At 45.9% G+C, this 56,949-nt stretch carries 58 protein-coding genes (2 of these 58 cut by a window edge); 32 read left to right on the top strand and 26 right to left on the bottom strand.

Features of this window, described 5'->3' with window-relative positions; translation table 11 throughout:
* The 6 genes from DES40_RS07380 to DES40_RS07355 all read left to right on the top strand — a co-directional run.
* Positions 1-103, top strand: partial view of a rod-binding protein gene (locus DES40_RS07380; RefSeq protein WP_121100106.1) — the final stretch only. 260 nt of this gene lie to the left of the window's left edge; the window shows 103 of its 363 coding nt (coding positions 261-363); its start codon lies off the left edge, out of view; its stop codon occupies positions 101-103.
* Positions 90-467: a hypothetical protein gene (locus tag DES40_RS07375; RefSeq protein ID WP_121100104.1), complete on the top strand. Its 378-nt coding sequence runs from the start codon at positions 90-92 to the stop codon at positions 465-467. Before DES40_RS07380 ends, DES40_RS07375 begins: the two co-directional genes overlap by 14 nt.
* A 217-nt stretch (positions 468-684) precedes the next feature.
* Complete coding sequence (locus DES40_RS07370) at positions 685-1,959, top strand: flagellin N-terminal helical domain-containing protein (RefSeq protein ID WP_121100102.1); 1,275 nt, start codon at positions 685-687, stop codon at positions 1,957-1,959.
* 84 nt (positions 1,960-2,043) lie between these two features.
* The gene (gene flaF / locus DES40_RS07365; RefSeq protein ID WP_121100100.1) at positions 2,044-2,457 is read left to right on the top strand and encodes a flagellar biosynthesis regulator FlaF; all 414 of its coding nucleotides are present in this window, start codon (positions 2,044-2,046) and stop codon (positions 2,455-2,457) included.
* Complete coding sequence (locus DES40_RS07360) at positions 2,457-2,960, top strand: flagellar biosynthesis repressor FlbT (protein WP_121100098.1); 504 nt, start codon at positions 2,457-2,459, stop codon at positions 2,958-2,960. The genes flaF and DES40_RS07360 overlap by 1 nt, the downstream gene beginning before the upstream one ends.
* A 3-nt stretch (positions 2,961-2,963) precedes the next feature.
* On the top strand, positions 2,964-3,803 hold the full coding sequence (locus DES40_RS07355) for a DUF1217 domain-containing protein (RefSeq protein WP_121100097.1): 840 nt from the start codon (positions 2,964-2,966) through the stop codon (positions 3,801-3,803).
* 14 nt (positions 3,804-3,817) lie between these two features.
* Here the strand turns inward: DES40_RS07355 and DES40_RS07350 are convergent, their stop codons facing one another.
* Complete coding sequence (locus tag DES40_RS07350) at positions 3,818-5,146, bottom strand: FliI/YscN family ATPase (RefSeq protein WP_121100095.1); 1,329 nt, start codon at positions 5,144-5,146, stop codon at positions 3,818-3,820.
* 114 nt (positions 5,147-5,260) lie between these two features.
* Between DES40_RS07350 and DES40_RS07345 the strand changes: the two genes are divergently transcribed.
* From DES40_RS07345 to DES40_RS07300, 10 genes are all read left to right on the top strand, one after another.
* Positions 5,261-5,623 carry a flagellar basal body protein gene (locus DES40_RS07345; protein ID WP_121100093.1) on the top strand — a complete coding sequence of 121 codons (363 nt, stop codon included), beginning with the start codon at positions 5,261-5,263 and terminating at the stop codon, positions 5,621-5,623.
* 26 nt (positions 5,624-5,649) lie between these two features.
* Entirely contained in the window at positions 5,650-6,045 is a 396-nt protein-coding gene (locus DES40_RS07340) for a flagellar basal body rod C-terminal domain-containing protein (RefSeq protein WP_121100091.1), read from the top strand.
* A 26-nt stretch (positions 6,046-6,071) separates the two neighbouring features.
* Complete coding sequence (locus DES40_RS07335; RefSeq protein WP_233345491.1) at positions 6,072-6,386, top strand: flagellar hook-basal body complex protein FliE; 315 nt, start codon at positions 6,072-6,074, stop codon at positions 6,384-6,386.
* Complete coding sequence (locus DES40_RS07330; RefSeq protein WP_121100089.1) at positions 6,386-6,649, top strand: flagellar biosynthetic protein FliQ; 264 nt, start codon at positions 6,386-6,388, stop codon at positions 6,647-6,649. The genes DES40_RS07335 and DES40_RS07330 overlap by 1 nt, the downstream gene beginning before the upstream one ends.
* Positions 6,650-6,676: 27 nt before the next feature.
* Positions 6,677-8,761, top strand: a complete 2,085-nt coding sequence (locus DES40_RS07325) for a flagellar biosynthesis protein FlhA (RefSeq protein ID WP_121100087.1) — start codon at positions 6,677-6,679, stop codon at positions 8,759-8,761.
* The gene (locus tag DES40_RS07320; RefSeq protein WP_121100085.1) at positions 8,761-9,543 is read left to right on the top strand and encodes a flagellar biosynthetic protein FliR; all 783 of its coding nucleotides are present in this window, start codon (positions 8,761-8,763) and stop codon (positions 9,541-9,543) included. Before DES40_RS07325 ends, DES40_RS07320 begins: the two co-directional genes overlap by 1 nt.
* Before the next feature lie 12 nt (positions 9,544-9,555).
* The gene (flhB, locus tag DES40_RS07315; protein ID WP_121100083.1) at positions 9,556-10,650 is read left to right on the top strand and encodes a flagellar type III secretion system protein FlhB; all 1,095 of its coding nucleotides are present in this window, start codon (positions 9,556-9,558) and stop codon (positions 10,648-10,650) included.
* Between the two features lie 12 nt (positions 10,651-10,662).
* Entirely contained in the window at positions 10,663-11,100 is a 438-nt protein-coding gene (locus DES40_RS07310; RefSeq protein ID WP_121100081.1) for a hypothetical protein, read from the top strand.
* 116 nt (positions 11,101-11,216) lie between these two features.
* A complete protein-coding gene (locus DES40_RS07305; RefSeq protein ID WP_121100079.1) occupies positions 11,217-11,591 on the top strand; it encodes a hypothetical protein in 375 nt (124 codons plus the stop codon).
* 3 nt (positions 11,592-11,594) lie between these two features.
* Positions 11,595-11,900: a helix-turn-helix domain-containing protein gene (locus tag DES40_RS07300; RefSeq protein ID WP_121100077.1), complete on the top strand. Its 306-nt coding sequence runs from the start codon at positions 11,595-11,597 to the stop codon at positions 11,898-11,900.
* A gap of 6 nt (positions 11,901-11,906) precedes the next feature.
* Here DES40_RS07300 and DES40_RS07295 read toward each other — a convergent pair whose 3' ends face one another.
* The gene (locus DES40_RS07295; RefSeq protein WP_121100075.1) at positions 11,907-13,106 is read right to left on the bottom strand and encodes a VOC family protein; all 1,200 of its coding nucleotides are present in this window, start codon (positions 13,104-13,106) and stop codon (positions 11,907-11,909) included.
* 83 nt (positions 13,107-13,189) lie between these two features.
* Positions 13,190-14,095 carry a bifunctional methylenetetrahydrofolate dehydrogenase/methenyltetrahydrofolate cyclohydrolase FolD gene (gene folD / locus DES40_RS07290; RefSeq protein ID WP_121100073.1) on the bottom strand — a complete coding sequence of 302 codons (906 nt, stop codon included), beginning with the start codon at positions 14,093-14,095 and terminating at the stop codon, positions 13,190-13,192.
* Positions 14,096-14,467: 372 nt separating this feature from the next.
* On the opposite strand from folD, the gene DES40_RS07285 reads away from it, so the two are divergent.
* The 4 genes from DES40_RS07285 (at position 14,468) to DES40_RS07270 (ending at position 18,523) form a co-directional block, all read left to right on the top strand.
* A complete protein-coding gene (locus DES40_RS07285; protein WP_121100071.1) occupies positions 14,468-15,370 on the top strand; it encodes a type II secretion system protein N in 903 nt (300 codons plus the stop codon).
* A 3-nt stretch (positions 15,371-15,373) separates the two neighbouring features.
* On the top strand, positions 15,374-17,299 hold the full coding sequence (locus DES40_RS07280; RefSeq protein ID WP_121100069.1) for a secretin N-terminal domain-containing protein: 1,926 nt from the start codon (positions 15,374-15,376) through the stop codon (positions 17,297-17,299).
* Positions 17,300-17,363: 64 nt separating this feature from the next.
* Entirely contained in the window at positions 17,364-18,044 is a 681-nt protein-coding gene (gene gspN / locus DES40_RS07275; protein ID WP_233345489.1) for a type II secretion system protein N, read from the top strand.
* A complete protein-coding gene (locus tag DES40_RS07270) occupies positions 18,041-18,523 on the top strand; it encodes a hypothetical protein (protein WP_121100065.1) in 483 nt (160 codons plus the stop codon). Before gspN ends, DES40_RS07270 begins: the two co-directional genes overlap by 4 nt.
* A 6-nt stretch (positions 18,524-18,529) precedes the next feature.
* Here DES40_RS07270 and DES40_RS07265 read toward each other — a convergent pair whose 3' ends face one another.
* Positions 18,530-19,009: a prepilin peptidase gene (locus tag DES40_RS07265; protein ID WP_121100063.1), complete on the bottom strand. Its 480-nt coding sequence runs from the start codon at positions 19,007-19,009 to the stop codon at positions 18,530-18,532.
* Between the two features lie 154 nt (positions 19,010-19,163).
* On the opposite strand from DES40_RS07265, the gene mgtE reads away from it, so the two are divergent.
* The 4 genes from mgtE to DES40_RS07245 all read left to right on the top strand — a co-directional run bounded on the left by mgtE (position 19,164) and on the right by DES40_RS07245 (position 23,864).
* Positions 19,164-20,570 carry a magnesium transporter gene (mgtE, locus tag DES40_RS07260; protein ID WP_121100061.1) on the top strand — a complete coding sequence of 469 codons (1,407 nt, stop codon included), beginning with the start codon at positions 19,164-19,166 and terminating at the stop codon, positions 20,568-20,570.
* A gap of 83 nt (positions 20,571-20,653) precedes the next feature.
* Positions 20,654-22,282, top strand: coding sequence for a lysozyme (locus tag DES40_RS07255; protein WP_121100059.1), 1,629 nt, complete (start codon positions 20,654-20,656; stop codon positions 22,280-22,282).
* A gap of 130 nt (positions 22,283-22,412) precedes the next feature.
* Positions 22,413-23,351, top strand: a complete 939-nt coding sequence (locus DES40_RS07250; protein ID WP_121100057.1) for a hypothetical protein — start codon at positions 22,413-22,415, stop codon at positions 23,349-23,351.
* A 51-nt stretch (positions 23,352-23,402) separates the two neighbouring features.
* Entirely contained in the window at positions 23,403-23,864 is a 462-nt protein-coding gene (locus tag DES40_RS07245) for a DUF1489 family protein (protein ID WP_233345487.1), read from the top strand.
* Positions 23,865-23,918: 54 nt separating this feature from the next.
* On the opposite strand, the gene DES40_RS07240 is transcribed toward DES40_RS07245, so the two are convergent.
* Positions 23,919-26,048 (bottom strand): TonB-dependent receptor, encoded by a 2,130-nt coding sequence (locus tag DES40_RS07240; protein WP_121100055.1) that lies wholly within the window; start codon positions 26,046-26,048, stop codon positions 23,919-23,921.
* Positions 26,049-26,200: 152 nt separating this feature from the next.
* Complete coding sequence (locus tag DES40_RS07235) at positions 26,201-26,998, bottom strand: M48 family metallopeptidase (protein WP_121100053.1); 798 nt, start codon at positions 26,996-26,998, stop codon at positions 26,201-26,203.
* On the opposite strand from DES40_RS07235, the gene DES40_RS07230 reads away from it, so the two are divergent.
* The 3 genes from DES40_RS07230 (at position 26,997) to DES40_RS07220 (ending at position 30,767) form a co-directional block, all read left to right on the top strand.
* The gene (locus DES40_RS07230) at positions 26,997-28,643 is read left to right on the top strand and encodes a hypothetical protein (protein WP_121100050.1); all 1,647 of its coding nucleotides are present in this window, start codon (positions 26,997-26,999) and stop codon (positions 28,641-28,643) included. The two genes, DES40_RS07235 and DES40_RS07230, sit on opposite strands and share 2 nt — an antisense overlap.
* A 433-nt stretch (positions 28,644-29,076) precedes the next feature.
* A complete protein-coding gene (locus tag DES40_RS07225) occupies positions 29,077-29,826 on the top strand; it encodes an electron transfer flavoprotein subunit beta/FixA family protein (RefSeq protein ID WP_121100048.1) in 750 nt (249 codons plus the stop codon).
* Entirely contained in the window at positions 29,826-30,767 is a 942-nt protein-coding gene (locus DES40_RS07220) for an electron transfer flavoprotein subunit alpha/FixB family protein (protein WP_121100046.1), read from the top strand. The genes DES40_RS07225 and DES40_RS07220 overlap by 1 nt, the downstream gene beginning before the upstream one ends.
* Before the next feature lie 93 nt (positions 30,768-30,860).
* Here the strand turns inward: DES40_RS07220 and DES40_RS07215 are convergent, their stop codons facing one another.
* Entirely contained in the window at positions 30,861-31,196 is a 336-nt protein-coding gene (locus DES40_RS07215; RefSeq protein ID WP_121100044.1) for a metalloregulator ArsR/SmtB family transcription factor, read from the bottom strand.
* A gap of 112 nt (positions 31,197-31,308) precedes the next feature.
* On the opposite strand from DES40_RS07215, the gene DES40_RS07210 reads away from it, so the two are divergent.
* Positions 31,309-31,668 carry a hypothetical protein gene (locus DES40_RS07210; protein WP_121100042.1) on the top strand — a complete coding sequence of 120 codons (360 nt, stop codon included), beginning with the start codon at positions 31,309-31,311 and terminating at the stop codon, positions 31,666-31,668.
* Between the two features lie 20 nt (positions 31,669-31,688).
* Here the strand turns inward: DES40_RS07210 and DES40_RS07205 are convergent, their stop codons facing one another.
* Genes DES40_RS07205 through DES40_RS07190 form a run of 4 tightly spaced genes read right to left on the bottom strand, consistent with a single transcriptional unit; the run spans position 31,689 to position 34,928 of the window.
* A complete protein-coding gene (locus DES40_RS07205; protein WP_170144916.1) occupies positions 31,689-32,513 on the bottom strand; it encodes an enoyl-CoA hydratase-related protein in 825 nt (274 codons plus the stop codon).
* 22 nt (positions 32,514-32,535) lie between these two features.
* Positions 32,536-33,621, bottom strand: coding sequence for a DUF2855 family protein (locus DES40_RS07200; RefSeq protein WP_121100041.1), 1,086 nt, complete (start codon positions 33,619-33,621; stop codon positions 32,536-32,538).
* A complete protein-coding gene (locus DES40_RS07195; protein WP_121100039.1) occupies positions 33,622-34,044 on the bottom strand; it encodes a DUF1330 domain-containing protein in 423 nt (140 codons plus the stop codon).
* A gap of 5 nt (positions 34,045-34,049) precedes the next feature.
* Complete coding sequence (locus DES40_RS07190) at positions 34,050-34,928, bottom strand: SDR family oxidoreductase (protein ID WP_121100037.1); 879 nt, start codon at positions 34,926-34,928, stop codon at positions 34,050-34,052.
* A 266-nt stretch (positions 34,929-35,194) separates the two neighbouring features.
* Between DES40_RS07190 and DES40_RS07185 the strand changes: the two genes are divergently transcribed.
* Entirely contained in the window at positions 35,195-36,001 is an 807-nt protein-coding gene (locus tag DES40_RS07185; protein WP_121100035.1) for an outer membrane protein, read from the top strand.
* An 18-nt stretch (positions 36,002-36,019) separates the two neighbouring features.
* On the opposite strand, the gene DES40_RS07180 is transcribed toward DES40_RS07185, so the two are convergent.
* On the bottom strand, positions 36,020-37,888 hold the full coding sequence (locus tag DES40_RS07180; RefSeq protein WP_121100033.1) for an ABCB family ABC transporter ATP-binding protein/permease: 1,869 nt from the start codon (positions 37,886-37,888) through the stop codon (positions 36,020-36,022).
* A 112-nt stretch (positions 37,889-38,000) separates the two neighbouring features.
* Here DES40_RS07180 and DES40_RS07175 point away from each other — a divergent pair, with 112 nt between their 5' ends.
* Complete coding sequence (locus DES40_RS07175) at positions 38,001-38,846, top strand: WecB/TagA/CpsF family glycosyltransferase (RefSeq protein WP_121100031.1); 846 nt, start codon at positions 38,001-38,003, stop codon at positions 38,844-38,846.
* On the opposite strand, the gene DES40_RS07170 is transcribed toward DES40_RS07175, so the two are convergent.
* The 11 genes from DES40_RS07170 to DES40_RS07120 form a co-directional block, all read right to left on the bottom strand.
* Entirely contained in the window at positions 38,843-39,724 is an 882-nt protein-coding gene (locus DES40_RS07170; protein ID WP_121100029.1) for an RDD family protein, read from the bottom strand. The genes DES40_RS07175 and DES40_RS07170 overlap by 4 nt on opposite strands.
* Positions 39,724-40,800: a stage II sporulation protein M gene (locus DES40_RS07165; RefSeq protein ID WP_121100027.1), complete on the bottom strand. Its 1,077-nt coding sequence runs from the start codon at positions 40,798-40,800 to the stop codon at positions 39,724-39,726. The genes DES40_RS07170 and DES40_RS07165 overlap by 1 nt, the downstream gene beginning before the upstream one ends.
* Positions 40,800-42,164 (bottom strand): DUF58 domain-containing protein, encoded by a 1,365-nt coding sequence (locus DES40_RS07160; RefSeq protein ID WP_121100025.1) that lies wholly within the window; start codon positions 42,162-42,164, stop codon positions 40,800-40,802. The genes DES40_RS07165 and DES40_RS07160 overlap by 1 nt, the downstream gene beginning before the upstream one ends.
* 44 nt (positions 42,165-42,208) lie before the next feature.
* Positions 42,209-43,174, bottom strand: a complete 966-nt coding sequence (locus DES40_RS07155; protein ID WP_121100023.1) for an AAA family ATPase — start codon at positions 43,172-43,174, stop codon at positions 42,209-42,211.
* Complete coding sequence (locus DES40_RS07150; protein ID WP_121100021.1) at positions 43,171-44,454, bottom strand: hypothetical protein; 1,284 nt, start codon at positions 44,452-44,454, stop codon at positions 43,171-43,173. Before DES40_RS07150 ends, DES40_RS07155 begins: the two co-directional genes overlap by 4 nt.
* Positions 44,451-45,095 (bottom strand): hypothetical protein, encoded by a 645-nt coding sequence (locus DES40_RS07145; RefSeq protein WP_121100019.1) that lies wholly within the window; start codon positions 45,093-45,095, stop codon positions 44,451-44,453. Before DES40_RS07145 ends, DES40_RS07150 begins: the two co-directional genes overlap by 4 nt.
* A gap of 136 nt (positions 45,096-45,231) precedes the next feature.
* Positions 45,232-46,200: a zinc transporter ZntB gene (locus DES40_RS07140; protein WP_121100017.1), complete on the bottom strand. Its 969-nt coding sequence runs from the start codon at positions 46,198-46,200 to the stop codon at positions 45,232-45,234.
* Positions 46,201-46,252: 52 nt separating this feature from the next.
* Entirely contained in the window at positions 46,253-47,998 is a 1,746-nt protein-coding gene (locus DES40_RS07135; protein ID WP_121100015.1) for an aminodeoxychorismate synthase component I, read from the bottom strand.
* Between the two features lie 14 nt (positions 47,999-48,012).
* Entirely contained in the window at positions 48,013-48,960 is a 948-nt protein-coding gene (locus DES40_RS07130) for a 5-oxoprolinase subunit C family protein (protein ID WP_121100013.1), read from the bottom strand.
* Positions 48,960-49,643 carry a 5-oxoprolinase subunit PxpB gene (gene pxpB / locus DES40_RS07125; protein ID WP_121100011.1) on the bottom strand — a complete coding sequence of 228 codons (684 nt, stop codon included), beginning with the start codon at positions 49,641-49,643 and terminating at the stop codon, positions 48,960-48,962. Before pxpB ends, DES40_RS07130 begins: the two co-directional genes overlap by 1 nt.
* Before the next feature lies 1 nt (position 49,644).
* Positions 49,645-50,454 (bottom strand): 5-oxoprolinase subunit PxpA, encoded by an 810-nt coding sequence (locus tag DES40_RS07120; RefSeq protein ID WP_121100514.1) that lies wholly within the window; start codon positions 50,452-50,454, stop codon positions 49,645-49,647.
* 106 nt (positions 50,455-50,560) lie between these two features.
* Here DES40_RS07120 and DES40_RS07115 point away from each other — a divergent pair, with 106 nt between their 5' ends.
* Positions 50,561-51,334 carry a sulfite exporter TauE/SafE family protein gene (locus tag DES40_RS07115; protein WP_121100009.1) on the top strand — a complete coding sequence of 258 codons (774 nt, stop codon included), beginning with the start codon at positions 50,561-50,563 and terminating at the stop codon, positions 51,332-51,334.
* On the opposite strand, the gene DES40_RS07110 is transcribed toward DES40_RS07115, so the two are convergent.
* On the bottom strand, positions 51,331-52,509 hold the full coding sequence (locus DES40_RS07110) for a BaiN/RdsA family NAD(P)/FAD-dependent oxidoreductase (protein ID WP_121100007.1): 1,179 nt from the start codon (positions 52,507-52,509) through the stop codon (positions 51,331-51,333). The two genes, DES40_RS07115 and DES40_RS07110, sit on opposite strands and share 4 nt — an antisense overlap.
* Before the next feature lie 417 nt (positions 52,510-52,926).
* A complete protein-coding gene (locus DES40_RS07105; RefSeq protein WP_121100005.1) occupies positions 52,927-53,412 on the bottom strand; it encodes a hypothetical protein in 486 nt (161 codons plus the stop codon).
* 792 nt (positions 53,413-54,204) lie between these two features.
* Between DES40_RS07105 and DES40_RS07100 the strand changes: the two genes are divergently transcribed.
* Positions 54,205-54,915: a GIY-YIG nuclease family protein gene (locus DES40_RS07100; RefSeq protein ID WP_121100003.1), complete on the top strand. Its 711-nt coding sequence runs from the start codon at positions 54,205-54,207 to the stop codon at positions 54,913-54,915.
* A gap of 313 nt (positions 54,916-55,228) precedes the next feature.
* On the opposite strand, the gene DES40_RS07095 is transcribed toward DES40_RS07100, so the two are convergent.
* A protein-coding gene (locus DES40_RS07095) for a beta strand repeat-containing protein (RefSeq protein ID WP_121100001.1) crosses the window boundary here: on the bottom strand, positions 55,229-56,949 show its 3' end. It continues 1,837 nt past the right edge of the window; 1,721 of the gene's 3,558 nt are visible here — the last part of the coding sequence; its start codon lies off the right edge, out of view; the stop codon is at positions 55,229-55,231.

Raw genomic sequence — 56,949 nt, 5'->3', positions numbered from 1 at the left:
TGATAAGGGCGGTTTTGGTCTCGCTGATAAGTTTTACGATAAATTATTGGCCAAAGAAACAGCCCATGCAGAATTAGAAAGTGTATTAAATGTCAAATCTTAAAGCGACGCTTTCGGCGCTCATGAAAGTGGTAAAAGCAGAGAACACAGAGCTGCGATCCGGTGTTTATACGACGATGAAGGACACTTTGTCGGCTAAGTCTAATTTAATGAAACAATTAGAGGCTGGTTTACAGTCAGAGGTAGGGGCCCAAGATAAACCAGCCCTTGCTGAAGACCTTAAACGGCTAGAAAGTATTCTCAAAGAGAATGACTATTTAATGAAGTCGGCCATTAATAGTGTCCGACTTGCCTATAAACAGCTGTCAGTTATTCGAAATACAGAAAAAAAAGTAGGGGCCTATAACCGGTTCGGGAAGACACTCTATATGGAAGACCAGCATGGCCTCCGTAATAAGCTTGTTTAACGACCTGTATGGAACCTGAACAGAAACTGCCAAAAATATTTATATCGGTTTACTATTAATTATTATTTCCAGCTTAGTAGAGAATACAACTCAGGAGAGTTTGTGGTTTTGGGCTTCATGTCCGGCAATCACGTCAAGGATGACTTAGGGGTTCCGCAAGGGACAATTCGGGAAATATCTCAATAAAAACGCCTATCGGTGAAAAAAGGAAAAACCTATGTCTAGTATTCTTACTAACAACAGCGCAATGGTCGCTCTCGGTACACTACGTGGTATCAATAATAATCTTGCCTCTGTTCAGAGCGAAATCTCAACAGGTAAAAAAATCTCATCTTCATCTGACAATGCGGCTATCTGGTCAATCGCGACAGTTATGCAAGCCGACGTTGACAGCTTCTCACAAGTTTCTGACAGCTTGAACCTTGGTTCTGCTACAATTGGCGTCGCTCAGGCTGGTGCTGAACAAGTTACAGAGCTTCTACAAGATGCCAAAGCTGCTATCGTTGCTGCAAATGATGCATCAGTTACAGATAGTGACCGTGCAAAATATCAAACAGATCTTGCTGAAATCACATCAACAATTAGCTCAATTGTTGAAGCGGCTTCATTTAACGGTCAAAACCTTCTTAAAGATGGCGACGCTGTTTCAGTCTTGTCTTCATTGAACCGCGGCACAGACGGTACAGTAACGACAGGTAACGTTGCTGTAGCGCGTCAAGATTTGACTACAACGACTGCTGTGACAGCAGTTGCGGGCGGCGCAGCTTCTAGTGGCGAAGCAGGCTTTATTACTTTCGGTTCAGGTTCAGCAGCTGATGATGGTGGTACTGACACAATTACTATCCAAGGTGGTGCGGGTGCCGTTACTGCAGGTTCAACTTATAGCTTTGATGCAACGCCAAATGGTGGTGCTGCCGTAACTTTCACTTACACGGCCCAAGAAGGTGACGATATCAATGATGTCGCTGCTGGCTTGGTTGAGGAGCTAACAAACGGCCCTAATGCAATTGCTAACACGACGGCCTCAATTACAACGCCAGCGGCAGACCCCGCATCAGATAACGTTGTAATCACCTTTACAAACAATGTACCAAATGGCGGCGGAACTGAAGATATCGCTTTGGATGGTGCGGCGACAATCATTGAAGCTGTTGAAGAAAGAGCTGCAGGTGGTCTAGCCGCTCTTTCTGACCTTGATATTTCAACATCTGAGGGTGCAACGTCTGCATTGGGCGAAATTGATGCGCTTCTTCAAACTGCTATCGACGCAACAGCGTTCTTTGGTTCAAAGCAAAGCCGTATTGATAACCAAAATGAATTCATCACGACTTTGGCTGACAGCTTGAAAACAGGTATTGGCGCATTGACTGATGCAAACCTTGAAGAAGCGTCTGCGCGTCTTCAGTCTCTACAGGTTCAACAGCAGCTAGGTGTCCAGGCCCTTACAATTGCTAACCAAAACCCACAAACACTATTGGCTCTATTCAGATAGAAACAATAATGACCTAAAAATAGCCAAAGCGGATGCTCCGCTTTGGCCTTCTAAAATTCCCAAAGTATTTGAGAAGATAAGAGTATGGATCAGAAACAAAATGCGCTCCGCGGCTATGGTCAATCACAAAGACAAACCGCGTCTGACAAACATATAGAGCTGCAATTGTTCTCTTCGATCACAGCGCGACTTCGCGCTCAAGTTTCCAAAGAATCAACCAAATTAAACCCTGTCATGGCGCAGGCCTTGATTGACAATGCTAAGCTTTGGAACATTCTATTTTGTGATCTCGTAAGCGAAGAGAATTCTCTTCCGCTGCCTATCAAGCAAAACTTGATTTCATTGGCCGAATTTACCCAAAATCACACAAAACGTGTATTTAGAGGCGAAGCCGGTATGTCGATATTGGTCGAAATTAATGACTCTGTTATTATCGGGTTAAAAGCCTCTTTAATGGCGAATAAGAACGCACCACAGACAATGCAAGAGGTCGCCTAATGTCTGGTCTTGTCATTAGTCTTAAACCAAACGAAAAGTTTTTGGTAAATGGTGCGCTTCTGGTGAACGGTGATAAGCGCTCACAAATTTGTATTCCAAATGATGATACTCATGTCCTTCGAATGAGTGATGCCTTGCATCCAAATGACGTGAATACGCCTGTGAAGCGTGTGTATTATGCCGTACAAATGATCCTCTCAAGCGATTGCAAAGCCGAGGAAATGGATAAAGATGTTAAAGCGGGTTTAGACGCATTGAAAGCTGTGTTCGAAGGAACGCCAATGCAAATACCGTTAGAAAAAGCAATGCTGGCTTTCCTTAAAGGCCGTTATTACTCGGTCCTTTATACATTGAAATCTCTACTAACAATCGAGGAAGAGTTGCTCAATCGTCACCGGAAAAATGACCCTGTAACATTAACGCCAAAGGCCAACTCGCCTCAAACCAACTCGCCTCAAACCAACTCTATGACACGAGAGTTGGAAACCGCGCGCTCTGCATAATTTATGGCTTTCACGCCCGTCATACCGACGACCGGACTCGCAGGGTGGAATTTTCTTCAACAAACCCTCCCGCGCCAAGAAGAGATTTTTTCTCAATCTCCTGAAGTTTCAAGAGAACTTGAATATTTCAATGAAAATATCGGCAATGTTAAAACCCTTGATGATTTCATGGGAGACAGACGTCTGTTAAGCGTGGCCTTAGGCGCTTTTGGCCTCGGTGATGAAATTGATAAAGGGGCCTTCGTTCGTAAAGTATTAGAAGAAGGCGTCACGGAAAGTACCGCTTTTGCCCGCCGCTTGGGTAATGCGGATTATCTAGCCTTCGCTGAACGATTTGATTTCACCAATGGTGACTTAAAACTTTTCCAGACAAATATAGATGACATAATGGCAGACTATGAACGCCAGAGTTTCGAGGTGGAAGTCGGGAATGTCGATGAAACGATGCGGCTAGCACTGAATTTTGAGCGTAAAATTGCGGATTATGTAGGGCAAGGCTCGACGGAGAGTGGGGGATGGTTCCAACTCATGGCATCTGTACCCATGCGAACAGTGTTGGAATCCGCCTTTAACCTGCCTAGTTCGTTTGCAAATCTAGACATTGATAAACAACGGGAAATTTTTTCTGACAAGATGAACGCCAAATATGGTGACAAATCCATTGAGTCTTTCAGTGATCCAGAGGTCGTAGCAGATCTCATTCAAAATTACCTATTGAGAGAAGAAATTGACGCAGGCCCCACAGCTTTGACAACAGGGGCGACAGCTCTGTCCTTGCTGAGCAGTGCCAGTTCAGGTTTTGGCTCATCAAGCCTGCTAAATATCATCCTCTCGAATGGCTAAGGCATAAGCGGCGTTTAAGTCGAGGCCTCTTCTTCTTTTACAAGGACAGCGTGAAGCGCTTTAAAACTATCCTCAATGGACTGTGCCTCTGTATTGCCGATAAAACTTTCTAAGGCTGGGTAAACCTCGATAGCTCTATCCAGTTTTGGGTCGCTACCTTGCACATAAAGACCCGCCTGAATAATGGCTTCGGCTTCTTCGTAACGCATGATGTGTTCACGGCCCATTTGTAGAGCTGAATTTTCCTCTGCTGTTGCCGCGCTCGGTAATGAGCGTGAAACGCTTCGTCGAATGTCAATGGCAGGGAAACGGCCCCGTTCTGCAATTTCGCGCGCTAAAATTATATGCCCGTCCAAAATGCCTCTCACAATATCAGCAACGGGTTCTTCCATGTCAGACCCTGCCACAAGAACGCTGAATACGGCCGTAATGTCACCACTGCCATCCACGCCAGGGCCAGAGCGCTCACACAGCGCCGCCAAAGAGCGAAAGGTAGAAGGCGGAAAGGCTTTGAGGGCAGGGACTTCACCGGCGCTTAGGGCGACGTCTCTATGCGATTCAGCATAGCGCGTCAGAGAATCAAACAAACAAAGAACTTGCTTGCCTTCGTCTCGGAAATATTCGGCCGTGGCCATGGCGAGTTGTGCAGTGCGAAGTTTAATTGCAGAGGGCATATCCGATGTGGCTGCGAAAACTATGGATTTCTTCATACCTTGTGGGCCCAAGATTTTATCTACGAAATGGCGGACTTCTCTGCCCCTTTCGCCAATTAAAGCGATGATAGTAATGTCCGCATTCGACGATCGCGCGATGGTGCCCAATAGGGTGGATTTACCCACACCAGAACCTGCAAATAAGCCAACTCTTTGACCTTGGCATAAAGGTAAAAATGTATCGATGGCCGCCACGCCAGTGTTCAATCTTACCCCAAGCGCCTTTCTACGAATAGCGGGGGGCGGCAATGCCTCGAGCGCTACAGAGCGCTGCCCGCGCCTTGGTTCTATCCCATCAATATCCAATCCTTCATGGTTGAGGATGCGGCCAATCCAGTCGATTGAAGGGTAAATTTTGGGCTCGGTGATATGCTCGACGCGCTGTCCTATCTTTAAATCAGAGGCCGTTCCATGGAGGGTGGCTAAAGCGGTTTTAGGTTCTAATCCGATAACCTCGCCCTTAACCTTTCGGCCGTCATCTTGTTGGACTTCAATCAGAGCTCCTTGTCCCAAGCGATGATTGAGCCCTGCAATATGCAAGGTTTGGCCCGAAATACGCACAATTTCCCCGAAATAACGGATAACGGGCGTAAAATCGACTTGTCCTAAGTCTGATTCAAGGTCTGTCATAAGAGCGCTGTGACGTAAGAATGTTAATATTTTGTTCTTATCTGTTAACTTATCGTTCAACTATTTAGTGTACGAAACCTTAACGTGGTTAACTTAGACTAGGATTGTCTCGCCATGCTGAAGAGCACAAATATAGTGAATCTGACGTCTTCTATGGCGTCACACGCGGCCCAAAGGCACGCGGTTATTGCGGAAAATATAGCCAATTCCGACACCCCAAATTACAAAGCTAAAGACCTTCAACCTTTTGCAGACGTTTATAAAGCAGCGCTTCAAAAAGGCGATGACGTAACGGGAGTCGAGTTTCGAACAATCGAGTCCAATATGGGAGATACAACCTCTCCAAATGGCAATTCTGTTTCTCTGGAAGACCAAATGATGCGCTCGGCGCAAACACAAAATGATCATGCAATGGCGCTGATGGTTTATAAAAAATCATTGTCACTTATGAAAATGGCTATCGGTAAAAACTTATAACAACAAGACGTGAAGGGTAGTCTAGGATGGACAACTCAATCTCAAAATCAATTACCGCCGCCGCTGCAGGCATGAATGTGCAATCATTTCGCCTTCGTGTAGCCAGTGAAAACTTATCGAATGTCGACACACATGGTTATCAGCGAAAAATGATGACCTTTGCTCAAGAAATGGATCAGATAAACAATGTAAACCGTGTCGCGGTTGACCAAGTGATGCTAGATCAATCTGCTGGCGAGCAAATTTATGATCCGTCTCACCCACTGGCAGATGCAAGCGGCTTTGTTGTGTCGTCTAATGTCGATATGATGATTGAACTTGCTGATGCGCGTGAAGCCGGCCGTTCTTACGAAGCTAATTTATCGACATTCCGCCAAGCCACCCAAATGTATCGCAGCCTTATTGATCTTCTTAGAGATTAATAAGCAAAGAATAGCAGGAGCTTTCTATGCAACCCTCATCCATTGGTGCGATGCGCCACTATCAAATGGCCAAACAAGCTTTGTCAAACGAAACAGGTGGCGCTAGCCCAGATGTTTCTAAGGTTGGCGGCGGCGAAAACGCCCTTGTTGAAGGCGTAAAAGATTTTGCTCAAGTCTTTGAGAATGTGGAAACACAAACACAAATGATGGCAAGCGGTCAAGCGGATGCACATTCCGTCGTCGAGGCGATGGCGAATGCCGAAGTCGCGTTAGAAACAGCTGTGACTATCCGAAACCGCGTCGTGGAAGCTTATCAAGAGTTATTGAGGATGCCTATCTGATGACAGACGCAGAAATTCTGTCGATTTTGCGCCAGTTTTTCTGGAGTGCTGCTCTGATTGCAACGCCGCTACTCTTAGCGGCGCTACTCGTTGGTATGTTAGTCGGTTTGCTCCAAGCCTTAACCTCAATCCAAGAAATGACTCTGACCTTTGTGCCAAAGCTAGGGGTGATGCTCCTCGTATTTATTGCAACAGCTGGGTTTATGGCGCGAGTCTGTGTGAATTTATTTGATACGATTGTTATTCCAATCATCAGCAGCTGATGGTTTTTAGGATTGAATTAAAACGATATGCCGAAAGCTCTAAGCTCCATATTTAAAAACCCCACCGTTTTTCTGGCTGTTGGTTTAATGTTTGTCATTGTCATGATGGTTTTACCAATGCCGTCATGGGTATTAGATGTTGGCCTTTCCGCATCTTTCGCTTTTGCTATTCTGATTTTTACGATTACGCTCTTTATTGAACGCCCCCTAGATTTCAGCTCGTTCCCCTCAGTCCTATTGGCGGCTTTGCTATTGCGGTTGTCACTTAATATTTCATCGACAAAATTAATCATCGGGGAAGGGCATACAGGGCCCAGTGCAGCCGGCGGTGTTATTGAAGGTTTCGCCATGTTCGTCATGGGCGGCAATATCTTCATTGGACTTATCGTTTTCTCTGTTCTTGTCATCGTGAATTTCATGGTGATCGCAAAAGGCGCAGGGCGCATGGCAGAGGTCGGCGCTCGCTTTGCTCTTGATGCTATGCCCGGGAAACAAATGGCGATTGATGCAGATCTGTCGGCAGGGGCGATATCACATGCAGAAGCCAGTGCACGCCGTATTACAGAGCAAGAAGAAACAGCCTTTTTAGGCTCACTTGATGGCGTGTCGAAATTTATGAAAGGCGATGCCGTTGCAGGCATACTGATTACACTGCTGAATTTAATAGCTGGTATTGGTATTGGTGTGGGTGTTCATGGAATTTCTCTGGGTGAAGCCGTCAAAAATTATTCAGTTCTTACCGTCGGGGATGGATTGGTTTCACAAATCCCTGCCGTAATTATTTCAATTGCTGCGGGTCTTTTACTCTCTAAAGGCCGAGGTGAGGGCACAGTAGATTTTGCGCTCTTTAAACAGTTTAGTCAGTACCCAGCAGCCATTGGCGCAGTTTCTGGGATTATGTTAATATTCGCTTTTTTCCCGGGATTGCCATTTTTACCATTTATGGCAGGGGCTATGATTTTGGCAGGGCTAGCCTACCGCGCTTATCTGAACAAAGAAGCTGAAGAGAAAAAGGCGCAAACCCCAGAGCCCGTTGTTGAAGAAACACCCGAAGCACAAAAGCTCGGAGACGCTTTAGATATTGATGAGATCAGTGTGGAGTTAGCGCCAAACCTTGTCCCACAAGTTATGGGAGAAGATTTCGGATTTGATCAGCGAGTTCAAAAAATTCGTAAATTTATCACAAAAGAATTTGGCTTTATTCTTCCGGCAATACGTTTGACGGATAACGCTTTGCTGGATGAAGATACCTATAAAATTAAAATTCAAGGTACAGAGATAGCGAGCCAAGTACTGAAATCAAACAAATTATTGGTCCTAATTGATCCTGAGGAACATCCGCAAATCCCCGGCATCAACACGAGAGAACCGGTATTTCAGGCTCCAGCCCGCTGGGTTGATAAATCCTACGAAGATGAGTTAATGATGTTTGGATTGACGGTTATCGCCCCAATTGAAGTCTTAGCAACACATTTGCTTGAAACGATACAAGATAATTTTACCAAGATCTTGTCGCGCCGCACGCTTCGCCACACCCTTGATACGTTTAAAAATGTAAGTGACCCTGAGCGCGCGGAATCTAACGAGAAAATTATCAAAGAATTTATCCCGGACAAAGTGCCTCTAGAATTGCTCCAAGGCGTATGTAGGCTTCTTTTGGAAGAACGTATTTCAATCCGTAATATTCCATTGATCTTAGAACTGGTTGCCGAAGGACGGAGCGCCCTAAATACGACTGAACAGCTTGCCGATTTTGTACGTCACCGTATCAGCTATCAATTTGTTTCTAAATTACGGGACAATCAAGGCCGATTACCGCTCGTCCAAATTGGCCCAACATGGGAAACGCATTTCCAACAAAATGAACAAATTGATGAAAGCGGGCGGCGCGATATCGCTCTGCCCCCTGATGATTTTAATCGCTTGGCAAAAAGTGTGCGGGAGCAACTTGATAATTCAGCGAGGCAAGGGGTTTATGCGGCGATTGCGACGACCTCTAAACGCCGCCGCTTTATCCGTTCTGTCCTAAATGCCAAGGGCGTAAAAAATCCTGTCGTGTCATATGAAGAGATTGGCGCGAGCGAAAGACCTGCTGTGATGGGCGTGGCTTAATGGATTTTTTAAACAGCTTAACGGCTGTTATTGGCCCCTATACAGGATCAATTTTTGCAATTCTGGCTATCTTTACTCGGATGTCGACTTTTATATTTATTGTTCCGACATTAGGCGAAAGAACTCTCTCTACACGGTCACGATTAGTGGCCGCCTTGATGCTAACATGGTTGATGTTACCGGGCGTATTAGCTGGGCCGCTTCCTCAAATGACGACTTTGGGGGCGGCTATGGCCGTCTTTGGTAAAGAAGCTATATTTGGGGCGTTCTTAGGCCTCTCTCTCAGGCTGGCTATTTTTATCCTCCAAATCGTCGGAAACATTGTGTCTCAATCCATGTCTATTTCGCAGCCCTTGGGTGAGGGCATAGCCACAGAACCGAACACAACATTGAGCACGGCTTTTATGCTTGCGGGTGTTACGCTATTGGTCACATTAGATTTTCATATAGAGGCCTTTGGGATTCTTCAGCAAAGTTACAATGTTTTTCCGCTGGGCACGTCCCCAAACTTTGACCAATTTGCTTATGATCTGACGCAGAAAGTCGTCGGCGTCTTTAGAATTAGCTTGTCTCTTGCTTTCCCATTTGTGTTATTGAACTTTATCTATAATTTGCTTTTAGGTTTTGTGAATCGGGCTATGCCGCAATTGCTTGTGTCTTTTGTGGGGATGCCAGCGATGATTGGGATTGGTTTGATACTTTTATCTCTCTCTATCGGGGCAATTTTGACTCTATGGCTCGGTCACATGCGTGATTATTCAAACGCTATATTTGGTTTTTAGCAGGAGGGTCATTTGAGCGATAATGAACAATCCGGCGCCGAAGAAAAGTCCTTTGATGCTTCCGAAACCAAAATCAGAAAATCCAGAGAGCAAGGGGATACGCCCCAATCTATGGAAGCCAATACATTATTTCTTTATGCTGGATTGCTGATTGCGATTTTAATTTTCGGTAAAGCCGTCGCTTTTGATACGCTATTGTCACTATCAGGGATGCTAGAGCATCCAGAAGCGATTGGGGCGAACCTATTATTAGGCGAAAAATCGCGTGCGGGCGGGAATGATGCGTCAGATCTTTTATGGTCGCCAATCCTAGCCTTTGCGCCACTCTTTCTTTTGCTCATCATGGCGGTTTTATCTTCGCTGGTCCTTCAAAGAGCCATTGTTTTTGCGCCCTCAAAATTGAAACCCAAGCTTTCCAAATTGTCCCCCATTTCAAATGCTAAGCAAAAATACGGGCCGAATGGCATGTTTGAGTTTGGAAAACGATTTTTCAAACTTTGCTTTATTGCAGTTATAGGCGGGATATTTTTCTATAATCTTATTGTTACCCTGCCGGGAGAAAGTGCCATACCGACAAATTTAATTGTCCCTGAAATGTATAGAGTGGCCTTGCAATTGATATTCTATATGGTTTTGGCGGTTGCACTGATTACGATAATTGATTTGCCCTATATGCAATTCTCGCATTTGAAAAAACTACGGATGACATTGAAAGAAGTCCGTGATGAGAGCAAAGATAGCGAGGGGGACCCACACATGAAAGCAGCGCGGCGTTCTCGTGCGATTGCCTTGTCGCAGAACAGTATGTTGAATGATGTCCTTGCGGCTGATGTTATCATCGTAAACCCTACGCATTATGCCGTGGCCATCAAATGGGATAGAGAATCACAATCAGTGCCTATTCTATTGGCCAAAGGGGTCGATGAATTGGCCTTTCGTATCCGACAACGGGCTAAACAGAATGATATTCCGATTCATTCTGATCCCCCTTGTGCGCGTTCGATTTATGCCGGTGTTGAGATTGGTGAGCCAATCAAGCCCGAGCATTACGCCGCTGTTGCTGCCTCTATCCATTTTGCGGATAGTTTGAAACCGGCAGAATACTAAGCGTGACGTCGGATGGCTGATCGTTCTCAGACACTTTTAAAAATTGTGCAATTGCATAAACGCTCGGCCGAGCAGCGTTTTGCCAAACTGGCGCGCTCGCGGGCAGAAATACTAAAGAGAATTAATGCCATAAAGTCTGCGATTGCTGAAAAAGAAGCTGCTCTCTCCAGCGGACATGTCAGCCAAGTGACGCCTCAAGATTTCAATAGTTTCGAGAATTGGCGCGTTTTTCAACTTGAGAAAATAAATAAGGAGATCAACCAAGATGAAGTGTTAAGACAAGAGCAAGAGGCGATAGGTCAAGAGCTAACGGCCTTTATTGTCAAAGAAGATTTTTTCCAAAACCGACTGGCCGATTTGCACAAAGAAGAGATAAGAGAACGAGCCAAATCAGAAGCGGAAACAGCCCAAACCATATGGCAACAAAGCCAGTCCTTGTCCCCTAAATGAGGTACCTTGAATACGGTAATACAATAAGTTTCCTCAATATGAGGGGGGACAGATGGGGGATTTTCAAGGTGTTCAACCTGTCATAGTAATTTCACTATCAGAGGAGAACACTATCAATGGATGATATTGTAAAAGATAAAGTTGACGATATCACAAGGCCAAAATATGTGCCTTATATGGTTTATTCACGTACATTAACGCAAGTGATTGCAGAGTATCAAAATGTTTGTTTACAATTAAATGAAATTGCAGATGAAACACCTGAATCTGCTGAATGCGTCAATAGCTTAATTGCACGTGAACGTGACCTATTCGATCAACATTCCGCGCTTCTGAATGAAGCAATGAAAATGAAAGTGAAATCCTTTGCTGATGCCAAAGCCATCTTAGCGCTTTGGAAGAACGAAGTTGTGGGTGATCAGGAAATTAAGAGCCTGAGCGCTGGTGACAAAATCGTTCTGTCTGTTTCTAAATTCTTGGAAGGATACTAACCTATGTTGACGACCTCTACTCCCCGCTCCCCCAACCATGTTGACATTTTTGTCGGTGAAAAACTTACAAAGCTTCGACGGAAACACGACTATAGCCAAAAAGATGTTGCCGACCTTTTGGGCGTAAGTTTTCAACAAGTGCAAAAATATGAACGCGGCAAAAACCGAATTAGTGTTGGCCGCTTATGGGAGCTCTCTGTTTTATTTTCAGTCACTCCAAATTATTTCTATAAAGAGCTGATTAATGATATTGCCGCGACGGGTTCTGACAGTCGCAGCAATCCCACTTTTTTACGCTCAGTTATTTAGGCTTTGCTAAAACAAATTAACTTCGGTTTGCGCTTGGTAAAGCGCAAACATATCGAGCACGGACCGCCCCAGAGCTTGTTCAAATGCAGACTGATTAGACTTAGCTTTCAGGCCAATAGCATCGCCATCTTCGCCAAGATTTGACCGAAAAATACCTGCCGCGCTGACGGGCAAAAAATCTTCATAAGTTAAAGGCACATAGCCTGACGTAGTTTTTTGAAAAAAGGCGAGCCCTTGTTCTCTTAAAACTGTCCAATCATCAGGAAATTCTGAGAAATCTTTGTTAGCGAGGCACTGGTCATAGAGTGCACGGCCTTTTTGCGTTAGCGCCGCGCCGCGCTGCTCAATCTCTCCAAAACGAGCTGTATGATGCCCACTTTGCCAAACCCCGTCATTTTCAAAAAGAATATCTTCATTGAGAGCTTTAAAGGCCGTTTGGCGTAATAATATTGGGCACTTACGTTTTGGTGGCCCCTCAATTACGGACTTTGCTTCTAACCCTTGTTGTTTCATCGCAATTTGGGCTTTGTCGATGTCAAGCGTGCGCGGCGTTAAATGATTGATGTGTGGTCCTTTAAACCCAACAATATCAGCGATAAGCGGGTGATAAGCTTTTAATTTTTCATAGGTTCGCAAAGAGACTTCTGCTTTATCATGCCATTTAAAGGTTTCTAAAAAAGCGCTAATGAAGGCTTCACCCTCTTCATTGCTGAGTCCGCCTTGGGCTTCTGCTTTGTCCAATAATGGGATTAAATTTGGAGAGAAAATATCTCGTTGAGATAAAATCTTTTCAACTTCTGAACGTAGAGTTTTGTCGTCAATCAATTCAGGGCGCAAGAGGGACGTAAACATCCGGAACGGGTTCGCTGTTAAAGCTTGCGTCGTGACAGGCCGGAAAGCCGTTGAATGAATGGGCAGGCCAGCAACGCTGAGATCGTAATATCCAACAGGTTCCATTCCAAGAATGGCAAAAGCGCGAGAGAGGGTATTTAAATCATGGGGCGTGCCGACCCGAATGGCTCCATGTCGTTCTTGTCCGAGCCGAGATGCATCAACAGCCAATTCTGGATTTATGCCTGCATTAACGTCTGCGACAATATCCAATAAGGTTCCATAGGCAGGAACCTCTTTTCGGTACATTGTCGAGAGTGCATCAGAGAAAGTCTGACGAAGCGATGAAGGCGCAATAAAAGAGGTCTTTGTCATGCGAGTCTTTTGACCTATTTCAACTGAGTTGAGAACCCCCGAAAAGTTTCTGAGCCCAGTTGATAGAATTTGAGCTCATATCGTTAGAGAGAGGCGATAATGTCTGGAGTTTCCCAGCCACGTCGGTGACAAGCGGCCAGGACTGTATTTCTCAGAAGGCAAGCAATCGTCATCGGCCCCACGCCGCCAGGGACGGGCGTGATGGCGCCAGCGACTTTCTCTGCCGATGGGAAGTCAACATCTCCAACCAATTTAGTTTTTCCGGGTTTCGCAGGGTTTGGAACACGATTGATACCGACATCAATAACGCAGGCCCCTTCTTTAATCCAATCGGATTGCACCATTTCGGCGCGCCCTACAGCAGGGACAAGAATATCGGCTTCGCGGCATATCGCGGCTAAATCTTTTGTCCGCGAATGCGCAATGGTTACTGTGCAATTTTGCTCTAAAAAGAGAAGAGCTGCAGGTTTCCCAACAAGAATAGAGCGACCTAGAACCACACAGTTTTTACCGGTTAGATCACCAAGCGCTGCCTTTGCCAAAATCACGCACCCTGTGGGCGTACAAGGCCGAAGCCCCGTTTTTCCAAGCAGCAATCGACCCGCAGAGGTTTCCGTAAGGCCGTCTACATCCTTGCTTGGGTCAATTTCTTCGATAACGGCATCGCTATCCAGACCTTTAGGGAGGGGGAGTTGCACCAAAATTCCGTCTATTTCCGTATCTTCATTAAGAGCTCTAACCGTAGCAACAACTTCATCCTGAGAAGCATTTTCTGGCAATCGGCGTTCAACAGAACGCATACCGCATTCTTGGGTGAATTTTATTTTAGAGCGTACATAAACTTGGCTTGCTGGATCGTCGCCGACCAAGACAACCGCCAGAGTGGGGTGTTGGGGTAGAGATTTGACGGCGCTACCGACGCGGGCCCGTAATTCTTCGGCGATTTTTTTGCCATCGATTTGATTGGAGGAGGGAGTTTGGACAGCCATTATGTAATCTCTTATATAGAAGACAGGTAATAGAAGACGAGCTAAATTTCACACTGGAATAGTGTTTTAGTGGTGAAAAGGCGACTCTTGGTTTCACTTCGTCCACATAAAAAACAAACACAGCCCGAATGGCAGGGTTGAGGCAGCAGAAGGCTTGGCGTTTGGATTGCCTCGTTCTATCAATAAAGTGAAACGCATAGGAAAGCGGTTTATCATAATTATTATCTATGCTTTTGCGTAAGCTGGAGAAACGTATACAAACGAGTACAATTGAATCTGTAGAGAGACTGTCAAATCTTGGCGTTTTGTCACGGAACTGACATTAAACAAAGCTAACTGGACGGTTTAAAAGAAGACTGCGAAAGAAATTTAATGAACATTTTAGCAGAAAGATTAGGCAATATAGGGCAAAAAATTCCTATGACGCCCGTACTGCGCGTTTTGCAAATTTTAGGTCTCGTTGGATTAGGTTGGATTCTGGTGCGCGGGCTTGTTTTAATGGTTAGCCCGGAAAGCGCTTGGACAGCTTTGCCTGTTATACCCGCTGTTTCTAGCTCACAGTCTGGCGCCGATTCACAGAGTTTTTCGTTTTCGAGTGACCCTTTCTCTTTGGGCACCTCAGGTGTTGAAGCAGCCGATATATCTCCTGAAATCGACCTTGGCTTAGATGTGCCTGAAACCAAGCTAAATCTTGTTCTGACGGGGCGTACAGTGGGCGGTGTCGGCTCGGCTGTGTTAAAGACGCCAGATAATATGGAAAAGTCCTACCGTGTCGGTGAAGATGTTATGAACGGCGTTACTCTGCAACGCGTGGCTTCTGGCTTCGTTGTCTTGGACGTTCGCGGGGAATTACAGCGACTGACCTTTGCCCGCGAAAACAGTACGGGACTCGTCGCGGACCGATCTGAGCAAATAGCCGATACAATTTCTGTGACGCCTTTAACCTCGAGTGCAGAGCAAAATGCCACGCCTGGGGGCGGCCTTATCTCTGCTGAGACGATGTCTGCATCAGAGCTTATGAAAAGCGTTAAATTTAATCCGCATTTCAATGGGGGACAATTAGCAGGCTATAGCGTCTCGGGGACTAATGGAGATGGAAGTCTGAAAAGATTTGGTCTGAAGTCAGGCGATGTCATTACAAAAGTGAACAATACATCTCTTTTGAATGACAAATTAAACCTATTAGAATTGGCGTCGTCTTTAAAAACTGCCCGCCAAGTTAAAATGGAAATTATTCGGGACGGTCGTCCCCAAACAGTCGAGATTGGACGCTAGGATATGCGCTTTATCAAATCATTTGCGACGACTTTATTGGTAGGAGCCAGCTTATCCGCACTGCCTATTGGAGCCATGTCGGGGTCTACGGCTATGGCCGCTGGAGATCATCTGATTACAATGCAACAGGCCGATATTCGGGCCTTTATTGATGATGTTTCGCTTGTCACGGGCCGTAGCTTTATTGTGGACCCACGTGTGCAGGGCAAAGTTACGATTAGCTCTGAACAATCTTTGAGCAAAGGTGAGGTATTCGAAGTTTTCAAAGATGTCATGCGTGTGCATGGCTACACAGTAATCCGAACCGCGACCGGTGAGTATCGCGTCACGTTGTTACAGGGCGCGGCTCAAGACGCCCCATTTGTACAAGGCAATGGTGTAAATGGCAGTCTGGCGACAACCGTCATTAAACTAAACTATGCTGATGCTGCAGAAGCTGCGCGTTTAATTAAACCTGTCATGCATACGCAGGGACAAGTAACAGCTAACCCTGGTGGTAATGTCTTGGTTGTTACAGATTTCCCTGAAAACCTTCGCAAAGCTCGGTCTATCGTCGCTGCAATGGATCAAAGCGGGACTGTGACAGAAACCGTTCAATTGCGCCAATTATCGGCGATTGATGCAGAAGAAGCGCTGAAAAAACTGGGCGGGCCTAAGCCTCGCGTGACTGTGGTGTCTATCCCCATGTCTAATTCATTAATCATGGAGGGGCCTGCTGATGAAATCGCTCGGTTGAAGCCAATTATCAATAGTATGGACGTTGGCTCCTTGGCACCAAGAGGAGCTGTGAGCGTTATCCCGCTTCGCTATGCTGATGGAACGACTTTGGTTGAATTACTTGCCACACTCTTACCGTCATACACAATTGAGGGGCAGCCCGCGCCTACTGTCGCTTATGAAACATTTTCAAATACACTGGTTATCAGTGCGGATGGAGAAACGCAGCGGGCACTTGAGTCCATTATTCGCCGTTTAGATGTGCGTCGGCCGCAGGTCTTGGTTGAGGCCATTATCGTCGAAATTTCGGATACGGCAGCCAAAGAGCTTGGCGTGCAATTTGCTGTTGGCGGAATAAACGGTAGCTCTGTGCCGCTTATTTCTACAGGCTTTTCCGAAAGCCCCAATATGCTGGCCTTAGCAGGCGCTATTGCGGGGGATGAAATTGGACTTGATGAAACGACTCAGACATCTTTGCAGGCCGCTGCTATCAGTTCGATTACAGGCTTAACGGGCGGCACTATTGGGATTGGCGGTGTCGAAGGCGATAGCGTTTTCTCTGCGATTGTGAATGCTTTAGAAAAAGATGAAAATAGCAATATCCTTTCAACTCCATTTGTAACGACACTGGATAATGTGCCGGCAACATTTTTGGTTGGACAAGAAATTCCAATCACTACGGGCGAAAGTTTAGGCGCGACGACTGTAAATCCCTTTCGCACTTTTGACCGGATTGAGGTGGGTATTAAACTAAATGTCCTTCCCCAAATCAGTGAAGGGGATGTTGTACGGTTAGAGATCGCGCAAGAAGTCAGCTCTATTGCGGGGGCGATCACAAGCCTGTCGCAGGATTTTGTGACAAATAAGCGCGAAATAGAAACAACGGTCTTGGCGAACAATAAAGAGATTATTGTGTTAGGGGGGTTGGTTCAAGATGATGAGCAAATCACAATTGAAAAAGTGCCTGTTTTGGGGGATGCGCCTCTGATTGGTGAGTTATTCAGAAACAAAGATAAATCCCGCGTGAAAACTAATCTTGTCGTCTTCATTCGGCCAACAATAATTCGAAACGGAGAAGATGCTCGGCCGCTTACTCAGGAGCGTCTAGATCAAATTCGCCGTGAAGATATATCTCAATCAGGCCGAACTTATTCCAAGTTAGACGAAATCATTGGCGATGATGATGTGATACGCGGATATAGAGGCGAGTAAGATTGGTCTCTTTAATTTAATGCGTTTTTTCTTATTTATATTGGCCGGGGTTGTTCTCGGTTTAGTGGCATTTCTACCCTTGTCATGGGTGGGGCCGATGGTTTTACCCTCGGCCTTTAAAACAAATAATACAGCGTATTTTGGCACTGTTTGGAAGGGCGGCCTGTTGAATTTACGGGATGTAAATACTGTTAATTATACGCTTAAACCCAGCGCATTATTACGAGGAGGGTACCCACTTGAAATAGAACTGGGCGCAGTAGGGGTCGAGGTTTCTGGTTTTGCCGCGCAAAATAAAGCGCGCAATTTATCTATGCATATGAATGTTGCGAGTCTTCCATTACCAGACCCCAGATTAAAGGGTTTGTCAGGGCAGATTAATGCCAGAGTAGAGACCGTGAATTGGGATAAAGATGGCAAGTGCAAATCCCTTTCAGGAACCGCGCAGAGCGATGTTCTCACACGGAACCGAGCGCTCTTTCAATGGGATGGCCCTGTACTTTCTGGGCCTATAGGCTGTGATAATGCGGGTGATTATATTTTCAATTTATCAGGTCAGGATGACCTACAATCAATTACAGCCCGCATCTCTATCTCAGCTCTGGGGCAATATAAATCAGATATTAATGTGATCACGCGCGATGAGGATGCCGCGCTTGTGCTGCCGCTTTTTGGCTTTGAAGATCGCGGGCATAAAGCTGAAGGAAGAGAATTTTCTTTAGTGGAGCAAGGACAGTGGCGATGATTCAATCCCGATATGTAAGGTCTCTCTTTATCATCAGCTTGCTTGGGCTGTGTGCTTGCGCCTCTGTGACTGACAGCGTGGTTCCTTCTAGTGCAGCTGAGGCATCAAGTGCAAATAAGGTGGTACAAAATTTACCGCCGCAAAACCTTTTACCGGGGCAATGTGGGTTATTCATCTGGACGGCAGATAATCAGAATAAATTCATCGGCTTTGAAACTGAAAGCAGCGCGACTTATGTTCTCAATGGTCATATTCGTAGAGCGTCTCGACTTGATAATACGACATTAGACGCGCCTAAGCGAAGATATCAAACTTTGAATGAGGGAAGCCTTGCAGAGATGACGTTTGAGCTTTCATTGCAAAGAGACGTTGAGATATCTGAGGGAGAAAGGTTTTATGGCCGGCTCTCAACAAAAACAGAGGATGGTTGGGATCGTGTCACCCCAATTGCAGCCTTGCTGAGTTGTTCTGCAGTATAAGTCAGCCTAGCGCTGCCAATAGTAAAGCTGTGCAGCCCATATCAATGCAATGCCTAGGGCTAGAAATGGGCCAAAAGGGATGTGCCCATTTCCTTTTTTTATACTCTGTTTCTGTGATGGAAGTGACGCAAAGATTAGTCCGCACAAGCTTGCAATCAAAATGATATAAGGCAGACCAAACCAACCACACCAAGCGCCTCCTACGGCTAGGAGTTTAGCATCCCCGCGCCCAAGGCCATCTTTCTTGTAAAGTTGTTTGAAAATACGCTCTATAATGACAAAGGCTAAGTAGCCTGTGACCGCCCCTATTAAGGCAGATTTCGGCGTTATGTGTGGGAGTTTGAAACTGGCTATTAATCCTATCACCACAAGCGGGTATGTCAGCACATTGGGTAGGCGGTAGGTTTTAATGTCAATCCATGCAAGCGCGCATAACCCTATATATAAGGCCCCTGCAAAGCCCAAAGCGTGCAAAAAATACGTCATATTTTATGCTAGACGGGGAAAGTCGAGAACGAAACCTATTTCACTTTGACGCGTCGGATAATTTACCGCAAAGGCTACCCAATGCGAATCCACGGCGGTCAGAACTGATAAGACTGCAAAGCTTAGAATATGAGAAAATAGGAGGGCTCGAACAATGGAACCGACGAAGCTATCCGACACTGACACAGAAAAAGTGTCTCATATCGATATAGATGATAATTCTGATACTGGTCATGACCTTGGCCATGAATTATTAGATGCGCTTGCCTTAGAAGACCATTCGGACATGGTGACGGCTCTTGAAAGCCTTCACCCCGCGGACTTCTCAGACCAATTAGAAGAATTAACAGCGGAAGAACGCGAAGAGCTTGTGCGCCGCGTGCCAGAGCTTATTTCTGGTGAGATTTTGGCTGAGCTAGAAGATGAGGTGGTGGAGACTATTCTGCCGCTTATTCCCGCCGAGCAATTGGCGACAGCCCTCAAAACTATCGATAATGATGATGCGACGCAAATTGTTGAAGAGATGGAAGACGCGCAACGTGAAGACGTTCTTGATGCGCTTGAGCCCTTTGATCGTGCTGCGCTTGAAGCTTCACTTGCTTTTGACGATGAAACGATTGGTCGTCTTATGCAGCGAGAGTTTGTAGCTGCGCCGACTTTTTGGACGGTTGGCGATACAATCGACCATATGCGGACGACAGGCGAAGAACTGCCAGAGCTGTTTTTCAATATCTATATCGTCGATACCGCCTTTAAACCGATAGGGTATATTCCAGTTTCTAAACTGATGCGTTTTGAACGCCCCGTCACGCTTGAAAGCGTCATGGACGAAATCATTGTCACTATCCCGCAGGATATGGACCAAGAAGAAGCCGCTTACCTGTTTGAAAAATATAATCTGATCTCGGCTCCCGTTGTTGATCCAGATGGACGGTTAGTCGGGATGATGACAGTTGATGACATCATTGAAATTATCCAAGATGAAAACAAAGAAGATATTCTGGCTTTGGCCGGCGTGAGCGATGCGGGCCTGACGGATACTGCCTTGACTACGGTTAAAAGCCGCGCGCCTTGGCTCTTTGTGAATTTGATTACGGCCGTATTGGCCTCACTCGTTATCGCACAATTTGATTATGCAATTTCCGAAATCGTTGCCTTAGCCGTATTGATGCCTATCGTGGCTTCTATGGGCGGTAATGCGGGCACACAAGCGCTCGCTGTTGCGGTTCGTGCTTTGACTGAACGAGACCTAACTTCGCGAACAGCCTGGCGGGCCATAAGGCGTGAGGCATTAGCCGCTCTATTTATTGGCATTATATTCGCAGTCGTATTGGCTATCATTGCCTTTTTATGGTTTGGCGACACACAACTCGCCATGGTGGCCTTTGTGGCGATGATAATAAACCATGTCTTTGCAGGGATTGCTGGAGTGAGCGTTCCGCTCATTTTGAAACATTATGGGGCCGACCCCGCTGTTGCCTCCAGCGTTTTCGTTACGACGGTCACAGATGTCGTTGGTTTCTTTGCCTTTCTTGGCTTTGCTGCAGCAATGTTGCTCTAATTTCCCTATTCGGGCGAGTTCGGCCTGAAACTTGCACAGTTAGGCGAGAGTAATCACGTCAACTGTTTTAGTTTGGGACGAAAATGAGCACATTAACAGCTTCCCATGGTCTGACATTGTCCGAGCGCGGGCTAAAATTGATTAAAGCCTTTGAAGGCTATCGTCCTGTCGACCGTACCTTAGTCGGTGGGCAGCGTGTCGTAGGGTATGGACATCGACTTTATGACGATGTGCCGCATAGGTTAAGTAAATCTCAGGCTGAGAAAGTCCTGAAATTAGATCTCGAACCTTACGAAGACATGATAAATGAAAATGTTCATGCGCCGCTATCTCAAGGCCAATTTGATGCCCTAGTGAGTTTCGCCTTTAATATTGGTCCCAAAGCTTTTCTACAGTCGGAAACCTTGCAAGCCCTGAATAATGGTCGTCCGCTTGACGCGGCGAATAGTTTGGATGTGTGGCGCAAATCCCGCGTGAATGGGAAGGTCTATGTTATCGATGCTTTGATGCGTCGCCGGACCGCAGAGAAAGCGCTGTTTCTGAGAACGGATAAAACCCCACATCCTTCGCCTACGGTTGATTTGCCACCAATTAAAGATACGGGGGTTTCCGAAGTCTCTGATGCTACTCTCACTTATGGCGAAGCGCAGGTAGCGGCCGAGGAGGTCTGGGAAGACAAATCTTCCGAAGTGGCCGCTAATGAGGATATCGTAAGAGATGACCGCCTAGAAAGCAGAAACATACTGCTACAAGAGGGCATCGTTGCACAGGCCCCGATTGAAGTTTTTGAAGCAACAGAGACGCCTTACATCGAAGAAACATTCAATGATGATGACAATGAACAACTGGAGTTAGTTGAAAATCACGTCGTAGAGGAAGACATCCTTGAACAGGGGCCTGATATTGCGGTTGCGGATGTGATCGAGCTTGATGTTGAAGAACCTCAGGCCAAACAAAGCTTTGATGATGTTTTAGATTTGGATGATGTGCTAGAACTCAACGCTATTGATGAACTGACTGTCGAAGACAGCGTTGATGTAATACAGGATATTGAGGCGACTATAGTTGAACCTCATAGAGACTATGACCTGTCTACGAATGATAAAAGTTTACCCACAGAGCCAGTACCAGCCGTAACGTCGTCAATAGCCGAAGCTGCCGCGGATATTTCCGACCGTCTGGATGCATTAATAGAGAACGTCAGAGACGGCGATTCAACAAGCCATCAAATTTGGCCAGAGGCCAGTGCATCTGATGAAGCGCTCAATAATACAATGGAGACAAAAACAAGCGCTTCCGCCTTGAGAGCCAAAAGTGAAGCGATATTGAAGGCTGAATCCATCGTAGAGCCTGACGTGGATTTAAGTGCGGGAAATACGAAAACCCATGACATCATCATTGATAATTTAGCCGAAGATGATGCCATGCGCGTTGGCGGGAAGTCAGGCTTTAATCATCTCGATATTGCTAAAGACAATGTGCAAAAAGACGTTGTCGATAATTCGAGTAGTCTTGGATTGTGGAGCATTTTAATGTTTGGCGTATTAATTCTGGCTCTAGCTGTTCTGTCCGATCTTACAGGGGCTCATTCTCAGATGGGGAGCTGGGGCCCTCTCATAGTCCTGAGCGGTTTCACGATAGGGTCGTTGATGATCTTGGGGGCGCTTTATTATTTAATCAGACGCGCTTTTCGCCAAGGTTTTACGGCTTAACGCTTTGTAAACCGTAAATTCATTTTTCAGATGGTCTTACATGGCTAGTAAATAATTAGATTCTATATAGCGGCTAAGTGATGTGACGAAGGCTCTTTTAGGGCATTTCGTGAAGTAAGGGTGGCTTTAAATGGTAAATATGATTGCAAATTGGACAGATGATAAAACGGCAAAATTCCAAAAGGAAATTTTTACGTTCAAACATCGCCTCGCGGAAACGGGGTTGTTCACAGACGAGGCGCTGATTGAGCTTTTGGAGAAACATCCGACTGATATGCTGGATGTTTGTACAATGGGCGGTGCGAAAGATACTTTGTATCCAAATAAATTCAGAACCGGTGATTTTCGTGATGCGTCTGGGAAAGTCATGCTAGAAGCCGCAAAAGCGGGGTGTATTTGGATTAATGTACGGCGCGCCATGAATGTCCATCCTGAATATAAAGCTGTTTTAGATAGCATGTATGGAGATTTAGGGGCTTTAACAGGCAATACAGTTTTTAATGCAAAGGGCGGCATACTTATCAGTTCGCCGATTGCAAAAGTCCCCTATCACTTTGATAAAACTGAAACATTACTATGGCATGTGCGCGGAAAAAAACGCGTCTATATCTACCCGCTGACTCAGGAATTTATTTCGGATGAAGCGCATGAAAATGCGATGACGAGTTACATTGACGATGACCTGCCATTTCATGAACACTTTAATCAGTCTGCGACAGTAATTGATTTAGAGCCTAATCAATCTGCCGTATGGCCTCTTCATTCTCCGCATCGTGTTGACAATCAAACTTTCTGCGTCTCTGTGACCACAGAATATTCTACGCGTGAAAGCGGTATGAAGAATGCAGCGATGATTACAAACTCAGTCCTACGACACCGTTTGGGTATGAATCCAAGCTATAGCCGTGATGGAGATATTACTCGAAAGGTAAAATCCGTATTCGGGCGCGTTATTAAGAAGGCTGGGATTTTACCTGATACAACAGGCGTAGATTTGGTGACCTTCAAGCTAGATCCTAATGCGCCCGGTTATTTGGTCGATACAGAGCCATATGAGCGCACATTCTAAAGTCCAACAGAAGACTTATTCAACTGAATTTACGCGGCAAAGAGGCTTCTCTTGCCGCGTTTTTTTGTCTACCGTCCACATGTGCCTCTCCATTTACAAAAGCTCTCTGTCGGTTCTGAATCCATTGCATCCTTAAGGGATTGGCAAACGCGTTTTGTTCAATCACGCACTGACAAAGGTCTATCTCCCCATCATGTTCATGTTACACGTATGTTTCCTATACGCGGTGAAGCACTCTTGGATAACGGGTCTATCTATTGGGTCATAAAAGGTCTGATACAGTGCCGTAACCCTATCGAGGGACTGGAAGAAACAACCAAGAACGGCCACCGCGCATGCGCGATAATGATGTCTCCAACTCTCATTCCTGTTGTGCCTACGCCGCGCCGTGCCTTTCAGGGGTGGCGATATTTAAATCCTGAAGATGCCCCGAAAGACTTAGAGGGGCCCAATAGCGGGGAAGACTTACCCCCAGAACTAAGGATGAAACTCGTAAATCTTGGGGCTTGGTAGCCCATAAAAAAAGGCGCTCAAATGAGCGCCTTTTAATTCATTCTGTTTCTATTTTTAGAATTTCGTAGCCAGTGAGAAACGGGCATTTAATGGCGCGCCAGTCGTGATGTTATTGTTATTATGCGCGTCGGGGAAATAGTTCTCATCGAATAGGTTTTCAATGTTAACCTGAAGACGAATGTCATCTGAAACATCATAATAAGCGGCGGCGTCAAAACGGATATAGCTTGGCACCTCAACGCTATTATCTTCGTTCACAAAGTAACTATCTTGATAGCTTGCCCCTAAGCCAAGACCAAGAGACTCGGTTAATTGGTAGTTGTTCCATAGAGAAACCATGTGTTTCGGTGTTTGGCGAGGCTCGTTCCCGTCTAATGCACCAGCAACAGATGAACCGTTCAAATCACTGACATCTTCTACACGGCCATTTAGATAGCTATACCCTGTGCTGACAGACCACTTGTCTGTGAGGTCGCCCGTAAGCTGAACTTCGAAGCCCTCTGTTTTAGCACCATCAACTGTGATTAAGCGCGAGCTATCTTCTGGATCAACTGAAGTGAAGCTTTTGCGGTCAAGTTGGAAAATAGCCGTCGTCAAGCTTAGGTTGGGACGGATATCCCATTTCAAACCTGCTTCTAGATTCTCTGTAAATTGCGGCTCAGTGTTCGCTGTGTCGACAGTCAGGCTTAAGAATTGATCCCCTGAACGTGGTACGAAAGTTTGGCTGAAGCTACCGTATACAGAAACATTTTCAGCAGGTTTGTAAATCAACCCAAGGCGCGGAGTAATCTCTTCATCCTTGCGTTCAAAAGCGACATTGCCGGCTTGGATGTCAACGGTTTCAATATCGAAACTGTCAAAGCGTGCACCAAGGACAACTTTAAAGGCTTCTGTTAAATCAATCTGATCTTGCACATAGGCAGAGAAAACAGTCACATCTGAAACGCGGTCTCTGGCTGAGGCGCTGAAACTAAACGCAGGAATGTTTAATGGATCTGTAAAGGCAAAAGAGATTTGATCATCATTATTTTGCGCAAATACATTATCAAGCCGAGCATTCTCTGTATCTTGTGAGCCATATTCCGCGCCGAACAAAACCGTGTGAGTGAGGTCGCCAGTTGCGAATTCACCAACAAGGTTGCCCTGAAGGAATAAGTTTTCGCGGCTTGTCGTATCACGATATCCATCAAGTTCTACATCACCAATAGACCCATTGGTGAGTGTCACACTATCGCTGGCATATAGGTTTTGATACAGTTTGTCATAATCAGCATATTGTGCTGTGAAGTTGCCTCGCAATGTCTCTGTAAAGGCATGGTCAACACGGCCGCGAAGGATATGGGCCTGAAGGGTCGTAAAGTTTTCATCAGGCGATCCGAAAAATGTATTGTCGAAACCTTCTAGCGGAACATTTGGGCCACTTGTTGTTGTTTGTGAAGGCACGCCTCTGTCTACAACACGATCATCATCTAAATACTCATAAGAAAGGCTGAGTGAGGTTTTTGGCGAGACCTCTACGGCGATGGTTGGATTAATACCAAAACGTCTTCCATCAAAGAAATCACGGTGGTTGTTTAACCCTTCATAAAAACCATTCACACGCAATCCGCTGGTTTCACTAAGTGTGAAGTTAGTATCAACGGCACCTGAATAAGCCCCAAATGTATCGACACTATAGAGTGTTGAAACAAAATCTTCGCCGATTTCAGGATTTTTAGTAACGCGGTTAATAATGCCGCCGACACCACCGCGTCCAAATAGCAAAGCATTTGCGCCGCGAAGAATTTCGACTTGTTCTAGGTTATAAAGTGGGCGGAAATATTGAACATCGTCACGCACACCATCTTGGAAAAAATCGGCTGTCGTTTGATTGCCACGAATAATGATTGCATCTCTGTGGCCTTCACCTTGGCTATTATTCAAGCCTGGAGTGTAAAGCGTGATATCAGAAATAGACGTGAAACCCTGTCTTGTAATTTGAACGTCATCAATGATTGAAAGACTCTGGGGAACATTAATGATGGGTGTTGGAGTTTTAACCGCGTTCAACTTGTCAATTGAGAGATAACGGCCCGTTGTGATGATTTCATCAACTGGCTTTTGAGCGTTTTCAGCGGCCAAAGCTGCGCTAGACAGACCGAAAAAAAGAAAGGTAGAATTTAAAAGGAGGGAAGGGCGGAACATTTTCATCTCTTATTAGCCGTCTCTATTGATGCAGAGAAGGGCGTGGTTACAAAATTCCAGCTCCTTTATTGCGAATGATTGTTAAGTTCAAGTAGCAATGCGAGTGATTGTCATTTTAATTTGCATTCGATCCGATGCTCGAAGTCATGCTGCTAATAGTCGGCACCTACAGCATGAAGGCGCGCGCCATTCTGGTTGAGCCATTTTTTACATGACTTGACGTCATCAAAGAGACTGTCACAAACATCCCAAAAATCCTGGCTGTGATTAGGTTCAATCAAATGCGCACATTCATGGGCCGCGACATAATCCAATATGTTTGCAGGTGCACAGATAAGGCGCCATGAATAGCTTATATGGCCTTCGCCATTGCGCGTTATACACGAGCCCCAACGCGAAGAGGTATCTCGAACTGTGATTTTACCAATAGGTTTTCCCAATTTTTCAGCAAAGTGGTAAGTCGCCGCCTCTAATTCTTCGCGGGCTTCACGAATAAGAAAACGCCTGACGCGCCCCGCAAAGCTGTCAATATCAGGGGACGGCACAATAATTTTTCTAGCAATGTTATCTATGCGGGCGCGCCCTCGGCCTTCGGGTTTGATAAGCCTATAGGGCAAGCCGCGATAGAGAATTTCATGTCCAGGTAAAAAAGGTTGGGGCGGCGGGAGTTGTTCGAGTTGAACATTAATCCAGTCAATTTGGTCATGAGCAAATTTGGCAGCGGCTTTGATGTGACGCACGCCAGGAACGATAACTTGAACTTCGCGATCAGACACTTTGACCTTCAAAGAAATTCGCCGCGCACGTTCGCTAAGAACATAAAGAATTCTTGGATCAGATTCATCACGGAGCGGGAAATCATCCTTGGCAGGCGTGTGCGACGTGTTATGGTTCAACCAACGCAAGGCCTTTTGACTGGCTATACCTATATTTGACTGGATTTTACCCATGATGACTTTTCGTAAATCTCTACTTTCGACGGCTTTGATTGCCGTTGCCTCCACATCACTACTGATGGGGGGCTGTAATGGAAAGGACAAGGGGGAACACGCATTAATTTCAGCGGAAGCAGCGCCCCTTGGATTGAAGAGCTTGGATGAAAAAGTTTTTGCTCGTCATTTTGATGTCGCACCTCGAACAGTAAGTGATGAAGAGGCCAATTTGGCCCTCAAGGCTCTGTCTATGGACAAGGAGAGTGATTTAACCTGGCAAAGTAAAGCGGGTGAGAAAGGTAATTACGTTTATAATAATCTACAATTTGAATCAGATGAAGAGACGATCACCATTGGGCAGGCAGAGCTGTTAGGTGTCCATATGCAAGACGGTGAGGCCACATTTGACCGAGTGAACTTTGAAGATATTACGGTCAGTGAGGATGAGGTTTCTTTTGGTATTAAGGCGATTAGCCTTGCCCGCCCAAGCCCTAAAATGGCGCAACTTATTATGCACGCTATTCAGAGGGCTGATGGGTTGGACGACCTTGATATTGAAATTGATGAAGGTGAGGAAATGTCCCTTGGTGCTGTTTCTATCAATCAGGTTAGCATCAAGTCTGATGAGGCTACAGGCACGATTGAGCAAATCGTCTGGGGTACTGACGAAGCGTTTCAAAAAGGAGACGCAAAATTTGGCAATATGGACTTCACAATCACAGATAAAAATGATGTTACCACAACCTTCTCATTCGAAGGCGGCACAGCGCGCGGCCTTAATATGGAGCCCTATAAGAAATTATCCAAGGACCTAAAGGCTGCTGGTTTAGGTCAATCCCTTGGTCTGGGCAGCATGTTCGGTGGCATGAATGTCTTTGCCAAGCCTTATGATGATTTTACAATTGGGCAAGGCACCCTAAAAAACGAATTTTTCAGTTTCGATTTTAAAGGGTTTGAAGGGCAAGCCAAAGAGAAAAATGGGGTCACAACGATTACACAAGTGAGCAAGCCGATGACATTGAAATTGTTGTCACAGCCAAAGTCATCGAACGGTGCCCGAGCCTTTGAAACTTTTAAAAGCCTTGGTTTTGACAGCATGACTTTTAAAACATCGCAAACCCAGATTATGGACAAGGCCAAAGATCAAATAAGATTAGAAAATGGCCTCTTCGAGATGGAAGACGGGTTTCGCTTGAATTACGCTTATGAAGGAGAAGGGCTAGCCGCGATGGTCAAGGCAGCCGAAAGAGAAGAGGCTAATTTAAACGAAGACACTTCACCTGCTATGCAAATGCAATCGACATTAAAAAGTTTGGAAGCCTTAAAACTGCAATCCCTTAAAGTCAGTTTAGAGGACAAATCCATTGTCGAGCGTGCTTTGAAACTCGCCTCTGAAATGTTTGGTCAGTCACCAGATATGCTCAAAAAGCAAATGAAAATGGCTGTCATGGCCGCGCCAATTATGGCTGAAGGTAAGCTCGAAAAATCAATTTTATCAGAATTAGGCAGTGCCGTCGTAGAATTCGTAGAGAATGACGGTGAGACACTAACGATTTCTGTTAATCCGCCAAAGCCTCTATCAATAACCTCTCTTATTGAGGCCAAAGAAAGCAATCTCGCCCCTGAAGAACTTGGGTTTTCTGCGAGTGTCAGCGAAAAATAAGTAGCGCTAAAATAAGCTGGGCCAGAATAAGCCAAACCTAAGAGGCGCTGTTTTTATGTTAGGTCATATATACAGCGTCTCTTAAGCGGTTATTTTATAGGTCGTTATTTTAAAGGGGGCGTTTCAATAGTGAGAAGGCGGATGATTTTATTCATTTTTTGAATGAGAGTGTACGTTTTTTTGATGAGAGCGCGCGCTATTGCTTATACTGTTTGGCAAAAACCTAAGGTTAGTTTGCAGGGCTTTGTGAAGAAATTTGCCTGTAAAAGGCCGTTTCAAGAAAAGTATTCATAAATATTGCCCCAATCTACATTTTTGCGACGTTTCTACACATCCTCATCGCTTGAAATCTTGTTTTGTCTAAAGCATATGTAGCCTGCTAAAGTCACGTAGATGGCCGTTGAAAATTTGGTCGAACCCTCGGAGATATCGAATGAAAGTCTTAGTCCCCGTCAAGCGTGTGCTTGACTACAATGTTAAAGCGCGGGTGAAATCCGATCAATCGGGTGTTGACCTTTCTAATGTCAAAATGTCCATGAACCCATTTGATGAAATCGCAGTCGAACAAGCGGTTCGTTTACAAGAAGCCGGAACAGCTAGTGAAACTGTTGTTGTTTCAATCGGCCCTGCAAAGGCACAGGAAACAATCCGTACGGCCCTCGCAATGGGTATCGATCGCGGTATTCATGTAGAAACAGATGAGGATCTTGAACCTCTAGCTGTAGCAAAAATTTTAAAAGCCGTTGCCGAAGCCGAAGGTCCGGAACTCGTAATCTTGGGTAAACAAGCTATCGATAATGACCATGGCGCCACAGGCGGTATGTTTGCAGCGCTAATGGATTGGCCTCTTGGGTCTGCCGCGAATTCTATGGAAAAAGAAGGCGATAGCTTTACAGTAGTCAAAGAAGTTGATGGTGGTTTGCAGACAGTGAAGTTGGAATTACCCGCTGTCGTCACAACCGATTTACGTTTGAACGAACCCCGTTATGCCTCTTTGCCAAATATTATGAAAGCAAAGCGCAAGCCTATCGACGCAAAAACACCCGCCGATTTTGGCGTGGATACAGCCCCGCGTCTAAAGACATTAAAAGTAACAGAACCTGCCGCGCGTGAAGCAGGGATTAAAGTCGAAGATGTGGCAACGCTTGTCGATAAACTGAAAAATGAAGCAGGAGTTATCTAATGGCGATCCTAGTTGTAGCAGAACACGATAATGAGTCTTTGAAAGACGCCACGCATAAAACAGTGACGGCGGCTTTAGCTATGGGCGGCGATGTTGACGTCGTAGTGGCCGGTAAAGGCGTGAAAGATGTCATGGCTCAGGCTGTAAAAATCGAAGGTGTCCGTGCTGTTCTTGGCGTCGACCACGAAAGCCTACGTCGTCAATTGGCAGAGAGCATGGAAGAAGTGCTTGTCCCGTTAATGGCAGAATATGATGCTATCTTGGCACCGGACACGACAACTCATAAAAATTACATGCCTCGCGTGGCCGCGAAATTAGACGTTCAGCAAATTTCTTCAATTACTGGAGTAGAAAGCGCTGATACATTCATTCGTCCTATCTACGCGGGTAACGCTATGGCGACGGTACAGTCTACTGATGCTAAAAAATGTATCACAGTCCGTACTACGGCCTTTAATGCGGCAGGCGAGAGTGGATCAGCGTCTGATAAAATGTTGGATGACCCTAAAGGTCCATTTAAATCGGCATATATCGGTGAAGAACTCTCTAAATCTGACCGTCCAGAACTGACAGCCGCTAAAGTGGTTATTTCAGGTGGCCGAGGCATGGGATCTGGTGAAAACTTCAAACTCATTGAAGGTATTGCCGACAAACTTGGAGCGGCTATGGGGGCATCGCGTGCCGCTGTAGATGCTGGTTTTGTGCCTAATGATTGGCAAGTAGGCCAAACAGGTAAGGCTGTGGCACCAGAGCTTTATATTGCTGTAGGTATTTCAGGTGCGATTCAACATTTGGCTGGGATGAAGGATTCAAAAGTCATCGTCGCAATTAACAAAGATGAAGACGCGCCTATTTTCTCAGTCGCTGATTATGGATTGGTCGCAGACCTATTCAAAGCCTTGCCAGAGTTAGAGGCAGAGTTAGGGAAAGCGGGATATTAGTCTCAAGCTTTACTCTGATAATGTATAAAAACCGCGCTTTAAGCGCGGTTTTTTTATGGTTTGATGTTTAGTTGACGTTATTAATCAAGCCGCTCATTCATCAGGGGCCGTAATCGGTAAAGGCTCTCTTTTATTGGCTATATCCTTGCTTTCTTTGATGAGTGGTCCACCAACAGGACAAATGGATTGGGCGAAGCCGTTGAGCGTATTCGTCAGCTTATCAGGTACAAGAGAGTAATGAACAAATTGGCCCTTTTTCTCTCTCGAAATTAATCCCGCATTTTCCAAGATTGATAAATGCTTTGAGAGTGAAGGTTTACTCATTTCAAACCGCTCTGCAATTTCGCCAGCCGTTAAGCTTGTTGCAGATAGATAGGCTAAAATTTTACGTCGGGGTGTTGAGGCGAGAGCCGTGAATATTTTATCCAATGATTTCTCCAAAAATATAATTAGCTAATTGACTAACTGTCTAAATAGTGCTTTAGGTATTTAGCTTATTAGCTAACTATCGACTTCAATAGAAAACACAAGGAAGAACATCATGCTAGTTTACACCTATATGGCTTATATCAGTCTCAGCTTAACTTTGACGATTTGGGTGGGGCGTAAGTTAAATGTCAATGGACGTATTTTCTTGTTAGAAAATTATGGAGATAAACCTGTTTTGGCAGATGCCATAAATCAAATGTTACTCGTCGGATTTTACCTCATCAATATTGGGTTTATTGCTTATACGATGCAAATATTTGATGGCGTGCCGATGAATTGGGCTGAAGTGCTGGAGTTTCTGAGTGTGAAGATTGGTTTCATGTCCATTGTTTTAGGTGTTCTTCACTTCAGCCTGATGTTCGCACTCCAGCAATACAGTAAGATTGGTTTCAATACTAAAGTCCCCGCTTAATCGCTGAAACAATATCTAGATTAGCGCTTCGGTAAATCAGAGAAATTACCGGGGCGTTTTTGCCCTTTGGCCTGCATAGCCTCCATCATTTCTGACGGGATAAGCATGGACATATTCCAAATTGCAATATTTTCTAAGGCGTCTTTCGTGCTATGGTCACGGCCATAAGTTATGGCGCGTTTGCATCCATAAACGGCAAGTGGCGGCTTTTCAGCTATGTCTTTGGCAATTTCCATAACAGATTTAAGCATGGTTTCATGGTCTTCATACACCTCATTAAATAGGCCTTTATCATGCGCTTCATTGGCGTGCATTTTTCGGCCAGTATAGGCGAGCTCACGGACTAGCCCTTCTGGGAGGTGATTAAGAATACGTGGGAAAGTGCCAACATCTGCTGTCATGCCAACAATAATTTCATAAATCGTAATGAAACTATCTTCCGTGCCATAGCGCATATCGCAGGCCGTAATCAGGTCAACCCCCCCGCCATAACAGCCGCCTTGTATAGCGGCGAGGACAGGAATTCGGCAGTCTTCGATTGCATTAAAACTATCTTGTAAGCGCAGGACTTGCTGCTGAAAGGCGGCGCCATAAGTTGGGATGTTTTTATCTCCACCAATCCCATTATTGGCTGAAAACATACCCAAGTCTATACCCGCAGAAAACACTGGGCCCGTTGACGATAGCACAATGACTCTGGCTTTTGAATTATCGTCAATATCGCGGATGATTTCGGGAAGTTCCGTCCAAAATTCAGCAATCATAGAGTTCCGCTTTTCGGGGCGGTTCATGACAATATGCGCTATTTTATTTTCTATCGAAACGTCAAAGCATGTATACGACATAATGTTTTCTTTCTCAGGCCTTTTACAAAGTAAAGAGGAAGCCCTTATCGGGCATGGCGTTACCATTAAGGACGTCTTTATAGGTTTTTAGAATAGCGGAGGCTCCCTCTGCTTTCTCAACAGTTAACCACTCACTCGCACTTGAAAGGAACGGAACCCAGCGCTCGCCCATTTTCTGAGCAAAAGCCGCACCGCCCCATTCAGCAATTCGTTTCTTAGCCTGGTCTGGCGCAAAGAAAAACTGAATAGGCGTTTCGGTTTGCGGCAGCGGGGAACCTTCTGCGTCCCAATGAGAGAGCCCTACGCGGCAAACATAAGTTAAGTTTTCTTCAAAATGCTCAATCAATGTGGATAATAGCTGAGTGTTGCCAGACATATCGACGATAACAGTTTTCACATCTGGATTTAAATCAGTCACGCTGTCATAGGTTTCAACAAGGTCGTAAAACCCAGTGCCTTGGGTAAACGCTTTATTATTCTCCGATGTTAAGGCGGTGACTTTTACGGCACCGAGGGCCTTCGCACAATATGCCGTCCCGAGGGCTGTTTTAGACGAAGCGGATAAAATTAAAACTTGTTCTGCACCAAAATAATTTTCAGAATCTAAGAAATCATCAATTAAAAAACTGGTTGTGAAAAGCGGACGTAAAACAGGTTGTAGGTCTTTATGAAGCCCAAAGGATGGGTCAGATTCAATAAATGTATAGCGGTTATAGAGGCTGTGAAGTGGAACACGGTGATCATTCCCATCTTCAAATCCAGACCGAGATAGCTTTGTTGGTTTCATGTCAAATGTTTGCGTAATGGGAAGGAATCCATAAATTACCTTTCCAACCTCAACGTCATCGCATCGGCTCTCGATCACTTCGGCATAACCCCAGACAGGCATACGCCCCTGTGTTTGCGTGGAAATGCCGTAAGCATTGGGATCAAAATAGTGCCAATACCCTATTGTATGACCTGTAACCATATAGGTGACGTTATTTGCGGTCAGAGCCCATGGGCCAACCTTACAGCGGATGAAACCTTCACTCAGTATTTCATCGTCTTTGTTAACGAGGGTCACATCCGCAAAATCGGAGGTATTTACCAATAAAGTTTCGGTCATCTAAAATAATCCACTTGTTTCGCAACTGATTAATAGCTGGCCTTCAAGACCTGCTTTTCTGTGATAATGAATCTTTCGGTAAGATTCAGAGCTTACCGTGTTGAACATTGTTTGAGCGTTCGGATACCTCACAATCGCCACGGCGTCCCAGTCCCCACTACCAATCAGGCTATGTTTGGCTTTCCCGCTAAACACCGTTTCTGTGCCTTCAATATTAAGGTCTTTCAGCATTTTGCTAAATGCATCAGCATAACGCCCATAGGCTGTTTCGCCCGATACAGCTTCACCGTCTTTATAGGTCGCGTGTTCTTTGAACTTTAAAAGGTTGAGCATGTAAACAGGTTTGTCTGGAGAACTTTCACCAAGAAAAGCTTTAATTTGCTCCGGTGTTGGGTCGATGGCATTGAGAGATTTCATGGTCATTCCGCTTACATATATCCTGGGTGTTGCATGACATTGGATTTCGATCGTTCCAACATCTCAGAGGGCACAAAGAAATCCGCGGCGAGGGGGCCTTCATATCCAGGCTGATTATAGACGCTAAAATCTTCGACACCATTTTCGGCCAAAATAAATTCATCTATGATAAATTGACCCGTCAGTTCAGAAGATGTCTTGCTAAAGACGCAATAGGCTGCATCGGCCATTATTTGCGGAACACGGCTCATTTTCGCCATGCTATCCCCGCCCAAGACATTCCTTACAGCGGCAGTGTCAATAGAGGTCATCGGCCAAAGTGAATTTACGGCGATGCCATCCGCTCTGAACTCTTCACTCATGCCTAGAGTGCAAAGGCTCATACCATATTTTGCCATTGTATAAGCGACATGATTTTTGAACCATTTGGCATTCATATCAAGGGGCGGCGCAATATTTAGAATATGTGGGTTAGAAGCCTTTTTAAGGTGGGGGAGACATTTTTGTGAAACCAGAAAAGTACCGCGCGCATTGACTTGGTTCATTAGGTCATAACGCTTCATTGGGGTGTTTAGTGTCGGCGTTAAAGAGATAGCGGAGGCATTATTGATGCAAATATCAATGCCGCCAAATTTTTCTACGGTGGCCTCGACCGCCTGCGCAACAGTATCTTCCTCTCGGATATCACAGATTAATGGGAGCGCTTGTCCGCCCGCCTCTTCAATGTCTTGTGCCGCCGTATAGATCGTGCCCGATAGCTTTGGATGAGGTTCAGCTGTTTTGGCCGCAATTGCAATACTGGCACCATCAGCGGCGCATTTTTTTGCGATTTCCAACCCAATTCCGCGTGAACCGCCGGACATGAAAATTGTTTTTCCCTTGAGAGACATTGTTCGCCCTTTTCTTTTGTTAACCGAAACTATCGGAAGAAAGACAGGGGCTCAAGCGACGTAGGTCTATGTGTGGGCGTCAAAATTGCATATAGACTGTGGTTTTTCGCTTATTGGCTAACCCCTGTGATTTTGAGCCAAAATATAGCTTAAGGGGAGAATGCTAATAGTTATGCTTAGTGCTAGGTTAACAGCGTTCTCAGGCATTTTTAAGTATTTTCGCGTAGTAGGCCGCCATCAGTAATTAATTGGGAGTTGGGGCAATTATGCGTCATTTATTATTATCAGTACCTGTATTGGCTTTATCAGCCTGTTCATTTTTAACCGGTGGAGACGGTTATAGTGATGCATATTATGGAGGGTGTGATTCATCATGTTCTTCTGGGCATTCATATTCCGTAGCAGAGACGAACTATTCGCAACCGACTTATGAAGCGCCGGCCACGACATATCAAAGCACCACTCAATATGCGGCCCCGCAATCACCAAGTGTCGCTTACCATACTCAGCCAACACAGAGCGTTCATCAAACGCAACCAAATCAATATTATTATAATGATGGCTTCCGCGGTATGCACAAAGCGAAACGTAGTGCCTATAAATATGGTGATTTGGGTGTCATCGCGTATGATGTGAATGATGGTGGTTTCGGTCTCGTGGGCCGTGCAGGTTATCAGTCATCTGGGCTATTAGGCGCAGAAGTAGAAGGCACACTTGCCTTTAAGGATCAGGATTTCACACAAGGTACCTCAGAGGTAAGCGGCGGACCTGATTATTCTTTGGGTGCATTTGCCGTAGCGCGTTTACCAATAACGCCTAAAATCTCTGCCCATGCACGTGGTGGTTACCACTTCACAAATATAGATTCCGTTGCGCAAGTTGGTGCAGCTGCGGCAACACTTGATTCAGACACAGTTGACGGTTTCGCATATGGCGGCGGTGCAGAATATGCTTTGAATGAAAGAGATTCATTGCGCTTGGACTATACACGTTATGAATATGACGAAGTCATAAATGGCATCACATATGATGGCGCGGATTCCCTCGCTCTGGCTTATAATCGCCGCTTCTAAGCGAGGCTAAGCCCCAATCTAAGTTTCGGAAGCAGCAGGCATTTTCTTCTGCTGTTTCCACAACTGCGCATAAAGCCCGCCTTGATTTAACAAGGCCTGATGAGTGCCTTGTTCGGCGATTTCGCCATTCTCTATAACGATAATATTATCTGCTTTAATGATGGTTGAAAGTCGATGGGCGATTACCAAGGTTGTTCTGCCCGCAGAGGCGCGATCTAGGGCGTCTTGGATACCACGTTCAGTCGCACTATCCAGAGCAGAGGTGGCTTCATCCAATATTAAAATGGACGGGTCTTTCAGTAAGGCTCTGGCAATAGCCACGCGTTGTTTTTCACCACCCGATAATTTCAAACCGCGTTCCCCGACAATGGTCTCATAGCCTTTGGGGAGGGATAATATAAAATCATGAATTTGGGCGTCTTTTGCGGCTCGGTAAATATCATCCACGGATGCTTCGGGCCTTGCATATTTGATATTATATAAAATCGAGTCATTAAATAATACGGTATCTTGCGGCACGATACCTATCGCCTTGCGAAGGCTCTTTTGGGACAGATTTCGTATATCAATGCCATCGACTTTGACGCTGCCTTTGTCGATATCATAAAAACGGAAAAGGATACGCGATAGTGTGGATTTTCCCGCGCCTGTTGGGCCAACTACGGCTAAAGTTTTTCCCGTTGGTATTTCAAAATTAATGTTAGAGAGAATAGGGCGGTCTGAATCATATCGAAATGAAACATTTTCAAAAGCGACGCGACCTTGAATGTTTTCAACAGTCTTAGCGCTCTCACGGTCATTCACTTCGGGTTTTATATCCAGCAAGACGAACATTTTTTCTAAGTCTGTCAGTGATTGTTTGATTTCGCGATATGCAAAACCCAAAATATTTAAGGGGCGGTAGAGCTGTGTCATAACCATTACAACGGCTGTCATATCGCCAATGCTCATATTCCCGCCGATAATATTATATCCAGCGAGGGCCATAATCGCGATAAGTCCCGCATTCATGATAAAGGATTGCCCTATATTCACTGTAGCCAAAGAGGTTCGTGAACGAATACTCGCCCGTTGATACCCTGCCATAGCCGTATCATAGCGATTGATTTCAAACTCTTCGGCGGAGAAATATTTTACAGTTTCATAATTTAAGAGACTGTCCACCGCTTTACCGGCCGCTTCAGTATCGCGTTTATTCATCTCTCGTCTGAACTTCAGGCGCCATTCCGTTGTCGCAACGGTAAAGTAAATATAGCCAATAACAACAGTGATAGCGACAAGCGCAAACCAACCATTAAAGGCAAACCAAAAAGCCGTGGCTGCAATCATTAGCTCTAATAATGTGGGGCCAATATTGAAAAGTAAAAACCGAAATAGGAAGTCGATTGAACGCACACCGCGTTCGATAATTCGCGTCAGTCCGCCCGTCCGTTTATCAAGATGAAAGCGCAAAGAAAGCGTATGCATATGGCGAAAGGTTGCCGTAGCGACACTGCGTTGGGCAAATTGGGCGACGGGCGCAAAGATATACTCCCGGCCTTCCGACATGATAACAGAGAATAGCCGCAAAGCCCCATAACCCAAAATGAAGCCCAAAACGCCTATTGAGACATCTTGCCATAACTCACCGCTTTGTCTGGCATTATTTACAGCGTCGACCGCCCAACCAAAGATAAAAGGGGCGCCGACTAGCACGAATTTGGCCGCTATTGTTAATAATATGGCAAAAACAGATCGAAGCTTGAATTCCAAATTATCGTCAGGCCAGAGATAAGGTTTTAAACGTATCAGGCCGCGTAGCTGCTCCCCAATAGTTTGCTCTTTCATCGCTTCTATGCGTTGATCATAGCTCTTGGAGCTTGAGGGTGGTGTAGATATTTGCGGCATAGTTCATCATGTGGGGGGTGACATACTGCTTGTAAACCCAATGCTAACGCTCTTTTGCTAAAAGGGATGGAAATTGGGAAGGGCCTGTTGATGAATGTAACAGGTAAGAGTGATGAGCGCTTTAAAACATGTAATTCCGCCTGTCGTAAGAGGTGAAGATAGACGTAAATCTGACCGGGATAACTATGTCGATTGGCGTGTTAATCAACGCTCATATGAGTTTATAGGGGCGACGTTTGACCCCCTTACGCCCATGCAAACACTCGCGCGCGCCAAATGGATGACTGAAAACCATGGGTTTCGATTTATCGTGACACCAAATGTCGATCACCTTGTTCGTATGGCAAAAGAGCCCGACATATTTAAACCGTTATACGAAGCCTCATGGTTATCCGTATGTGATTCACGTATTCTAGAACTACTCGCTGCATTTTCGGGTATCCCGCTTAAGGCTGTTCCGGGGTCGGATTTAACGCAACAACTCTTTGATAATGTCATATCAGCAGAGGATACCATCAACGTCATTGGCGCGGATGAAGAAATTGTTGAAAAGGTCAAGACCATCTATGGATTAAGCAAGGTCAATCTACATCAACCGCCAATGGGTATGCGCCGTAAACCTGAGGCGATAGAGGCGGCGGCGAAGTTCGTGGCAGATAACCCTGCGCGGTACACTTTCATCTGTGTGGGTTCACCCCAACAAGAGATGGTTGCGAAAGCGTGCCTAGAAAGAGGCGATTGTGTGGGGCTTGGTCTCTGCGTTGGGGCTTCATTAGACTTTTTGGGCGGGCGGACAAAACGTGCACCGAAATGGATGCAATCTATTCGTATGGAATGGTTATTTAGACTGGCGAGTGAGCCGCGCCGTTTATGGAAGCGCTATCTTGTTGAAGGGCCAAAAATATTTTGGCTATGGATGAAATGGTCCCTCTTAAACAAGCGCAAAAAAACGCATTAGCGTGTATCAAATTTATCTTTGCGCTTAACCCCCATCAAGAGTCTTGCTTCGAGTCTTTCTCTTAAGGCTCTATAATAGGCATTGAGAAACGCCGTGTCAGTTTCACCTGCCATCTGAGTCCATCCAATTTTTTGACGGATACGTTCCGCGACATCATTCATGGTTTTGATTTTTTGTGTTCTGAGGACGGTTTCCAAAACATGTAATTCATGAATACCATAGGCCTCAACTTGGGCCGGGGTGAAGGTGAAAGACTCGAGTGATTCTTGGGATTGCTTTGCGAGGTCGCGTCCCAATATGGGTTTGGGCGCGCGAACGACCCATGTTCCCGCAATCATGTCGCCGGCCCGCAAGCGATCTTTATTAAACAGAGGGAATAACAGAAATATCCCGCTCCATATTAACCCCAATAGGGCAATCATGCCGTCAACATCATTGGACTTTAGAATTAAAAAACTAAGCGGTAGGAATAATTCGATTTCTCGTAAAGCGTTGCGGGCAAAAACGGCATTTGCGGAGAGTTGGGCGCGCCCCATGGCTGTATTTCTTGCCGCAACGCGAATTTTCATGAGACGTTTGCCTGGCGTGGCAGCTTTGGGGCCCATTTCAAAAATAAGAAAATAAAAGCTTCGAAGAAAAAGCGCGAAGAGGATAAATAAGCTAATGGCGAGTTCACCATTCACCGCAAATCCGCCCCATATAAAAACGAAGAGACTTAGTATGAGGGTGATGCTTATGATTAATAAATCAATCGTGACGGCGCCAATGCGCGCTCCCACATCCGCCAATTGGATTTGCAAATCTACACCTTCTGGCGTGATGAGCGTGCGCCGATCAGATGGCGGGATGGGGGTGGTGTAGGGCGGAGCAGAGCTCATTATTTAACCCTGCTCTTATCTTCAGCCCGCGGAATATATAAATAGGCGAGCCAGAAAAACAGCAATGAGATACCAATGACATAACGTAATATGTCACTGGTAATAAGTTGCCGCGCAAAGCCTTCAAGTAAGCCAGCAAAAAACAGCATGATGACAACGCCTACCATCAGCAAAGCTGAGGTGCGACCAGCCAGTGAGGCCGATTGCAAGCGGGATAATATGCCGGGAAAGGCAATGGCGCGGCCAATATGCAATCCTGCTCCGCCCGCTAATATAATGGCAAAAATCTCTGTAGAGCCGTGAATGATTAACCAGCCGCCTATTTCAAAGCCAAGATCCCGCGAAGCAAATAACCCCAAAAATCCACCGACCATAAAACCCGTACTGAGCATGAATAGAATGGTTGGGATACCGAAAGCAAAGCCCAAAGCGAAAGCAAATATGGCTACGCGGGAATTATTTGAAAAGAGATAGCTTGCAAAAATGCCTAAACCATCCGCGTTTTCAGGCTTGTCATATATCGTTGCTCGGAGAGCTTCAGTAGAAGCCGCCGGTGTACGATCACCGGCGAGGCCAGCATCCACAAAGGCATAAAACCAATCGGAGTCTGCTTGAACCATATAGAAAGCAGCAAGTGTGGACACGAAAATTAAAAATGCAGACAGGGCGGTATCTTTCCAAAGCCTTTGTGCCGCTTCTGGCCAGTCTTTAGAAATAAAGCTTATTATACGTTTTCCTAAGCCCATTTGTGTTCCGTACAGCTTATAATAAGCTCGAGTGCAGAGGTTTTCCAAATAGGCGGTGACATTTTGATCAAGAGATGTGGCCCGTGCAACAGAAAGAGAAGAAAGCGTACTGCGATAAAGACGGGGGAGGTTAATCAAGTCATCTTTGCTTAGAGCGCGAGCGCCTTTAGATTCCAATTTATTGAGAAGAGTTTCAAGAGCCGTCCAGTCGGCCTGACGTTTTTCGCGAAATCTTTCGGATTTTAGCGCGTAGCTCTCTATGCCGATAGGATTGTTTTCTTGTCCAGAAAGGGGCGCATTACCAAGAGATAGAGGGTCGTGTGTAGTCATTAGATGATGCCTTTCCCTTTCAACTCTAAATACCGATTTACAATATCTATATTGAGTGTGTCAGGATTAGCATCAATGACATCTACACCCATACGTTTTAATTTAGCTAAGACGATGTCTCGTTCAGATAAGAGAGTTTGGGCAATAACGGACCGACTTATATCATCGGGTTCTTTGGGGTGTAAATTTGCGAGATCCTCAAGAGGTTGGTTTTTAAACGCAACAAATATGATGACATGGCGTTTAATTAATCGCGTAATAGTTTCGAGCATGAGCTCGGATTGCGTGGTGTCAATAAAGTCCGTGAATACAACAATCAGGCTTCTTCGTCTCAGTTTCTGTGCCAAGTAAGATAGTCCAAATGTATAATTCGTTTCTTCATTGGAATAATCAATTTGTGCCGTTTGATTTTGTAAACTCGCAAACTGGGATGTTCCAGAGACAGGGGAAGAGTAAAGGTGTGGGGCCTTATCAAAGCTGTATAAGCCGACCCTATCACCCATTTTCAAACTGACATAACCCATAATGAGAGCCGCTGATATAGCTCTATCTAATTTTGTGAGTTTCACAGAGGCTTGGTCTATTAATTCCTCGCACATCAGATATCCACTATCGAGGGCGAAAACGATGTTATGATTGCGTTCGGTTTTATACTCTCTGGCCAGCAAGGTGTTATGACGGGCAGAATGTTTCCAATCGATGGCGCGTTTATCCATACCAGGAAGGAATTCGGACAGAGCATCAAATTCAGTGCCTTCTCCGCGCAGATTTTGAATTTTTTGACCAAAAATAGCGTCTTTAGAAAAAAACTGAAGGGCCGTGTTTCTAACTACTTCTGTGTTAGGAACAATGGCAATTATTTTATTCAAAGGGTCTTGTCTTTGTTGCCAGATGAACCCCAATGGCCCTTGCCAACGCGACCAAAGACAGTGAAGGTGCGCGTGCCCGCGGCGGCGCGTCGTAATATCAAATTGCACAATGGCCTGATGATTTTCATCCGCGCGAAACAAGGCGATATCTGGGGCGCAGGAAACCCGATTATTGGTAGTTAGTCTAAACTCAGCTGTTTTTGGCGGCGTGTTTTGTAAGTTCTTAAAGTCAAAAGTAACGCGTTCATCTGTCCCAATATATAGCCTAGGGGAAGTGGTTAAACGGGGCGTCATGGATTTTGCGGGCAATGCCAAGAGCATATCAAGCAAGAGCAATCCAATTATCGCAACGGCCCATGCGGCTCCTATTGCCCAGAGAGCAGGTATAACCACCGCAAAAAATAGGGCGACTGGAATACCCAAAGCCAATAACCAAACGGCTTTTTGTGTTGGATATAAGGAAAATTTAGGCGGTTCTAACCGCTCCACTTCCATGTTTTCACTATATGAAGGTGCTGCGCGGGACAAAAGACGAGAGACTATCTTGGCGCATTGGTTTGTTCAATTACAGCTGAAATAACGGAGTCCGCATTGCGGCCTTCAATCTCTGCTGTAGGCGATAATATGGCACGGTGGCGAAGCGCCGGCAAAGCAATGGCTTTAACATCATCTGGTATGACATAATCGCGTCCAGCTAAGGCGGCTTTGGCACGAGAGGCTATAGCAATCATGGCTGCTGCGCGCGGTGAAGCGCCTGTTTCAAATAACGGATCATTTCGCGTGCCTCTTACTAAATCGACGATGTAATGTGTGACGTCATCTGTCAGTCGGACATTAGGAATGACGTCAAGAGCGGCCTTTATCTTTGCAGGTGTCGCGATGGGTTTTAGGCCGAGAGTCTTTAAATCAGCTGACCCTGAACTGGTTCCGTGGCGTGCAATAATCTCTAATTCTTCATCACGGCTCGGGTAATCAAGGACATGCTTGAACAAGAACCGATCAAGTTGGGCTTCTGGCAAAGGATATGTACCTTGCTGCTCAATCGGGTTTTGCGTGGCGATAACCATGAATGTTTTGGCCAGAGGGTAGGCTTTCCCATCAATCGTCACTTGTCTTTCTTGCATGGCTTCAAGCAAGGCGGCCTGCGTTTTAGGAGGGGTCCGGTTAATTTCATCGGCAAGAAGCAGGTCACAGAATATAGGGCCCTTTATCAATGAAAATTTTGATGTCTGGAAATTAAAAAGGTTTGTTCCGAGTAAGTCACCGGGCAAAAGGTCTGGTGTAAATTGAATGCGTCCAAAGTCGAGCTTGAGAGCATAAGAAAACGCCTGAGCTAAAAAGGTTTTGGCGGTGCCGGGAACACCTTCTAATAAAATGTGACCGCCTGATAAGAGTGCCACTAACATCAACTCAATTGTGTCTTGCTGGCCGATAATGGCTTTATTGATTTCGGTGCGCAGAGCCTGCGCTAATGTTTCGACGGGGGCTAAGTCTAACTCGCTCATTCCGTAATTTCCTTTTTCCATTTCTGAAGGGCGGTAGCTACACGTGTCATTTCATGTCTTTGTGTAACGGCATTTGCCTCTGTCTTTAAAGTCTCAAATGTAGGGGTAATGTTCCGACCTCTTTCTCGGCTGTCCAGAAGTGAATCGGAGCTAACGGATAGGCGGCTTTGTCCTTGAAGCGCGTATTGGGCTTGTTTTCGAATAAGCGCTGCATAATCAGGCATAAGGAGAGGTTCGCGCCTTGCAATAGCGAGAAATTCAGCCGTTGTTGAGGCTAATGATTGAGGCCCTATTGAGCGATCCGCGCCAAAATCAATGTCAGACCCTTTTTTAGGGTCCCCAAAACGTATGAAAGCTTGCCACCCTAAAAGCGCAATTAAAGCCATAATAATTATCGTCACGGATAAAAATGGAGGTTGCGTAAAGAGCTTTATCATATTTCGCTTACTGCTAATGCCGTGAAGGGACAAATCTAAACGAATTGAGGATGTCTTGGTCTCGCTCATGATGTAATTAAGCATACTTACGGAAAACCTAGCTTTTGACCGTTTATCCAATCCAGCCGTATTTAAAAAATCAGGGTCAGACAGGATGTAAGTCTGACTGTCTGGAACTTTGGCCAGAAGAATGTCATCTTTTTCGACCGTTATGATGGGAATAAGAGTTTCACTATTGAAAGTCTGAAGACGAGAATGATAGCCTTGATAGGGCGTGCCATTATTTACGAAAGAAAAAACATGTTCTTGGGTTAAATCCCCGCCGGTTTTACCAATACGGTTGATAGTAAGCTCCCCCGTTAGCGTCTCAAGATTTGAAGCGAGCGGTCTGGCTGCTTGTAAATCTCTATAAGGTAGTTTTTGGACCCAGCCTTGAACTTTAGGCATCGGCATGACACTCCATTTTGGCAAGACTATGAGTTTGGGGTCATTGGGGTCTAACGTGTCTAATCCATCCGTTTGATAAGCTGAATCTAAAGTATATATTCTCAGCGTATCTATTTCCCCGTATAATGGTTTTTCTGAGTCTGTACGGATTTCAACATCAAGGTTTTCTAATAATATTTTTAGACCAGCAAATCCGATAGCAGAGCTGGATAGGGCATGAGCCTGTCCGTTATCTTTATTGCGTAAATCATCAGCGTAACCTGACAGGGCAATTAATGCCGTAAATGAGAACATACCAATCAGAACAATACCGATGATGAGACCCGTTCCCATAAGGTGTTGGGAGGTTTTAGAAACGCCTTTTTCCACCTGATTTAATGTGTTTGTATGTGTCATGCGGTAAGGGCCGCGCGTGTTTGAATTGGGTCTTCGTGACGCGTGGGCATAGCGAATTGCGCATAGGCTTTACGGCAGCGCTCAAAAGCCTGCTTGTCTAACATTTGTCCGCCAAAATGCGAACGCTCCACCTCTGAAGCGATTAGCGAGAAAGCTTGTCGTGTCTCTGGTGCAAGAGAGGACAAACCAGATATTTCCCGAGATGTATAGGAGCGCCTAATCATATTGGGTTTTTGGGTGCCGATATCTTGAATGGATCGAAAGAGTAATTGATGCACAGCTTCTGCATATCGGCCTTGTTCGGCCAAACTATCAACGGCTTTTAACAAAATCAGAGCTTGTTGTGTTGAGGGCCGATAGAGCGAGTCTTGCGCCCGCTCTTTGTTTTGTTTCTGCTTATAACTTCTCTGCATGTCGAGAACGGCTTTTGTAAAGACATATAAAAGCAATCCCACGCCGCCAATTACAAAGCCCCAAAACAATAATTCTAATAATGGGGATATAGCTTTCAGAAAGGCTAGAATCGGTTCTATGATTTTATCTAACCAATCGACTTTTGGCGGCGGGGGCGTTTCGGGCAAATCAAATTGCAAGTGATCTTGGGATTTAAGGCGACGAAATGCTTTGTCGAAATCATCCATGGCAATAATGGTTTCCGTTATTTCCAAGGGATGTGCAGACTCAGCGGGAGACGTTTGGGCGGTGCTAAGCGCGGAAAAGCCAAAAAAACAGGTCAAAGCTGTTAAACTTATAAGGACTCTTTCTTTCAAAGTGAGGCTATAACCATTTTACGAGGCGGAAAATTAACAGTTGAACCAAGCCAATAATAACGACAATGGCCGTGACATACCAAAATCCCATGGCGTTCTCTACCCATGGCATGCCGCCGACATTTATTCCCATCATTCCAGAAATAAGTCCAAGAGGGAGGAAGATAGCTGCCACGACAGAAAGTAACATCATATTTCTGTTCATTTCTTCAGCGCGCATGTCACTTAGTTGGTCTTTGACGATGGCGCAGCGTTCCCGCACAGCATCAAGTTCTTCAGTAATACGAGTGGCTTGGTCGGCACTGTCGCGTAACCTTAATTGGTCGTCATTGGAGATCCATGGCAAAGACTGCATAGCCAAAGTGTTTAAAGCTTCTCTTTGCGGGGCAAGGTAGCGGCGAAGCATGATAGCCTCTCGGCGTATTTCTGTAACTTTGGATCTCGCAAGCTCGCTTCTATTTTCGTCAATGGCCTCTTCGAGTGTGTCGACTTGTTCATTTAAGTCCGTAATTGTGGGGGCCATTCTATCCGCGAGGGCAAGAGCGTATCCAGCAATAAAACCACCCGGTGTGGAAGAAACAGATTGTGTTTTTAATCTTTCGACCCTGTCTTGTGTCGCCTTCAATTTTCGACCGCATACAGATATGACGCGATTGCTTTGGATAAAAAAGCGTATCGGAATCATGTCTTCAGGCTCAGCCCCAGCATTAAGGTTCACGCCGCGAAGGTTGATTAAGACATCTTCGTTACGAACAATGGTGCGGGGGCGACTATCGGCTGCCAAAAGTGTATTCGTGGCGACATTATCAACCATTTTATCTTCAATGAAAACGGTACGCGTGTCAGGGTGTTTTCTGTCAAAATGGAGCCATAAAAACCCTTCTCCGGGCTTGGGGGCAAGCGGGATAGGCGTGGTCGGAAGTTCTGTCGCCTGTCCGTTATTATCAATCAAAAAAGCATGTTGGAGACAAGTCATGGCACCCTTTCATCGGTACACTTTAGGCGGGCCAAGCTATGGGTCAAGCTGACTATAACCGCTTTTTCGAAATTAATATGGCCGGTAGTAAACCGCGTAGAGAGTTTCCAATAAAAATCTTATCGGCTTTTAAAAAGCGTTCAAGCGAGATTTCTGTTTCAGTGACTTTCTCTGAATTTACTAGGTCTTGTCGTAATATTCCGGGGAGAATGCCTTTTAATTTGGGCGTCAATAATTGGCCATTTTCTTCGATGTAGACAGTGGTGAAGCTGCCCTCCATAATTATATGATCATGGCTCATGAAAATCACTTCATCAATCTTCTCTAAGGCTTGAAGCCGAGACCGTTCACCATCATAAAAATCCCGCATTTCGACTTTGTGCTCAGTAATTTGCCGAGAAGGTTCCAAGCAATATTGCGAAAGACATATACGAAGCGGCACTTTACCAAGCGGCTTTAAGGGGCTTGATGACATCTCTAATTTGCCCGAGCGCGCGAGAGATAAACGAATACGTTGAGTCGTGCTTCCGCGTGGAATTTTATCCAAGAGACATGACTGAATTTGGGTTTCAGTCAGAGGTATCTTAAATTGACTGGCGGCTTTTAATAACCGGTTTATATGCTGATCCTTGCGAATATACCCGTTTTCAGGCTCCCATCGAAAGGTTTCGAAAACAGCGCGCGATTTCGGTTTAAATATCTCTGCTTTTAATAAACATTCCTGATATTCATCTTCGCCGTCACTGTCGAGAACAACGCCGCTTCCCACATCATACCGTAGCTGCCCTTCATTTAATTGAAGCGTGCGTATAGCCACATTGAAACAGGCATTGCCATTGGGGGCGATATAACCAATAGCGCCGCAATAGGCTGACCGATTATGCGTTTCTAATTCGTGGATAATTTCTATGGCGCGTATTTTGGGGGCGCCTGTAATAGAACCACAAGGGAATAAACCTTTAAATATCTCTAGCCAAGATAAGTTTTCTTTCAAAGTCCCGGTCACCTCAGATATCATTTGATGGACGGTGGGGTAGGTCTCGACGGCAAAGAGTTCAGGCACCTTTACGGAGCCTGGGGCGCACAAACGTGAGAGATCATTCCTTAAGAGATCAACGATCATCAAATTTTCGGCTTTTGACTTGGGTTCGTTTTGCATTTCAGCGCGTAGCGCTTTATCTGCGAGAATGTTAGACAATCGCGGCCGTGTGCCCTTCATCGGTCGCATACGCATATTAGAGCCATGTTTCTCAAAGAATAATTCGGGCGAGAATGAAATAATATCATCGCCGCCTAGGCGTACAATACCACCATATCGTCCGGGTTGAGAGCGCCTGAAACTTGCATATAAGGTCTTAGCGCTGTTACGTGTCTGCCCCAAGAGAGGGAAGGTCAAATTGATTTGATAAACATCCCCGGCTTCAATGTAATTTTGTACTTTCTTATAACGGTTGAGATAGTCGCTTAGACTCCATTGAGGTTCCAAATGCACAGAAACAGGCTTTGCGCGGTAAAGACTATTAGCGGGCGGAGCTTTGGGAGGGGTTTTAAAAACGCCGAGTTGAATAAGCGGCTTATCTTGTGTCGTTAAAAGAGGCCTAAGCGAAGGCTCTAGCGCATAGCCGAGTTCATATGATAAGAACCCCGCAAGATAATACCCTGACCTCTGATAGTTTTCTATTTTTTCAAAAGCTGCGCTTAAATCACCGTAATTATAAGCCGTAATAATATCTATAGGCTGAGTGAAATAACGAGTTTCTCCCGTTTTTTGGTCATCTAATAAAACATAAGGCCGCATAATTCGAGATGGGCCTAAAACCAAAACCCTGGCATAATTCCAGCGTAAAAAGCATTTCTTCCGCGTAAAATATCAGAGGCTTCTTCAACAACGCATCGGCGAAAGCTTATGGGAGAGCCCGGCGCTATCTGCCCGAGTAACCATTGATCGGCCGTGATGACTTGTAAGGCACGGGCATATCCCCCTGTGCAATGTCCATCAATCATCGCCAAAATGGGTTTCCCATCTGGCGGAATTTGTAGCGTCCCCGGTAAAATAGGGCTGCTGGTCAGCGGTGTTTTATTGATTAAGCCAATATGGTCTCCTATCAATCGCGCCCCCATTCTGTCCGTGTCGGGTGTTGTTATAAAAGGCGAGGTGTACATATAGCGTTTTGCCTCTGGGGTTAGCCAAGACCATTCTGAAACCGAGCGTGCTCTGAGAACGATATGCCGAGACAATATGGGGGCGTAGCCTGTAGGTAGGGATTGAGAACCTATGTTCTCCATCTCAGCGCAATGAAACTTATCACCACTTCTTACAGCGCGTCCTTCGATCCCGCCCAATGACGCAGGCGTATAAGTTGATACAGACCCCATGAAAGGTTCGCCGATTAATCCGCCTTCTATTGCGATATAGGTACGGCAACCAATACGAGCGAAGCTGAGTGTCAGAATGTCGCCTTTGTTGACAGGCAGAGCTCTGTTGGTCTCGACATTTTGACCATTTATTTGGGCCCACATTTCAGCCCCTGACAAGGCAATGCGCGTTGCTTTTTCGAAACGTATATGAAGACCGCCTAATGTGCACTCCAGTGCAGGGGCGTCCCATGAATTGCCAACAAGAAAATTTGAGAGCGCGAAGGATAATCTATCTGCGGCGCCGCTCTTGGGTATACCTAAATGGCGATATCCGGGCCGTCCTGCATCTTGTAATGTAGTCTGCGACCCGCCATTGAGTATCGTTAAAATAGGGTCACGCATTAGACTTTGCCTTGTGGTATAAATCTGACTTGATCACCAGCCTTAAGAGCAAAAGGCTCTTGGCGTTTTGAATCAAATATAGAAAGAGGCGTGCGCCCAATAATTTGCCAGCCGCCGGGGCTTTCCAAACCATATATTCCTGTTTGCCAATTCGCGATGCCAATTGAGCCTGGCGCCACTTTTAATCGCGGGGTCGCATGGCGGGGATGGTGAAGCTTTTTGTCTGTTTCAGATAAAAACGCAAAACCGGGAATGAAGCCCATAAGGCAAACACGATAAAGACGGCTGCTGTGCCGCTTGATAATTTGCGTTTCTGTGAGCTTTGAGGATTTACAAATATTTTCCATATCTGGACCGTCTTCGCCGCCATAAAAAACGGGAATATCAATCGGCTTTATTGGTTTATCTTTTTTGGCTTTGCTTAAGTTGTTAAGGGATGTTTTTACGGTGTTAAGAGCCGAAGAAAGTTCAATCATCATCGGATTAAACGTCACCATAAGGCTGTCATAAGCAGGGACAACATTTGTCCAAAGATTCATATCTCGCAATGTATCGGACAGTTGATGGATTGCATTGGACGCTTTTTCTGAATAGCCCAAAACATCATAGGCCACCAATACAGCATTATCGCCATAAGGCTCTACCCGTGGATCCAACTTTGTTTTTTGGGGTTTAAGGGGCATATTAGGGCGAACCTTGTTTCAAATTTTTAGAGAATTGAGGCAATGCAAAAGACTGAATACTGATATTGGCTTGTTCTAAGGCGGCCTTCGTTTTTCGGGCTGTTTCGACAGCCCCCGCGCTATCCCCATGTAAGCAAAGGGATTGGGGGTGAATATGTAAGGTTTTGCCGCTTTGGGTTTTCACGCTCCCTTCAACTGCGAGTGAGACAGCTTGGTCAATTCGGCTTTCATCTGTGGCCAAGACAGCGCCTTGGCGGCGTCGGTTCAGTAAATGCCCATCATCTGTATAGCGTCTGTCTATGAAACCTTCGGCTATAAATTCTAATCCATAGGCCTTCGCCGCTTGTGCCATTTCAGAATTTGGTCCGCCCATGAATATGAGAGACGGATTTAACGCGTGAATAACAGAGGCGATTAACTCGGCCTTTATGGCGTCTTTTACGGCATCATTATAAAGCGCGCCATGAGGCTTAACATAGGCTATCGTTACGCCTTCCTCTGCGGCGACCTCCATCAGAGTTGTAATCTGATTTGTAAGGGATTGTTTTAAATCGGCTTGGCTTATGTCTTTCCCAAGCGTCAAAGATTTACGCCCAAAATTTTTGCGATCAGGATAGGCAGGGTGCGCCCCAACGCTCACATTGTTTTGCTTGGCGTTTTGAAGGGTTAGGCGCATTGTCTCTTTATCGCCCGCATGACCCCCGCAAGCGATATTGGCAGAGCTTACAAAACGGAGAATATCGGCTTCGGATTGCGCCCAATCCGCGTTATCTGCTTCGCCAACATCTGCATTTAAATCAATGACTTTCATTGAAGGCTCCATAGCGTGCAAAATGAGTCCCGCCTATCCCTTTTCTATAAAACCCTCTTCTATTAAACCTCCTTGGCATTTAAGGATGATAAAGGCATGAGGCGATATGATTGAAGATCCTATATTTTGGATAGCTGCAATATTTGCTGTTCTCATCACAGGTGTGTCCAAAGGCGGGTTAGGCGGTTTAGGTCTGTTCGCGGTTCCCATCATGGCGTTGACGATATCACCTGTTCAAGCCGCAGGGATTATGCTGCCTATTCTTATTGTCATGGATTGGGTCAGCCTTTGGTCCTATCGTAAGCTGTGGGATAAATTGACGATAATCAGAATTTTACCTGCCGCTATTTTGGGCGTAGCGCTGGGCGGCGTTTTTGCCGGCGGGGTTAATGATGATATTGTACGGATACTGGTTGGCGTGATTGCTGTTTCCTTTCCTATTTATGCGGCGGTGAAACCCTTTTTAAAACTCACCCCAGAATCCGCCCCTGTGGTTTATGCCACATCTGGGCCGTGGTTCAGCCCTATGGGAATAATGGCTGGTATAGCCGCAGGCTTTACCAGCTTTATTGCCCATGCCGGCGGGCCGCCTTTCCAAGCCTATGTTATGCCGAAGAATTTGGAAAAACGGGTATATGCGGCGACGGCGGTGATGTTTTTTACAGTTGTGAACCTTGTGAAACTTATTCCTTATGCTGCGCTGGGGCAGTTTGATGCGACCAACCTTAAAACCTCGGCGATGCTTATTCCTTTGGCGCCAATTGGCGTTTGGATTGGCATTTGGGCCGTGAAGCGAGTGAACCAAACTGTTTTCTATCGTATCATTTATGCTCTGATTTTCATAACGGGGTTAAAGCTGATTTTTGACGGGCTGTTTTAACGCGCAGCGATAATCGCTTCGGCGCAGGCCGCGCCGCTTGCCCAAGCCCATTGGAAATTATGCCCCCCTAAATGCCCGGTTACGTCAACGACTTCGCCAATAAAATAGAGCCCTTTCACAGATTTCACTTCCATAGTTTTAGAGGACAGACTGTTCGTATCGACGCCGCCTTTCGTGACTTCGGCTTTGCGGTATCCCTCACTACCGGCGGGGGTGACGTGCCAATGATTGACCATAAGCGCGAGGTTGTTGAGCGCAGCATCATTCATATCGGCCAGACGAAGCTGTTTAATATGTGACGCCAAATAGGCCGCCAGACGTTTCGGCAAATATTGCGAGAGCCAAATTTCGGGCGTTTGCTTGGGCGTTTCTGTTCGCGCCTTTTTTAACGCCGTTAATATATCAATATCGGGGGCAAGGTTAATCGTGATGGAATCGCCGGGATTCCAATAAGACGAAATTTGTAAAATGGCAGGCCCTGATAAACCGCGATGAGTGAAGAGAAGCGCCTCTTCAAAATCATGGCCGGGATGGCTGACGACGCTATTCGTGCTGACCCCAGACAGGGCGGCGATGGGCTCTTTCAGCTCCCCCGTAAAGGTCAGCGGCACGAGGGCAGGGGCGGGCTCCACAAGGGGGAGTTCAAAGCGCAAAGCGAGTTCATAGCCAAACCGCGAAGCGCCCATTTTGGGGATGCTCGGCCCGCCGCAGGCGACAACCACGGCTTTGGCCTCTATCGCTTCGCGCGATGTGGTCACGACAAAACCTGCGTCAAATTTATCGACCCCCAAAACATTGCATTCCAAACGCAGTTCCATGCCTTTAGCTTCTTCGAGAAGCATATCAATTATTTGCTGCGCGCTCTCATCGCAAAACAGCTGTCCTTTAGTTTTTTCATGCCATGCAATGCCATAGCGTTCGACCAAATCAATGAAGTCTTGCGGCGTATAACGGGCAAGAGCAGAACGCGCAAAATGCGGATTTTGCGAAATGAAGTTTTTATGCGTGCAGTGAATATTGGTGAAATTGCACCGCCCGCCGCCGCTAATACGGATTTTTTCTCCGGGACGTTTGGCATGGTCAAGCACCAGTACAGACAGCCCGCCTTGCACGGCGCGCCCCGCGCACATAAGGCCCGCCGCCCCTGCGCCAATAATGATAAGATCATAAGACATGGCGAGGCTTTATAGGGCAAATCGGATAAGGTCGAGTAGGATTACTCACCATCCGAACGCGGCCTCGCGAAGCGAGCTAGTGAGGATGCGCCGCAATATCGCGAGCCCTCGACACGCCGCACATTTCTATCAACTGCCTCCCCAAGTTATATATATCCAAGTTTATGGCCGAACGCGGCCTCGCGAAGCGAGCTAGTGAGGATGCTACCGCTCGAACGCGGCGCGCAAAGCGCGTTAGTAAGAGTGCAACGCTATATCGCGGTCTCTCGATATTTAAGCACCACTCCATCAACTGCCTTCCCCTGCCAATTGCGCCTAACTCACCTAACTCATGACCTCACAACAAACACTGGATCCCGTTTTTCAACGGGATGAGCGGAAAATAGGAGGGATGCACGAGAGAGTGAAACGCCGTCATCATGGCTGCTTGCCCTTAAAAACGACGTCGACAATATTCGCCTCGTGATAGGCTTGTACGGCTTCGCTTTGCGCCTCTTTGCCTTTAAAAATGGCCGCGATAAAATCTTCACACAAAACGCCGCCTTCAAAGAGGGAATAACCATTTTCCGTCAACCCCTCCCAAAAGGGTACGGTTTCGCGTTTGTCCTGCGCCGCGCCGATAGGCTGACCGCGCATCCCATTATTCATAGCATGCCAATGATTGACGGCGTCTTCAATTTCGGCGGCCACGCTCTCGCCCTCTGTCCTGCGCGCCAAATGGGTGAACCGATTGCAAAGGTCTATTTTATCTTCGGGGTGGAGAGGCGGTAAATCCACGTAACGGATATATTCAGGCTCAACCGAGGGGAGGTCGGCCTCTAGCTTAGATAATTTGGCTTGCTCGATTTTGAATCTAAGATGGCTAAGAGAGCGTTGGCTGAGGGTCTTTTCAGAGCGCGGCATATAAATATCCCTGTTTTATCATGTTCTATATTTAGGCGAGTTTTTCATTCTGCTCGCCATCAAGGGTCGAGCCAAAGTGAACGCCAGTCTCAATCCGCCGCAATAAAGAATGCGGATTGGGTTGGCGGGCGGCAATCCGCCACAATAAAGTGGACGTGTCCGCGTGGTGGTCTCTACGATGGAGACCAGATGAGTTTTGTTTTACGCAGTTTCCACCACGCGGCAGCGGTTTGTACCAAGACGGCCTGATTACTACCCTGCAGTCATGACCTGCGAGTCCGTTGATTGCATGAGCCATCAACAAACCTAGGCCACGTCAGTCAGGCCCCATCTCAGAAGATCCGGCACAGTCCAGCCCCGTCAGGCCAGATGCTCAATCCCGCTGTCAACTCACCAACAAACCACGATCGCCTGCCTGTCCGTATGAGCCGAACAAGGGGAGTGTATCAGAGGGGTAAAGAGCGTGGATGGAATAGGGTGAATTGATGATAAGCGATTGGAATGATTACGGGCTAGGGGCGTGTAAGCGTGGAATGAATTTAACCTGTTGAACGAACATGGTGAGTCCTTGAAGAGAGATAGTAGCGGAAGGCTAGAAAACTAAATCTTAAATGAAGTACACATCGCTTTTCAAATGGCTCTCGATAATATCACCAATATAGATATGATATATTGGTTCCAAAAATTTAGGAGAGAATTATTTAATTTACTCCAATTACGTGTATAGGAAGGTGAAAACGGTGTTTAGTTTATGAAATTTCGTGAACAGTTTTGTAAGACTGGAGGGAATAAATGAGTGCAATTGATAGAGTTAAATCTCTACACTTAAAACCAAACTCATTTCCAATCTGTGATGACTGTATCGCGGTTAAAGCGAAATTGTCTTCTCGCCAAGAGTCAAATATTATCTCCCGAAAATTAATTCAAACGACAAGATTTGATAGAAGGAAAGATTATTGTGGTTCATGTGGTGGGTTAAAATATGTTATGTTTGCAAATAAAATGGGGCGTAGTGTTATTCAGAAGCGTCCTAAGGAAGTTGCTCGTCCAAGAGAACTTTCTCAGATTAAACCTGCTTCAACGAAAACCTACTTTGGTGAGAATAGGGAGAGAAATATTGACCTACTTAAAGAAATTGGCTTCGTTTCAATTGGCTATTGGCAAGATAATAATGGAGAGCCAGAGTTAATTCAAAATGATATGCATGACGCCTCTCCGGCTCTTTATGCATTTGTAGAGTGTGGCCAAGTTTTATATGTTGGTAAGACGAAGCAAAATTTGAAAAAACGCCTCTACTTTTATTCCAAACCGGGCGTATCTCAGGCGACAAATATTCGTATAAATGCAAATTTGAAAGCTGCACTGTTCGATGGCAGAGAGATTGATATGTATGGTTTTAATGACGTTCGCCCTATGAAGGTTGGAGCGTTTTATCTGAATTTTTCTGCAGCTCTAGAGGATAGTATTATTGATACGTTAAAACCAAAATGGAATTTGCGATAGAGTAAAGGATTGTTTTTTCCATGGTATGCTGGTTTGGTTTGTTTCTGGCAAAATGTTTGGTAGTGCCGAATATAGAGATTGTTATGATTCGGATGTTAATTGGCAGGAATTATACGTTCTATCTTGAAATCAAATTACACGAGCTAACACCCCTAAGGTGATTTTTAACTCCCTCGCTTCTCAATACTTACGTCCTAGTTTCTTAATCACACCGTTTCATTTCTCAGTTGAAACTTAACACCGACCCTCTGTTTTAATCCCCTGTGTTTTAATCCCCTGTATTTTAATCAGGTTGTGGCACCGTGTGGCGGGTTTAGCCGCCTATGCGGCCTTGGACGCGAACGATTGCGGCGTCGCCCGAAATGGCGCTAGAGATGCCAACAGACCATTTATCAGAGGTGCGACTACGCATTTGTATGCCGCCCCCAAAACCCGTTTCTGAGCCGCCAAATCCATCATCATAAAGCGCCAATCCACCCGCAATGCTCCATGTTTCATCAGACCCTAAATAAAGATCAGGAATAGAGGCCAAAGCCGCAGATCCGTGCCTGACTTTGCTTAGGCCCTCGGCGTTATTTGAAATGGCTGCTGTATTTAAATCTATCGCTGATTTATTCGCTGATATACCCAAACTATTGGACGCAATTAATCCAGAATTTGCCATGATGTCTGCGGCATTGGTTGTAATGCGCGCCGAGTTGCCTGCAATTGATTGAGAGTTTGAAGCAATAGCCGTGCGATTGTCAGCCACACCAGTTTCCGCCGCCGTCACGCGCGTTGTTACGCCGCTAATATCGGTTTCTATGGCCGCTATATTATTGGCATTCCCTTGAATACGGGTGCTGTTTGTAGATATGGCGGCCGTATTCGTTCCTATAGAGGCCGTGTTGGCGGCGACATCACTTTGCGTCGTGGTGAGGTCGGCTCTGACGCTATTAATCGCCGTAGTATTGCCGGCTATGGCTGTGCTGTTCGCGCCAATCGCGGCGGTATTGCCCGCTATGGCTGTCGTGTTAGTGCCGATGGCGGCGGTATTGCCCGCTATGGCTGTCGTGTTCGTGCCGATGGCAGCCGTGTTTCCGGCTATGGCTGTACTGTTTGTGCCAATGGCGGCTGTGTTGCCTGCTATGGCCGTACCATTATTTCCAATCGCTGCGCTATTGGCGCCGATGGCCGTACTATTCGTGTTCACAGTCGACTGAACACCATTTAATTGGTTCACATTTACCGCGTCTGTGCCCTGTGTACCTGCGGCGACATTCGTAATTTGCCGTTCAGCACCGACCGCGCCGACAGAAACAGTATTTGCGCGATAGGTGATGGAGCCCATGCCGAGGGCAATGGAATTAGCAAAGGTGGCTTGCGCCTGCCCGCCAATCGCCAAGGCATTCTCGCCTGTTGCAGCACTGTCAGCGCCAATGGCGATTTGCATCGTGCCGGGGCCGCGGGCATCTGCACCTGTGCCGTCATAATTTAAGTCCGCCCCAAAGGCGATATTGGCGCTGCCGTCACCGCTAGCATTTGATGCGCGTCCGTTGGCCATGTTTTGGCTATTAGTCCCACTCGCATTGGCGGCAAGACCGGTTGCGTAATTATCACTAAAGTTACCGGCTGAGACGGCCCCTAAACCGAAAGCAATATTGCGGCTTTCATTACCTGAGGCATTGTTGCGTCTTCCGTTGGCAATATTGTTACTAGAGTCACCAGACGCATTTGAACCATCACCAATGGCGGTATTGAAACTGTTATCGCCTTGGGATACCGCCCCGGCACCATAGGATATATTGGCACTGTTGGAGCCACTAGCATCAGAAAATCGGCCGATGGCGTTGTTGGTACTATTATTTCCAAAGGCTATTGCATTACGCCCAACTGCATAGTTATCGCTGTTGTCACCCGTAGCAATCGAATAGATCCCGCTCGCCGTGTTGAAGCTATTATTGCCACTCGCATTGGAAAACGATCCATTGGCTATATTGTTACTTTCCTCGCCGCTGGCATTGGCTCCAGTGCCTGTCGCAATATTGTTACTCA

The organism is Litorimonas taeanensis (genome assembly GCF_003634015.1).
In the GTDB taxonomy this organism is placed as follows: Bacteria; Pseudomonadota; Alphaproteobacteria; order Caulobacterales; family Maricaulaceae; genus Litorimonas; species Litorimonas taeanensis.
This window is presented reverse-complemented; position numbering and strand designations above follow the sequence as displayed.

Bases quoted from the DNA above. Each gene is read 5' to 3' on its own strand.
- DES40_RS07375 (WP_121100104.1), top strand. From the start codon at position 90: ATGTCAAATCTTAAAGCGACGCTTTCGGCGCTCATGAAAGTGGTAAAA.
- DES40_RS07370 (WP_121100102.1), top strand. From the start codon at position 685: ATGTCTAGTATTCTTACTAACAACAGCGCAATGGTCGCTCTCGGTACA.
- flaF (WP_121100100.1), top strand. From the start codon at position 2,044: ATGGATCAGAAACAAAATGCGCTCCGCGGCTATGGTCAATCACAAAGA.
- DES40_RS07360 (WP_121100098.1), top strand. From the start codon at position 2,457: ATGTCTGGTCTTGTCATTAGTCTTAAACCAAACGAAAAGTTTTTGGTA.
- DES40_RS07355 (WP_121100097.1), top strand. From the start codon at position 2,964: ATGGCTTTCACGCCCGTCATACCGACGACCGGACTCGCAGGGTGGAAT.
- DES40_RS07350 (WP_121100095.1), bottom strand. From the start codon at position 5,146: ATGACAGACCTTGAATCAGACTTAGGACAAGTCGATTTTACGCCCGTT.
- DES40_RS07345 (WP_121100093.1), top strand. From the start codon at position 5,261: ATGCTGAAGAGCACAAATATAGTGAATCTGACGTCTTCTATGGCGTCA.
- DES40_RS07340 (WP_121100091.1), top strand. From the start codon at position 5,650: ATGGACAACTCAATCTCAAAATCAATTACCGCCGCCGCTGCAGGCATG.
- DES40_RS07335 (WP_233345491.1), top strand. From the start codon at position 6,072: ATGCAACCCTCATCCATTGGTGCGATGCGCCACTATCAAATGGCCAAA.
- DES40_RS07330 (WP_121100089.1), top strand. From the start codon at position 6,386: ATGACAGACGCAGAAATTCTGTCGATTTTGCGCCAGTTTTTCTGGAGT.
- DES40_RS07325 (WP_121100087.1), top strand. From the start codon at position 6,677: ATGCCGAAAGCTCTAAGCTCCATATTTAAAAACCCCACCGTTTTTCTG.
- DES40_RS07320 (WP_121100085.1), top strand. From the start codon at position 8,761: ATGGATTTTTTAAACAGCTTAACGGCTGTTATTGGCCCCTATACAGGA.
- DES40_RS07310 (WP_121100081.1), top strand. From the start codon at position 10,663: ATGGCTGATCGTTCTCAGACACTTTTAAAAATTGTGCAATTGCATAAA.
- DES40_RS07305 (WP_121100079.1), top strand. From the start codon at position 11,217: ATGGATGATATTGTAAAAGATAAAGTTGACGATATCACAAGGCCAAAA.
- DES40_RS07300 (WP_121100077.1), top strand. From the start codon at position 11,595: ATGTTGACGACCTCTACTCCCCGCTCCCCCAACCATGTTGACATTTTT.
- DES40_RS07295 (WP_121100075.1), bottom strand. From the start codon at position 13,106: ATGACAAAGACCTCTTTTATTGCGCCTTCATCGCTTCGTCAGACTTTC.
- folD (WP_121100073.1), bottom strand. From the start codon at position 14,095: ATGGCTGTCCAAACTCCCTCCTCCAATCAAATCGATGGCAAAAAAATC.
- DES40_RS07285 (WP_121100071.1), top strand. From the start codon at position 14,468: ATGAACATTTTAGCAGAAAGATTAGGCAATATAGGGCAAAAAATTCCT.
- DES40_RS07280 (WP_121100069.1), top strand. From the start codon at position 15,374: ATGCGCTTTATCAAATCATTTGCGACGACTTTATTGGTAGGAGCCAGC.
- DES40_RS07270 (WP_121100065.1), top strand. From the start codon at position 18,041: ATGATTCAATCCCGATATGTAAGGTCTCTCTTTATCATCAGCTTGCTT.
- DES40_RS07265 (WP_121100063.1), bottom strand. From the start codon at position 19,009: ATGACGTATTTTTTGCACGCTTTGGGCTTTGCAGGGGCCTTATATATA.
- mgtE (WP_121100061.1), top strand. From the start codon at position 19,164: ATGGAACCGACGAAGCTATCCGACACTGACACAGAAAAAGTGTCTCAT.
- DES40_RS07255 (WP_121100059.1), top strand. From the start codon at position 20,654: ATGAGCACATTAACAGCTTCCCATGGTCTGACATTGTCCGAGCGCGGG.
- DES40_RS07250 (WP_121100057.1), top strand. From the start codon at position 22,413: ATGGTAAATATGATTGCAAATTGGACAGATGATAAAACGGCAAAATTC.
- DES40_RS07240 (WP_121100055.1), bottom strand. From the start codon at position 26,048: ATGTTCCGCCCTTCCCTCCTTTTAAATTCTACCTTTCTTTTTTTCGGT.
- DES40_RS07230 (WP_121100050.1), top strand. From the start codon at position 26,997: ATGATGACTTTTCGTAAATCTCTACTTTCGACGGCTTTGATTGCCGTT.
- DES40_RS07235 (WP_121100053.1), bottom strand. From the start codon at position 26,998: ATGGGTAAAATCCAGTCAAATATAGGTATAGCCAGTCAAAAGGCCTTG.
- DES40_RS07225 (WP_121100048.1), top strand. From the start codon at position 29,077: ATGAAAGTCTTAGTCCCCGTCAAGCGTGTGCTTGACTACAATGTTAAA.
- DES40_RS07220 (WP_121100046.1), top strand. From the start codon at position 29,826: ATGGCGATCCTAGTTGTAGCAGAACACGATAATGAGTCTTTGAAAGAC.
- DES40_RS07210 (WP_121100042.1), top strand. From the start codon at position 31,309: ATGCTAGTTTACACCTATATGGCTTATATCAGTCTCAGCTTAACTTTG.
- DES40_RS07205 (WP_170144916.1), bottom strand. From the start codon at position 32,513: ATGTCGTATACATGCTTTGACGTTTCGATAGAAAATAAAATAGCGCAT.
- DES40_RS07200 (WP_121100041.1), bottom strand. From the start codon at position 33,621: ATGACCGAAACTTTATTGGTAAATACCTCCGATTTTGCGGATGTGACC.
- DES40_RS07195 (WP_121100039.1), bottom strand. From the start codon at position 34,044: ATGACCATGAAATCTCTCAATGCCATCGACCCAACACCGGAGCAAATT.
- DES40_RS07190 (WP_121100037.1), bottom strand. From the start codon at position 34,928: ATGTCTCTCAAGGGAAAAACAATTTTCATGTCCGGCGGTTCACGCGGA.
- DES40_RS07185 (WP_121100035.1), top strand. From the start codon at position 35,195: ATGCGTCATTTATTATTATCAGTACCTGTATTGGCTTTATCAGCCTGT.
- DES40_RS07180 (WP_121100033.1), bottom strand. From the start codon at position 37,888: ATGCCGCAAATATCTACACCACCCTCAAGCTCCAAGAGCTATGATCAA.
- DES40_RS07175 (WP_121100031.1), top strand. From the start codon at position 38,001: ATGAGCGCTTTAAAACATGTAATTCCGCCTGTCGTAAGAGGTGAAGAT.
- DES40_RS07170 (WP_121100029.1), bottom strand. From the start codon at position 39,724: ATGAGCTCTGCTCCGCCCTACACCACCCCCATCCCGCCATCTGATCGG.
- DES40_RS07165 (WP_121100027.1), bottom strand. From the start codon at position 40,800: ATGACTACACACGACCCTCTATCTCTTGGTAATGCGCCCCTTTCTGGA.
- DES40_RS07160 (WP_121100025.1), bottom strand. From the start codon at position 42,164: ATGGAAGTGGAGCGGTTAGAACCGCCTAAATTTTCCTTATATCCAACA.
- DES40_RS07155 (WP_121100023.1), bottom strand. From the start codon at position 43,174: ATGAGCGAGTTAGACTTAGCCCCCGTCGAAACATTAGCGCAGGCTCTG.
- DES40_RS07150 (WP_121100021.1), bottom strand. From the start codon at position 44,454: ATGACACATACAAACACATTAAATCAGGTGGAAAAAGGCGTTTCTAAA.
- DES40_RS07145 (WP_121100019.1), bottom strand. From the start codon at position 45,095: ATGGATGATTTCGACAAAGCATTTCGTCGCCTTAAATCCCAAGATCAC.
- DES40_RS07140 (WP_121100017.1), bottom strand. From the start codon at position 46,200: ATGACTTGTCTCCAACATGCTTTTTTGATTGATAATAACGGACAGGCG.
- DES40_RS07135 (WP_121100015.1), bottom strand. From the start codon at position 47,998: ATGCGGCCTTATGTTTTATTAGATGACCAAAAAACGGGAGAAACTCGT.
- DES40_RS07130 (WP_121100013.1), bottom strand. From the start codon at position 48,960: ATGCGTGACCCTATTTTAACGATACTCAATGGCGGGTCGCAGACTACA.
- pxpB (WP_121100011.1), bottom strand. From the start codon at position 49,643: ATGCCCCTTAAACCCCAAAAAACAAAGTTGGATCCACGGGTAGAGCCT.
- DES40_RS07120 (WP_121100514.1), bottom strand. From the start codon at position 50,454: ATGAAAGTCATTGATTTAAATGCAGATGTTGGCGAAGCAGATAACGCG.
- DES40_RS07115 (WP_121100009.1), top strand. From the start codon at position 50,561: ATGATTGAAGATCCTATATTTTGGATAGCTGCAATATTTGCTGTTCTC.
- DES40_RS07110 (WP_121100007.1), bottom strand. From the start codon at position 52,509: ATGTCTTATGATCTTATCATTATTGGCGCAGGGGCGGCGGGCCTTATG.
- DES40_RS07105 (WP_121100005.1), bottom strand. From the start codon at position 53,412: ATGCCGCGCTCTGAAAAGACCCTCAGCCAACGCTCTCTTAGCCATCTT.
- DES40_RS07100 (WP_121100003.1), top strand. From the start codon at position 54,205: ATGAGTGCAATTGATAGAGTTAAATCTCTACACTTAAAACCAAACTCA.